Origin of the sequence: Sphingobium baderi, assembly GCF_001456115.1 — a bacterium.
Classification (GTDB): Bacteria; Pseudomonadota; Alphaproteobacteria; order Sphingomonadales; family Sphingomonadaceae; genus Sphingobium; species Sphingobium baderi_A.
Genome location: NZ_CP013265.1, coordinates 1 through 53,951, shown reverse-complemented (window position 1 = coordinate 53,951; position 53,951 = coordinate 1). Strand labels below are relative to the sequence as shown.

Sequence of the window (53,951 nt, the reverse complement as noted above, 5' to 3'; positions counted from 1 at the left end):
GCCGAGCCAAGATCCGTTACCGCCGCGAAACTGGCGCACGACGTCACCTTGATCCCAATGGCCGGTGAAGATGCCGCGCCGGTTGATGCCGCCGACAGGGCGGGTGCGTGCCGCGAGAAGGCGGGCGCGGCGCGTGTCTCGATCGAGGTGCCGCAGTGGTTCCATGGCGGTGGTCCTTTCTGAATGAGGGATCGAGGAACGATCCGTGGCGACGCTTTGCCGCGCACTTCACTCAGGAAGGCGCGGCTTTGCAGATATTGGCGTGAGAAGATCGATCACGGTAATGTCGAGCACATCCGCCAAATTATGCATTGTTGCGAGGGTCGGGTTCGCTTTGCCGTGGATGATATGGGAGATGTGCGAGGCGGCGACCCCGGATCGCTCGGAAAGTGCAGTTTGGGTCATCCGGCGCGAAGCGCAGAAAGTAGCAAGGTTTGCGGCCAGCGTTTGTTTGAGTGTCGAGGCGGGGATCGTCTCGGAGAGAGGTAGTCGGGTCATATGTGCATGATCGACGAATAGATCAGGCAAGCGGCCAATAAGCCTCCAGTTATCCATGCAACGCGCGTCGGGCCGACCATGCTGAGGCATAATCCGCTGATTGAAAGCACGATGATCAGCATCCAGGGATTTTGGCCGGTGACGTAGTTGTAGACCACGATGGGCACCCCGAGGGCGAGGGGCAGCCAGATCCAGTTGCGAAGCGCAAAGCGGCGCAAGCGTTCATTTCGGGTGATCGGCGGGGCACCAGCTGGCCGAAGCTGGAAGACGCCTGATGCTCGGGTGGTGGCTACCGCCAGGGCCATGGGGATGACCGTGAACAAGATCGCCAAGGGAAGGGCGGCTTTCATATCAAATGTCATCCTTGGCGCGATGGTCCTGAACAAAGTCCGAGGCGAGAACGATCGCGGCGCCAATGATTGACCATGCCGCGATGGCGACGACTGACCAGGTTTGCCATGTCCGAACGGGCACCCCTGTAAAATTTCCGAAGAGCGTTCCGAAGGAAAAGAGGGCGATGAGCACCCCCATGATGGACATCCATGGCGTCCATAGAGGGCGATCGAGGATCTTGGTGAGCATCGATAGTTCCATCCGGTTCATGGGGAGGGCATTGGAAAAGCCGACACGATTGTCTCGGTAACTGTGAAGCATTCGGTCGACCCACAAGGCAAGAGAAAGCGCACCTGATGGCGGGTCGCCGGTCTGGCAAAGACTTTGGGACAGGGGGTGTCGGGATTGCCAGACCGGCGGGAACAAGACTGCATCTCGCTCGCGAGAGCAGGATTGAGGTTCAATTCCTAACAAAGGGTTAAAATCCTTTGAGACCAAAGTTCCCGAAAAATGAAATCGCCCGTCATTTGAAAGTGATGATCGGCTTGACTGGGCCGTTCACTTAATGTTCTAAATGGCGCATAGGTCTCACCGAAGGAGGACAACCTATGAAGATGAAGGACGTACTGGAGGGGTACAATTACGATCTGCCCCTGATGGACGCGATGAACGATGTCGAACTTCGACCTGTTCGCCGGCTGCTGGCGGGAGCCCTTATGGGTGAGAGCCTGGATGCCGGATACTTCGCGACCCGTGAGATGGCGGATGCCTATTTCGACCTGTGGAACGACAACCGCAAGGGCGTGCGCTATGGCGAGGGCTATCTGGCCTTTGAGGAAATCCTCAAGGACAAGAACCCGCTGCAGATGAAGCTGTGGTATCTGACCTGCGAACGGGATCTGCAAGAGACCGTGAAGGACATGCGCTGGCTCGCGATCCTGGCGAACCGCCGCGCCTATATGGCTCGGGCTGTTCGGGAATCCGGGGCGCCAGTGCTTCATGTTTCGGCGCGCAATCTGGTCGCCGGCAAGACGCCCGCCGAACTGGTGGCGGATCAGACGGTCTGGAATTGAGCGCTCAGGCTACGAGCGCAAGGATGGTTTCCGGCTCGGTCGGCTGATGCCGCGAGACGCGGAAGGGTTGCAGAGGGTTGTCGGTGCGCACGACGAACTGGTCGGCGCCGGTGGTGTCGCGAAGCTGACAGGCGACGGCATAGCACTTCTCGAACGAGGTGAGATGGCGGCGGCGGGCTGAGAGAGACGAGATAGTCATAGGTTTGTCCTTCGGGTGATGTCCTTCGGGTGATGTGCGCAAATGCGCGGGAACGAGCCATGCAGGTTCGTTCATGTTAAATTGACCCATTTGCGATCTATTATGGATGGAGCCGGAGTCGACGTTCAGGCGTTGCTCTGGTTGATCCACGGTAATGCATGGGTCTCATTCAATCGACGGGGTCGAAGCCGCTGCTACGGTTTCGGCCCCGTTATTGTTTGCAGCCGCCTTTGTCGTTCGGCCCGTAATGCGACGACGACTTGCGGATCGGCGTGGCTCTGGATCAGACGCAGAAGCGCGTCATCGGGTAAACTGGCTGGATCGAGGCGTGGTCCTTTAGTCCTGGGCGCAGCACGGCCGAGGCCGAGCAGGACGATGCGGTTGCGCACTTCAACGAGGCGCTCGCCGCGCTCCGCGCGCGTGAAGGCTCGATCAAGGCCGTAGAGCCAACCGGAGTTGGCTTGGGCCAGCATGGCTTCGCAGCGGGCCAGATCGTCGGCGTGCCGGCAAAGCCGGATGCGCTCGACGGTGAGTTCGCGCGCCGTGCAACGCACGCGCTCGTAATGATCGCAGCTGGGGCTTTCGACTGCGAAAAGCCGGTTCATGTGTCGGACCCATGAGGCCATGCTTTCCCATGCGAACGCGGCGGGCGGTGATTTCTCGGCCTTGCGATATGCGCGAAGCGGCGGCGCCGATCGAGGCGGCTGCTTGTCGCCGAAGAAAAGATCGGGTTGACGGATTGGCATAGCAGCCTCCATAGGTTGCTAAGTGATTGATTATTAACATAATAAGTCTTATCAATCTTATGCTAGGCCCATATTGCAGGGTACGCGCGCGCGTGTGATGATCCCCCTGTCGATGCAGGAGCAACGCGGATGATGGACCCGAAACAGATGACCGACGAACAGTTGGTCGATGAATGGGATAAAGTCGAAGACGGTGAAAACCTTACGGATTTCGAACAAGCCGTGCTCGATGAAATCGAGAGGCGTAACATCGACTTGTAAAATATCGTTAGATTTATGACGATTTGTCCAAGTGCGCCGCAGGCATCTTGAACATGGACACGATAATGCTAATGGCCGCGACAGGTGCCGGGTAAACGCGACCGCCCGGCACCGCCATCATTATCGTCCCCCCTCCAAAGAAGCCTTCAGTTCCTCAGCGCCGGTTGACCGATCGCCCGCTGCGACTGAGAAATTCGGTGACGATCTTCGTAAAGAACCCGGGCGTTACCATTCCGTAGCGGTAGTCGCCGTTGGCTCGTGCGCGGACATCAAAGCCCATCCAGTCGAAACTGTTTGCCTCTGAGACAACGACAAAGCTCGAATCAGGGTACGGCAGGCCCATCGCCTTCCCGACGTCGCCGGGGATCTTGATCGTGTTGGACGGGTTGATCTCGCCTTTGGTCGTAACAGCAAGGACGATATAGCCTTTGCCATCGGCAGCGATAACGATGACAGGACGTTCCTTGAGGCCCTCGTCTCGGCCTCCGGCTTGCTCGGCTGCAAAAAGGTAGACGTAGTTTATGACCTCACCGCGCCGCGGCGGCAGATCGTCACTGCTGCCAGTCGAAGCGGCCTGCTGCGATTTCGGCTTCGCTTGGAAGGCTGGCTTCAATACGCGCCGCGTCGTCATCGGTCATGGTCTCACTGGTGAACACCCGGCGATTGGCGTGCAACGCTTCAAGCGCAGCTGCAGCACGATCGAGATAGTCGATGCTGACCACGGCCGCATAGCGCCGCCTGTTCTTCGTCAGCACGACTGGACCATGCTGGCTTTGATCGACAACAGTGCCAGGGTGGTTATGGAAATCGGTAAGAGCAACGGATGCGAAGCTCTCGGCATTGGTGGCCATGATAATCTCCGTCGAAGCCTTCCAGCCAATATAGCCAGAATGGCCAGAATGGCAATGCGGCTAAAGATCCTCACGGACCATGATCGTCATGACCCTGCGCGTGACGCTGGCGTCCGTGGGATCGGGCGAACCCCATTTCAGGTCGGCGTCATAGGCGTCGATCTGGAAATAGACGGTGGTGCCCCGGTATTCGATCTGGCCGCGATCGCGCTCGGTCCTATCGTCGTCAGGATAGGTGAATTTGCGCACCTCTGCGAGGATCTGGGCCTGGGCGACCAGTTCGGTCATCGTATTGTTGGCAAAGGTGCCGAGGCAGGTGCGGGTGATGACGATGCGCCCGGTACGGTCGAGACCGTGCCGGCAGCGATCGTTGAGACGTGCGATGATTTCGCGTTCGGACATGCCGGCTGCGACGGTTGCGAGGGACATGGCATTTCTCCTGTGGGTCAGGCGGCGAGACGGGGGCGCTGCGATGCGGGCACCGCAGCATTGAAGCGTTCGATCCAGCTGCGCATGGTCGGGCGCTCGTCGACGGGGATCGAGGCGGCGACGTCCTGAAACTGGATCAGGTCGAGCGGGGCTTCGCTGATGATCCGGTCAATGTCGTCGGCGGGCAGCAGCCGTTCATGGCGGATGAAATCCGTCATGCGGCCCGGCCTCGCGCGCGTGGATTTGCGCCAGAGACCTTCAACCGTGTGAAGGCGCGGCGCGGCGCGTGCTTCAACAAGGACGATCAGGCGAAGGCACCATACCGGCAAATCGCGGACCTCTGAAGGCGACATTCCTATGCAAAACCATTATGTCGCCATTGAGACGATTCATTCTCTTTGACGGGCTATGGATATTGCCCCATCATCGATCGGGTCGGGGCAATAAAGCGGAAGCGCCCAGTGACATATCGAGGATTCAGTGCATCTTTTTCCGTTCGATCCTTGGCTCGGCGTCGAGCCTATATTTGTTGATGGGATGATGATCCGGCCTGCGCTTGATGACGCCATAAAGCAGGACGCAATCAAATACTTACCCGAAACAACTCTCCCTTCTCTCCTTCATTCCGACGGAAGCCCCGTTGTCGAAGTCAATTCGTTCATCACGTTCCTGCGATCCGATGGCGTGTCCCTTGCCAGCGCGGGCCACTATGCTCGGGATCTTCAGGTCTTTGCCCGCTATCTGCGGGATGTGCGTTCAAAGTCGTTACTCGACGCATCCAGTGTCGATGTAGGGAAATATCGCAGCCTTCGGCTCGAGGGGCCGGGCGAGCTCCGACTATCGGGATCGTCTTGGAAGCGCACGTCTGCGGCGTTGACGCGGTTCTTTCAATGGGCCGCCAGCGAGGAAGTGAGACTGATTTCAGTGGCGCCGAAAACCAGATTCCGCCGTGATGGCGCGGTTGCCGAAGATACGATCCGCATGATCCCGCTCGAGGATTACATTCTGTTCCGAGACCAAGGCCTGTTGGACCAGGGTCAAGCGAGCGGTATCACTCAACGCCGGAATCCGATGCGCGATGCCGCGTTCGCCGAGCTACTCGTGACCACGGGTGTCAGACTTGAGGAAGGCGCCAGCCTTCTGATCGGAGAACTGCCGACAACGAATGCCTGCGTCTTCCAGGGCAGTCGCACCGCCATGATCGACCTTCCCGCCACAATCACCAAAGGGCGCAAACCTCGATCGGTGCCGTTCCCGAGGCGGGTCGCCGGTAACTTTATCGACGCCTATGTTCGCGAGGAGCGAAGCCAATTGGTCGATCGCTGGCGACGCGCGGGTGGGGTCCGGACCATGCGGCAGCCGCTCATCGGCACACTTGCGGGCGGGCAGCGCGTTTTGATCCAGGGCGAGCAACGCCCGCGGTCGCTGGCGACTCTGCGAATCGACGAACGACGGAATCTCCTATTGCTGCCCGGGTCGGGCGCGCCATTGGAAAGTGCGCAGCCGGCAGCATTATGGCTGGCGCAGGACGGCCAAGCCCTCACCCCCGCGGCATGGCAGTCGATCTTCCGGCGTACCAGCAAGAAGTTATCGGAGAACATGGGCTGGGACCTACAGGTATCGCCTCATACCCTCCGGCATACCTTTGCCGTCTACTGGCTTACGCACCTCATCAAAGCGGAAGTGAAGAGGCTCGACGGTCGATCTGTCCCAGATCGAACCGAGGAAATCTACATGAAGGTCGTCAGCGACCCCTTGCGCCGGGTCCAGCGATGGCTGGGTCACGCCAGCATCCTGACCACTGAAAAATACCTCACCTACCTCGATGAAGCCTTCGAACTCGTAGATCAGGCGGCCGAGGCGCTGGACTCTCGTCTGATGGGCTTCTTCTAGCAGTGGGACGGCCTCGCCTATCGTTCAGCGATTTACCTCCGCAGCAGGAGGAGCCGCAAGCTGACGCAATCCTAGCCTATCATCATCGTGACGGTGTCGGGCGCGAAATGACCTGGTTGCTGCACGAGGTAGGGAACGAAGGTCTGGGCCGCGATCTTGCCTTGTACCTTGGGCCGATGATGAACGAGCTGTTCGCCGGCCTGGCCGTCCCGAGTGTCGAACAGTATCGACAGAGCTGGATCCCGCTCGGCAAACATCTGTCCTCCAGCGGGCGCCTCGACGGGGGGCTTCGCGTGATTACGGCCGCTGACATCGATGCTTGCGACGTTCGGGGCCAATACTCCCGGTTCCGTTGCCTTGTTCACGGCCTTCGCGCGATAGACGAACGCAACCCTGATCTGCTACGTCCGGATCTGAAGGCGCGGATCAACTTCACGAGCCGTCACAATGGAACGGCATTACGGCCCCGCGAACCGTTGACACCGTTCGTCGCTCGCGTCCTGAAAGAGGCCGCTGATCGCAGCGTGATAGCTACACGCGAAAGGATCGTGGCGGGACGCGAGCAGATCGAAGCTTTGCGAAACAAGCTGGAGAGGAGCCGCTTTGAGAATGTGTTCCTGAAAGTCGCCGACGGCACGCGTGCCGCTCGAAGCGAGTTCGACATGTTCAAATATCGCAAGGTTGCCATCGCCGCCGCCAGCGATCTTCTCGTTCTCACACTGCCTGATGCGATCTGCTTCATCATCGCCATCGCGCTCCGGGTCGAAATGCCGATAGAATGCCTGCGGACCCTGCGGCGCGACTGCCTGAAGAACCCCGCGAGAGGATATGTCTCCATTGAATACACGAAGGGGCGAGGCGGTCTGCGCGCCAAGATCAAGCGCGAACGCGTGCGTGACGGTGGCATCAATACGCCAGGCGGACTCGTTCGCCTTGCCCTTGAACTATCCCGGCCCGCCGCCGAGCGAATGGCCGATCGAGGCGACCCGAATGCGGATTACCTGTGGGTCGGCTTCGTTGCAGCCGGACTGCCGAGCTGGCGGCGGTTCAGCCTTTCTACCCATAACTTCTACGCCGCTATCAGAAGCCTCGGCCTCGTCGATGAAGCGGGTAAGCCGATAACCAAGATCGTTCCCGCCCAGCTAAGAAAAACGGTGAAGCGGGACAATTACGTGCGCCACGCAGGCCACCTTCGCCGCTTCGCGAGCGATCACTCGAAGCCAGTTGCCGCTCGGCATTATGCCGCGGTGGACGGGCTTCGAGAAGAGCATGCGCGCTCGGTAGAGGTCGCCGAAGGTCAATTGTTCGACATGGCGATGATACCGTTGGTCCTGCCACCGAAGGAGGAAACCAGCGCGCTCGTAGCCGGCCTCTCGATCGGAAACCAAAAGCTCGACGCAGGCGCTGTCGCGTCGTTGATCTCAGGCAATGCCGATACGTTCCTCGGCATGTGTTCCGGATTCTGGTCGAGCCCACTTGGGCGGAATGACGACGGCTCCTGCGCCACCGCGTTCACTGGCTGCCTCCATTGCCCGAATGCTGTGTTCACCGCACGGAAGCTGCCAGCGTTGCTGACCTATCTGAGATGGCTAGCTGATCGGCGCGCCGTCATGACGGAAGCGGAGTGGCACGAGCGCTACAGCGCCGACCATGATCGAATTATGGTACAGATACTCCCCGTGTTCGACGCTGGCGATATCGAACAGGCTCGGTCCACAGTGGGAAATACCGCTGTGGCGCCAGCTCTGCCGCCACATCTTCAGCGGGGCTGAGCATGCGTCCGGTTCTGGAACGTGCCGAAGCATCTTGGCGGATTGACCGTTCGGCATTGGTGATTCCGCCCCACATGGTCGTGAGTGGCCGTGAGCAGCAGAATATCTCTCTGGTCGGGGACGATAAGTGGCTGCTCGAATGTGCCATCGCGCGGCCGAAAAAGGCCCATGAAGCCTGTATCTGCTTCGGTCGGATCGCCGATGCTGATGAGCGGGAACTCGTACGAGAATATCTGTTCCTGTCTTTGAACTACGACTCCCGAGACAAGGTGCGCGGCCGCCTCGGCGTCCTGAAACCTGGTTCGCTGATGCAGGTCGGCAATATCATCCGGTATTTTTTGCAAGAAGTGCGGGAAGCCGGATTTCAACTACACGAGATCGATCAGCCTTGGCTGGATCACTGGCTGTCCGCGAAGCGGCACCTCGCACCGGCAACTCTTGTCTACAAGATCCTCTGCGTACGGCGACTTGCGCTCTATACGCCCTACCTGTCGTTCCGGGGGATCGGGATAGCTCCTTGGGGTAACCGTTCAGCGACTCGGATCGCGGGATACCGGGGTGGCCGAGAAAATGTCACACCGCGAATACCGGAAGCCATTAGCGCGCCGGCGTTGCGGTGGGCCATGTTCTACGTCGATCATGGGATCGACGATCTCATCGCCCGACATCGAATAGCTGGCGTCAACATCGCCGCGCGTCGGCAAAGAGTGTCACCGAAACTAAGTGACCAGCGCTTGCGCGCTTATTTGGATGCACTTGAAGCATCAGGCTCTGGAGTACCGGCGACCCAAGATGGTCGACCCGCGTGGCCAGAAATCTGCAAGGCCAGCGGTCTCGGCGTGGAAGTGCTGAAAGCACGCTCGGCTATGCTCGAGAAGGCAATCTCGCAACTCGGAACCGAGCGCCCAGGCGCAAGCAGTGTTTGGGCCAACATGCCAGGAACAAACACTGCGTGGCGGTCGCATCTTCCTAGCTTCAGCAGTCGTTATACCTTCATACCGGCGATGGCCGCGTGCTATCTCGTAATCGGCCTATTATCCGGAATGCGAGGCGAGGAAGCGGCCGCGCTCAAGCGTGGTTGCCTAAGACTCGTGCGAGACGAACATGGGAAGGTTAAGGGCTACGAACTCGTCGGAAGAATCTTCAAAACCCGCAAAAACGTCGACGGCGCTGAACATCGCTGGACTGTAATAGAGCCTGTTGCCAGGGCCGTATTGGCAGCAATACGGTTGCAGGACTATCTACACAACAGCGCCGATCGAACGGAAGCGCCGCGAGATGATGAGCCCCTGTTCAAACCGGCCTTGATTCGGGGGGTAGGCAATGTCCAGCTTACGGCACATCAATCGACCGTATACCTAAACTACTTCGCCAAGGAGTGTCGCCGGCTCGCCGAAGAAATGGCAGCGGCGGCGCCCGCCGAAGCCGACCGCATACTGGCACTATATCATATCCCGGACGAGGGTGATAAACCCTGGCGGTGGCGTACGCGTCAGCTCCGCCGCACCCTTGCATGGTACATCGCCAGCCAGCCCTTCGGCGTGATCGCGGGCATGATACAATATGGGCACGCGAGCGCCATGATGTTCGAAGGCTATGCGGGCACTTCCCAATCCGGCTTCCGTTCGGAGATCGAAGAGGAACGTCGCCTCGCTCAGCTCAGCGATATCGTCGAGATGTACGAGGACTGGAAGGCAGGGATCAATCCAGGCGGCCCCATGCGCTCGAAACTCGTCGCCGAATTTACAAGCATCAGGAGCAAGATTGGTGATCTGCCCGGCACGGTCGTTGATGATCGGCGCCGCGCAAAAATGCTTTCAAACACTGCCGTCACGCTTCATCCGGGTTATATCAACGACTGCTTCTTCTATGCCGACCACGCCCTCTGCTTGAAGGTGAAAGGAGCTGAGGTGCAGCCGGCATTTACGAGGTGCCAGCCTGCTCGTTGTCCGAACAGCGTGGTGGCGAGGCGGCATGTGCTGGCTCTGCAATCATGCATCGCAGATGCCGAGACCATGAAAAATAGCAAGAACATCAGCCCGATCCAGAAACACGCCATTGAGGCACAGATCGTTATTTACAGACAGTTGCTGGAACAGGTCGAACGATGACGAGGAAAGCGAACCCTCCCCGAAAATCGCAAACCACCGTCGCGCTGCTTGACGCCTATAACCGCTTGCGCGACGGCAAAGGCACCGCGACGAATGGCAAGCTGAGCATAACCAATGTTGCCCGCGAGGCGGGGGTCAGTCGAGCGACGGCCTATCGATGCTCCAAACTTCTCGCTTTGTTAGATGAAGCTCCGAAGCCGCCGAAGGCCAAACCACAAATCACGAGCGGTAAGGCCGAGCTGCGCAACGTGATCAACCAGTTGCTCAATCGTATCATCATGCTGGAGGCTGCGTTGGAAGCCAAAGAGGCGGAAATCCGGCAATTGCGTTCAATGCTGCCAAAACCAGGGGCGGCCAGCTCATGATGCGAGCGAGCCCTGAGGACATTACAATCGACGCCACGTTGCACGCTCAATTCGCTCTACGCTACATGGCGACGCGAGCCCGTCACGGGCGGGATACCCATTGAACGCAGATTCAGTTTAGAACCCTCCCCGCTTGCGCAGCACTGATCCTGCCCTGCACAACGCTTGATGGATTTTGGTTGGGCCCATCGCTCGACGAAAAATTCTCTCAATCAACAGCCTGCCTGCGACCAGCAGCTTGAACGGGTATCTCGCATGTAAATGACCGCGATGGGCCGCTTGCTGTCCGACCGGTTCTGGTTTGAAAAACGAAGAAAGCTGCCGTTGGCGAAGTGATGTCGAGCAGGCGCAACTGCTGTGTCTGTGCCGAGAGGGCTATCGTTGAGAGATCTCGGCGCAGACAACAGTTCGCGAACTCAGGCTCAGGTGGACGCGCGCGCCCGCTGTGGCACAGTGTCAGGGAACCAGCGCCGTCCAAACCAGAAGGCAACATTGACCAGCAGGATCAGGACCGGCACCTCGACCAGCGGCCCAATCACTGCAGCGAACGCAACCGGCGACGAAAGCCCGAAAGCCGCAATGGCAACCGCGATGGCGAGTTCGAAGTTGTTGCCTGCCGCTGTGAAGGCAACGGCCGTCGTGCGCGGGTAATCGCTCTCGACGAGCTTCCCCATGAAGAACGCGATCGTGAACTGGACGACGAAATAGATCGTCAACGGGACCGCCACGCGCAGGGCATCACCGGGCAGCGCGAGAATTTCGCTTCCCTTGAGGCTGAACATAGCAACGATCGTGAAGAGCAGCGCGACCAGCGTCACGGGCCCAATCTTCGGCAGGAACGTGTGCTCATACCACTCGTTGCCCTTGGCCTTCGTCAGCACCTTTCGGGTCACGAAGCCGGCGAGGAACGGAATGCCAAGGTAGATCAAGACAGCTTGGGCAATCGTCCAGAAACTCACGTCGATCACGCTACCTTCGAGCCCGAACAACGGCGGCAGGAAAGCCAGGAAGAACCAAGCGTAGACGCTGAAGAACAAGATCTGGAAGATCGAGTTGAACGCGACCAGCGCTGCAACGTACTGGTTGTTGCCCTTCGCAAGTTGGTTCCAGACGATAACCATGGCGATGCAACGCGCCAGACCGATCAGGATCAGGCCGGTCATGTATTCCGGCTTGTCGCGCAGGAACAGGACCGCGAGGGCGAACATCAGGACTGGTCCGATAAGCCAGTTCTGGATGAGCGAGATCACAAGGATGCGCTTGTCGTCGAGGATATGAGGCAGTTCCTCATACCGTACCCGCGCAAGCGGCGGATACATCATGAGGATCAGGCCGATTGCGATGGGGATGTTTGTCGACCCCCAAGACAGGCTGTCGATTGTCTTTGGTAGGCCGGGGAACACGGAGCCCAAGCCTACGCCCAGCGCCATGGCCAGGAATATCCAGAGGGTCAGATAGCGATCAAGGAACGAGAGACGTTCCGGCTTGGGCTCGATGGTCATGGGTCCTGCTCGCTCAGCCAGCTACGCGATTGCCGGCCGCATCGACCACCTGTTCGCCGTCTTCCTTCGCGAAAGCGCCTTGCTGCGCAGCGGGAATGAGGTCGAGCACTTCTTCGGACGGACGGCATAGCTTAACGCCGAGCGGTGAGACGACCAGCGGCCGGTTGATAAGGATCGGATGCTCCATCATCGCATCGATCAATTCGGCATCGGTGAGGTCGGCATTACCCAGGCCCAGTTCGGCATAAGGCGTGCCTTTCTCGCGAAGCAGCGCGCGAGGGGTCATAGCCGCACGCGAGATCAGGCTTTCCAGCAATGCGCGCGAGGGCGGCGTCTTCAGATACTCAATGACGTGCGGCTCGATGCCGGCATTGCGGATCATCGCGAGGGCATTGCGCGACGTGCCGCACTCCGGGTTGTGGTAGATGATGATGTCGGTGGTCATACTGTTTGCTCCAGCTTTGAGGCTCGCACCTTCGCTTTGGCCGATTTCGAGAAGTTTTTGCTGCATCGCCATCTTGTCGATGCTGTCGTGCGGGAGGGTGAGGAACAGCGAGATGCGGTTGTGAAGATAGCGCAGCGCCTTCAGGAACGCCTCGCGCTGGCCTTCGCCTTCAACTGCGGCCGGGTCCTCAATACCCCAATGCGCCGTGATCGGATGTCCGATCCACACCGGGCATGTCTCACCGGCGGCGTTGTCACAGACGGTGAAGATAAAATCGAACTTAGGAGCGCCGGGCTTCGCGAACTCGTCCCAGCTCTTGGAATACATGCCCCGCTTGTCGATCCCCATTTCATCGAGAACCGCAAGAGCCATCGGGTGAACCTTGCCCTTGGGCTGGCTGCCGGCGCTGTACGCCACGAAGCGATCGCCACCGAGCTGGTTCATGAGCGCTTCGCCCAGGATGGAGCGCGCGCTGTTACCGGTGCATAGGAACAGGACGTTGTAGGTTCTGTCGGACATGGAGCACCCTCAAGCTGATGTATCGCAGCGAATCTTGGCGATCAGGTCCGAGCACATCTCCGGCGCCCCCTGGCAGCAATCCTGCATGAGGAACGTGAGCAGCCGCTGCATTCCGGCATAGTTGGCGCGGTAGCGGATGAGGCGGCTTTCCCGTTCGGATTGAACGAGGCCTGCGCGCTCAAGCGTGCTCAAGTGGTGGGACATCGTCGACTGCGGCACGCCCGCGCGCTCGGCAATGGCGCCCGCGACATGGCCTTCCGGCCCTGCCTGGATCAGCATGCGGAACACGGACAAGCGCGTTTCATGCGCCAAAGCGCTCAATGCATCGACTGCCCACACCTGGGAGTTGAGGTCATTCATGATTCGTCGATCCTTCTAGGATTATCGAAATATGGGCGCGCCGAAGGCTCGTCAATCGATATTTCCAAAACCGTGGAAATATGGATTCACCGTGCTATTGCGGTCCTTAGAGGAATGCACGTCGTTCAAAGTTATGCGAGCTCAAGCAAGCTGCTGCGGCGCCAATGCTTTCTCCAGCACTGCCTCGATCCTCGGAATGGGAGCGACCGAATGAAAACGCACGACATCGTCATAGTTGGCGGCGGGCAAATGGGGCTGTCGTTGGGCTATTATCTACGCCGTTCCGGGGCAGATTTCGTGATCGTCGATTCAGAAACCGGTCCTGGCGGCGCGTGGCGGCATGGCTGGGATTCGCTGCGGCTGTTTTCTCCAGCGGGATACAGTTCATTGCCCGGTTGGCTGATGCCCCCGCCCTCACACAAGGGGTATCCGACCCGCGATGATGTGCTCGATTACCTGAGCCGCTACGAGGAACGCTACAAGCTGCCCATCCAAAGGCCCGTACGCGTAGAGACCATCCGCCGGTCCGGCGCTCATCTGGAGGTTGTGACGGAGGATGGGCCCTATTTTGCTCGCTTCGTTGTCAGCGCGACCGGTACTTGGTCGCACTCCTATGTGCCTGAGTATCCCGGTCACGATCTGTTTGAGGGGACGCAAGTCCACTCCGCGCTGTACAACCGCCCGGAGGCCTATGCCGGGCAATCGGTGCTGGTTGTCGGGGGTGGCAACAGCGGCGCGCAAATCATGGCGGAGATTGCTCCGATTGCCAGCGCGACCTGGGTTACAACACATGACCCACTGTTTCTTCCCGATGATGTCGACGGGCGGGTACTCTTCGAAAGGGCCGTGGCTCGGATGAAAGGGCCGCCAGATGGAGAGCCTGTCGGCGGTGTCGGCGACATCGTGATGGTTCCTCCTGTCAAAGCGGCGCGCGATCGCGGCGACCTCTCCTCGGTGCGGCCATTCACCCGAATGACGGCAACAGGCGTAGTTTGGCCCGATGGATCGGAAACAGCCGTGGATGCGGTGATCTGGTGCACCGGATTCAAGCCGGCGCTCGACCACCTGCAATCGCTGAACGTGGTGGAGGCCGATGGCAGGGTCCACGTTGAGGACTATCGCTCGATCAAAGAGGAACGCCTCTGGATGGCCGGATACGGCGATTGGACGGGGCCTGGCTCCGCGACCCTGATGGGCGCTGCACGAACCGCACGCGATGTGTCCGCGCTGCTCACTTCGGCGCTGGCGGAGGCTGCCGACAGCTGAGGCACCGGCCGGCTTTTTATCGGGAATTTCCGATTCAATATTGACGATCGCAATCCAATCGGTAAATTACGATGAATGAACACCGAAGAAGCCCTCGCTCTGCTTTCAGCGCTCGCGCACCCTACGCGACTGGAGGCCTTCAGGCTGTTGATCCGGCATGAGCCCGGTGGGCTTTCCACGGGTGAATTGGTCGAGGCATCTGGGCTGAGCCAGAGCACATTTTCGACGCACCTCGCCGTCATGGTGAAGGCGGGTCTCGTCATCGCCGAAAAGCGCGGGCGACAGCAAATTCAGCGCGCCAACCTGGATTCCTTGCGCGGCGTGATGGTCTTTCTCGCCAAGGATTGCTGCCAGGGTCGAACCGAACTCTACGAGCCGCTGCTGGCTGAGCTGACCTGCATCTGACGGGACGCGAGTGAATCCCGTTCCTGTAAGTGCGCCCGCAGTGCAGCGAACCGGCCAGCGTTTGCCTGCCATGTTGAACCTTAAAAGCCCACTTGGAGTACGCCAGTGACGATCTCTGTTCGAAGCGTGACCGTCGATGACGCGGAAGCCATCGCTGCCATCTACGCCCATCACGTACTGCACGGCACGGCGACCTATGAGATCGTTCCGCCCACGGTTGCCGAGACCACCGTCAAGATTGAGACCATCACCGACCGGAATTGGCCTTTCCTCGTCGCCTGCGAGGGAACGGAAGTTGTCGGCTATGCATACGCGACGCAGTTCCGAGATCGTCCTGCCTACGCTTTTGCTTGCGAGAACAGCATCTACATCGCGCATGATCGACGGGGCTCCGGGATCGGCAAGCGACTTCTCACGGCTTTGCTTGATGCTGCGGAAACTTACGGCTTCCGGCAAATGGTCGCTGTGATCGGAGGCGGCGAACCTGCTTCCGTTGCGCTGCACGGATCCTGCGCCTTCGAACACGTCGGCCGACTGACAGGCATGGGCTGGAAGGCGGGCCGATGGCTCGACACCGTCTACATGCAGATCGCGCTTGGCGGCGGCACGGCTTCTGCGCCGACAGCGGATCGACCGGCCTAGAGCCCAAATACCTGTGCGGTCGGTCAGTGCCGCCCGGTTCTTCGACCGCGATGCCCTGCGATCGTCCCGCGAAGAAGTGGACCGCAGTCGTGCCGGGCGAGGTTCGAACAGACATTTTGCCGCCGAAATGAAGCGGCGTGCAGCCGACTTGAGAAAGGTATTCGAGAATGAGATTGCGTGAACTCGCAGCCCCCGACCATTTGCCGGCGTTGGACAAGGCGTTCGCATTCGAGCGTCCAGCCACCGGCCTCGGCTCAGACCAGCCTCCGCCCCGCATTCTGTTGCTTTATGGTTCGCTCAGGGAACGCTCGTTCTCGCGCCTCGCCGTGGAGGAGGCTGCTCGCCTGTTGCAGTTCTTCGGCGCCGAGACGCGGATCTTCGATCCCAGCGACCTGCCGCTGCCCGATCAGGTGGCCGGAGACGACCACCCGGCCGTGCATGAGCTGCGCGAGCACGCGCTCTGGTCCGAAGGCATGGTCTGGTGCAGCCCGGAGCGACACGGCCAGATCAGCGGCATCATGAAGATGCAGATCGACCACCTCCCGCTTCAGATGCGCGGGATGCGGCCGACGCAAGGACGGACACTTGCCGTCATGCAGGTGTCCGGCGGCTCGCAATCCTTCAATGCCGTCAATTCACTGCGCCTGTTGGGTCGGTGGATGCGGATGTTCACGATCCCCAACCAGTCGTCGGTAGCAATGGCGTACAAAGAGTTCGACGAAGACGGCCGGATGCGGGCGTCGAGCTATTACGATCGGATCATCGACGTCATGGAGGAGCTGGTCCGCTTCACCGTGCTGATGCGTCCGCATGCGGTGCAACTTGTCGACCGCTATTCCGAACGCAAGGAGGCGGGTGTTCCAGTCGATGCCTCCACAGACCATTCTGCGATCGCCATCGCGCCTCAAAGCTGAATCGAAGGTCCTCTTGGCCTGACTGTCAAATGGGAGTGTCGATGAAGCGGTACTCCCAACGCACCAAGTATCCGGAGGAATGGCAGGTTTCGGGGGCGGCACGGCTTGGCCCAAACGGCCGATTTGGGCGCGTACCAGACATTTCCCAATCTGTCGGCGCAATGATCAAGGCCGCATCAGCAACCCGACAGGCAATGGCAAGTTAGTTTCTTCCGCTCAGCAAAGTCATTCCGGATGCCCCCGCGACGAGTCGCGCCGCCTTCGGCGGTTGCGCTCGGGACAGTTGCAAAGTGCAGTAGCGCTTTGCAACTGTCCCGAGCGCTTCAATGGTCTCGAATCGTCTCAAACGGCGGTTAATTTTATAGCGCATAAATAAAGGGTTGTGATGAGACGAGACACCATCTGCAAACATAAGAAGAAACAACTTGACTTACTCGGGACGGGGAGCCCCGAAGCGGTGATGCGGCGTTCGCACGCTTCACGGTCCATCCCCCATTCGCGCAGCGGATAGCGATAGTCGTAGAGCGGATCTTCGATCTTGGCGGCATGGGTGTAGCGGATCGTATCGCGCTTGCCGGCGTCGAACCCGATCAGTCGCGTCACCTTCTGACCCCTCGCCCATGCGTCGATCGCGGGCTGCCACGTTTTCAGGAAGGCGTCCTGTGGCGCCTTCTTGTATTTCAGGCTGCAACTGGAGCCACCGAGCGATTTGCTGGGCAGGGTGGCGTTGGTGAGCGCCATTTCGAGCAGAGAATAATAGGGCGGCCAGTGCTTGAAACGCCGCGGCTGATAGCGAACGATCTCGAAAGGGATACCGCGTGCGGCCATCCATGGACGGATAACGTCGAGGTACTCGTAAGTGGCCGGCTTCTCGACGCCGGTATCCGCCGTGATCACAAGGTCGGGCTTTTCGCCGCGGGCTTCCAATTCGATCAGAAGCGCGGTGGAATCGACGCCCACGCCGTAGGCGAGGACGTGCGGGGCGCGGGGCGGCAAGAGGTAGTCCGGGACGCGGTTTCTCACGTCAACGGCTTTGGGGGCGCTCTGCAGCCGTGTCATGGTGAGGTACGGGGAGCGTCTCCCCACTCGTATTCTGGCAGCTCGTCGACCTGCGGGCCATCGCAATCCCACATGATCCAGTCGCAGTTTTCGCGCTTGGCGACATGGATGGCCGAACGGATCTCGACGGGGACACCCTCGGCCTCGGTGATCCCGACGTCATCGCAGACGTGCGCCATAGTCGTCCTTGTCGAAGCAGGCCCATGGACAATGCGCCATCCAGTTTGCGGCCGTGGCGGGGCTCATATGGATGGTGCTGAGTACGAGCATTCTCGCGATCTCGAGCGGTGGCGGGACGTGAACGGCCTGGGCAAGCGCGACGGAAGGCACGTTAGAGGCGCCCTCCTCGATCCCGTCGGTGATGACGATCGGAGGAACAGCGAAATCGGCCTCGTCCAGATAGGCGTTCACCGCAGCGAGAGTGCCCAGAGCCTCGATCTTGGCGCGATCGACATAGGCGGTGCCGTCTTCGCTGCAGGGATAGATCACGGGATCGCCGGTCCCGGTGAAGATGACCTTTTCCGGGCCCCATTGCCCGGTGAAACCGTAGGAGGAACGCACGAACGGCACGCCATGCGCCTCGCAGATCGGCTCCAGTTCCTTGAAGCAGCCATTCGCGACTTCATGCGCATAGAGGCGCAAGGGCTGGCCTTCGGTAAGGTCGCTGTCGTTGAAAGGCTCGCCGTCCCAATCGGTGGACAGGGCCTCGGCCGCGATCGCGGCAGCGAGGCTCTTCCAAAGGGACAGGCTGACGGTGCCGCCGATCGTGATCGACGCGGAAACGCGGTCTACCATGTGGCGGCCCTCAGCGCAGTTCTTCGAGGACATCCGCGCAGAGCTGCGCATCCTCGCGGGCAAGCCGTTCGACGCGCGGCATGTCGCCCATGTCGATCACTTCGTAATCATCCGACATATGCGACCATTCGGCGGGATCGAACTCGTCGTGCCAGCACCAGGTTCCGTCAGGCCAGAGGACGATTTCATGACCTGCGTTCGGGTTCGGGGCGGCAGTCTGCTGAGTTTCAGGGCACATGCTGCATCTCCTGCTGGCGCGGAAAATCCTTGCCTTCGCCTTCACCCCTCCCCCTTCCCTTTCGTGTCGTCGGGCAGATTCAGGATGTCAGCGAGGGTCGGGGGTTCTGGCCAGCGAGGACGACGGCCGAAGACGAGGCCCTGCTTGCCGGCATATTTGTGTAGGGCGCCTGTTTCGCGGCCGAGCGCTGCGGCAAGGTCTGCGAGGCTGATGCCACGCTCATGCGCGATCCGCAGCGCGGCCAGATGGTCAGGAGTCCAGCGCTGGCGTCCTTCGTGTATGAGGCCAAGGATATTGGCGCGCGTGAAGATGGCTGCGCGGGTGCGGCCCATTTGCCGCGCCAGTTCGGGCGTCGGGATCTTGCCGTAGTCGCGGCGAAGCCATGCTTCGTCGGCCTCGGACCAGTCAGGACCAAGGCGGAAGCCTTTGGACCGGGCATGGGTGCCGCGAAGGTTCAGATATTCCGCGCGCCAGCGGATCGAGAAGACCGATCGGCCGAGCAGGTTGCGCAAAGGTGTCAGGCTGGCGTTGTCGCGATAGGCTTTGATGAGAAGTTCATCTTCCTCGGGCATCCAGACGCGGCCCCAACCCTTCCCCTGCCCGGTTCGCTGCATAAGCGCCTGAAGCGACGACTTTGTGCGGGTGGCGAAGCCTTCCGTGCCAAGAATCGTGCCGATCTGGGTGTAGGTATGACCGGCTTGCACGAGTTCGATGGCGCGCTCGATCTCGGCGTTGGTCCAGCCCTTGGGAGTGCTCGCGTGCTTGATGCCCAGCTTTCCGGCACGGCTGTAGACGCCGGCATGGGGTCTGCCGATGATGAGCGCGACCTGTGCTGTCGGAATATCGGCCGCAAAGCCGGCGCGCAGCTGCGCATCTTCCCATGGCGTCCATGCCGGTGCTGCCTCTTCGCTGAGGCCAAGGAATGCGGCACGGGTATAGACGGCGCCGCATGAGCGGCCGAGACGCGCGGCGATCGTGGCAGCGGGCTCCTGCCCGTAAGTCTGGATCAGTTCGTGATCTTCAAGCTCGCCCCACGGCCGCGTTGAATGGCGGCGCAGGCCAAGGGTGCAAATCTTGTCCCTGACACCATGCAAGCCGCGGCCCAGGGTTTCGGAAATTTCCGGCAGCGGAGTGTCGTCGTTGAACAGCTGGCGCAGGGTGCGAACGTCCTGAGGGGTCCAGCTATCGGGTCGATACACCATTTCGGCCAGTGGCGCCGATGGCGTGGGTATTGGCGCTGCCAGCGGTACAAGTTCGACGATGATGGGTGCGGTGTCGTCGGTCATGACAGGCCCACCACATGGACGTCGCTGAGACGGGCGCGCAGGCGCGTATGGAGGCGCGCCATGCGGTCACCGGCCCGTGGCATGGTATCGACGGCCGAGAGCGCTGAGAGGACGTCCAGCGCCTGATCCACGGCCTCGCGGGTGATGCAAAGATGCTTGGCCAGTTCGTTGGCGGTCGTGGCGTTGGGAGAAATGCCCTTCAAGGCCAGGCAGACTGCCGTTGCGGTCGGCGCGATCGGATCGAGCAGGAAGGCGTCGAGGGCGCGGCTGCCGCGCGCCTTCAGATTGTCGTCGCGCCGGCTTGGGGTTTCGCGAAGATGCTCGAGGTCGAGCAGCTTCTGGGCCTCGGCATGGTCGAGGTCGGCCGCGCCGTGCAGGTCCGGGGTGGCGCCGAGATGTTCGGTGATGGTCTGGTCGATCTTGGCGAGCAGCGGTATGCGGGTGAGCGCGGGGCCGAAGGCGTAGAACTCGCCAGCGCCAAGTGTGCGCAGTTTTTCGGCCTCGCTGCGGCTGAATCCCAGAATGTCGGCCGCGCGCAGGATGTCACGGTCGAAGACGTTGATGCCGATCAGGAAGTTCTGAAGCTCGGAGACGACGGAGCTGGAGAGCTTGGCGAGGCGCTGGGTCGCGATGATAGGTGCGATCCCGCGTTTGCGGCCTCGGGCGCACAAGTCGGTGAGCGTGGCGACGCCAAGGCGGCGGGTTTCCGCGTCTTGCGCGGAACCGGCCTGATGGGGCGCGAGCAGGTGCCCTTCGTCGATCGCTACGAGAACGGTGTGATTCCAGTCCTCACGCGGCGCGCCGACAAGGCCGGCGAAGAAGGCCGATGCCTTGATGATGCGCTGTTCGGGATCGAGGTCGGTGAGATCCAGATGGAGGGCAATGCGGTGGTGCCTCGCGCGTGTCGCTGCGGCAGTGAGGCCATCGGCGGCGATTTCGGCGGCCTTGATCGTGGTCGCCCCGATGTGCGCGGCAAGGTTGCCAAACTCGCCCTCGGGATCGACGATCATGGTTTGCACATAGTCGAAGGCTTCTTCGACGATGCGGCGCATGGTCTGGCTCTTGCCGGCACCGGACCCGCCCTGAACCAGCATGCGTCCGGCAAGGACGCGGGCGAGGTCCAGTTCGAGGGGGCCATTGCAGGTTTTGCCGATGGGAACCGCGCAGCGCGGGGGCGCTGGCGGTCCCGGCAGTTTGACGACGTTGGACATGGGCGGCTCCTTTCGGGTTGCTCGCCTGTCCCCTTCCCCCTCCCCTCAAGTGGGCATCGGCGCCTCGATCAGCCTGCGGCCTCGGGCTAGAAAGTGAACTCGGAGGCAGCATAGGCCCGCCAGAGGTGGCCTTCGGCCTCGATCTGGGTCTCGAAGGTGCGGATGGTATTTCCGATGGTCACGACAAGGCCCTTCTCCTCATCCAGTTCGATATGGCCGGGTTCGTAGACGCGGCCAGGCCGGATGCAGGGGTCATTGTCGCCCATTTCGCAGCCTGCGGCGGAGAGGTCGGGTACGGTAAGCCCGGTGCAGCGCCAGAGGTCGAAGCGTTCGCCTTCGGCGCTGGCCGTCATGTAGCGCTCCCTGGCGATCGTCCATGCCGCGTTGACGTGATCGAGGTCATCGCCAATCCCGGTTATCGCTCCTCGGGCAATCAGCTGATCGCCGCGATAGGTGAGCCATACGGCCAGCATGACCATGTTGGCATCAAGGAAGTCATGCGACGCGCAGCATCCCGGCGTGATCGTCTGGTTGTTCAGCCGCATGGTTTGCCATTCGTCAGGCGTCATTTCCTGGGCGAGCGCCTTGGCGAAGGCGCAGGCAAGGGCCTCGCGGTTGGCATGTTCCATAGCCTCGGCGTAATCCTCGCCGGTGTAGATGGCTTCAAGCTCGTCCTCCGCATTGCGGCGATAGAGGCCAAAGCGCGGCTCGCTCGCAATTTCGCGCAGCGTGGCTTCGGGATAGTCGATCCACATTTCGACGGGCTCGCCCATCGGCCCGGAGCAGACTTCAAAGCTGGGCTTGGTGTCGTTGCGCCAGCTCTTGTCCGTCCAGTCTCCCGGAATGGGCGGCATGCAGGCAATTGGATAGTCGGGGAATTGTAGAGCCCACCGCGTTTCGACTTCCTGTGTGGTGTAGCCGAAGGCGAGCGATACGAACCCCGCCTTGGGCTTCAGAGCGTTGAGCGATGCGATCAGCGTGCGATCGCCATCGGCGTTTGCAAGAAGTTCTGCATGGACATGCGGCCAGGTGGCTTCGTCGACGGTGATGTTGAGGAAGCCGTTCCACTCGCTGTCGTCCGTGTAGCCGGGGAAGATCGTCCCCTCTCCGAAACTCCAGCAAACCTCACGGCGGCCGCCTATGGTGCGCGACTTCGCGCGCGGCGAAGGCTTGGCCTCGTTTCCGGCCTTGTCGAGCATCAGCACGAGGATGGAGGGGCGATCGGCTTCATTGAGTGGGCGGGAGTCGAGGATATGGCGTCCGCCACGGCCGATGCTGAAGGCGTTGAAGGTCGGTGAATGCCCGCCATTGGCATTCGGGATAGACGTGCCGGCATCGTATATCCTGACAGTCAAGCCAACTTGGGCGCTTGGCACAGTGGCAAAGCGCTACTGCACTTTGTCACTGTGCCAAGCGCAACCGCCGAAGGCGGAGTTCATCGTGCTCGGCGTGTCATTTGCTCATGCCTACCGGCACTCGTCTGAGCCCTTCAACAGATGGCAAGATTTGGCGTTTCGAATTGAGCCATATTACGGCCGTGTTGGGTGGTCAGTTGCCATTCCTCTGCGCGAGGCATGACCTTTGGGCATTTGCATCCTGCTTCATCGCAACGGCGTGGAGTCCAACTGCGAGCAGAGGTATAGCAAGGCCGACCATAAACTTCCGGGTGGAGGGCGCGAGTTTCAATCTCTCCATCAGAACCGCGCCTGCGAACAGAGCTATCACCGCCCCGATCCGCGTGATTGTGTAGAATACGCTTTCCGGCCTGCATGGCATCGCGGTATTGAAAAAAATGAGAGCGACCGCGATCAAGCCCGCCAGAAAAAAGCCGAGGCTCAAGATTGTGGCGGCGGCAGGAACGAATACGCGCTCGATCATTGCATTCACATACCGTGATTTGGAATGCCCGCAACGGGGCGCGAGCCGCCAGACCGCTTTTCTTGCCGCGCTGCGGTAAGCCGCCCTTCCGCTGACCGATGCCCATGGCCGCGCCGGGAAAGGCCGAAAGGGGTGGTGAGCGGACCGTGAGCTTAGGGTCGCTGGATAAGGGTCGCAATCCAGAATTACCGATGATATTTGACGAGAGGGGTTGGCCAATCGTGACGGCCAAATAGCTGAAAAATCGGGGGCATCATGCGATATTTGATAGCGGCTGCAGTGATGGGTTTAATTACTGTTCCGTCCACCTTGCCAGCGCAAGATATTCGCCAAGTGAAGTATCAACGATGGGGTATGTTTGGTGGATATAAAGACAAATTGATAGGTCAAAATTCATGGAAAGTAATAGCCGGTGTCAACGGAAGGGCTCCGGAAGGCAGCGCTTTTAATATTGCACTCTATCGGGCAGCAGAACTCAGCAAGGTGGCAGGGTTCAAGTATTTCCAGATCATTAATCAGAAAGGTAAGCAGTCATATGTAAGCCTTGGCGGAGCGTCTTCCAAACATAGCGCTGGAGGGGATGCAGAACTGCAGATTATAGCGGTTAACGAACCTTCTGCCCCCGAAAACTGTCTGGCCGAGAGACGGGAACTTTGTATGACGCTTGAGGTAGACGCTACCATGCAGCGAGTGAGCCCATTTCTGAAGTTCCCTCGCCTCAAATGATGTGATGCGGCACTGATCTGAGCCGCCTTGCTTAATGTCCGCAACGGGGCGCTTGCAGACCGGTAGAAAAACTTCGTTGTCGGCGATGCGCCACATCGAAGGCAACGTGCAGTAATCTGTCAACATTCGCCAGTAAACCACCATTTCGAGATCGGCCAGCCATTCTTATTTCGGTCATTTTCTCGCTGACTTTCAGAACCCCCGGGGTCGGCTGAAGGGTACTCTTTCGGCACGGGCGCGGGGATGGCGGTAAATGAGAAACCGGGAACAGGATGAGTCGGGAAGGCGTAGTTTTGGTGAAGAGGTTAGCGATGCTGCCGGGCCTACGGCTCGCGAGGATCGATCCCGGCAATTACCGCATTCAGACGGTCAAGTTCGTTCCGGAGGGCCTGACGCTGGAGATCGGATATGCGTCGCTCGCGTAAGTGCGACTTGGCATCGACAGCCGCGCGTTCCCATGCCGGCCTATGGCGCGCGGTGATGCAGGCATTGGGGCAGCGGGTCGGCTCGCATAGCGCGGTAAGCGGCTGCGAGGGATCGCGGGTCGTCACGCGCTTAAGACAGAGCGCCGTCGCAGGATCGAAGAAGCAATCGGCGAGCTGCCCAACATGGAGGGTACGCGCGACGCTGGCGAGCATCACACGTAACCTTGCTCGGTCGGCGATCATGGCAGGCAAAGGACCGAGTGCGTCCGCGGCCTCGTCGAGAGTCCGCGCGATGCGCGGTCCTGCCGGACCGCCAAGCGATGCGCCGCCTCGCCGTCGGTCGAAATAATCCAACAGGTCATCAAGCTGCCCAAGCTGGCGCTCTGCCTCGACTTCGGCGCGAAACCCGGATCTGCTGGTTCCGGAATAGCCATCGAAAGCGGCAACCGAGGCGTGTTTATACTGGATCATGCCGGCGATGGTGCCGAAAGGACGGTTAGCGATATGCCACGCGATGGTGCGACGAAACTGGCGCGGTGTGATGTGCCATGGCTTGCCATCGGGTCCGGCCGGGACGATCGGCATGTCGGCGCTGCCGAAGGCGGTGGTGACGTGATCGCGAAACGCGTTGAGATGGCGTATCACATCAACTGACAGATGCGTCCTGCCGGAACTGGAGCGTAATGCTGGCCAAAGCGTATCGCTGCCACCGGAGCGTGTCGACCTTGCCGACGCCAGGCGTTCGAGCACCGCTATGGCGTCTGCTACCGGCTCTATCGTTACCCAGCTTGCCGCCTCACCTGTGGTTGCGCGACGCTTATAGATGGTCGATCGAATACGGAATCGCTCGAGCAGGCCGTCCTCGCTGCGCTCAATCGAGAGGCAACCGAGCCGCATCGCCTGGACCTCGGAGTCGCGCATGCCGGTGAGATAGGCGCACACTATATAGGCAGCGACCTGAAGCATCTGCTCTTCACGTGCGAGAGTCTTCACGTCGAAGCGCGCGCACCAGGGCTGACCACTGTCGGGATCAATTGAGATCGGCGTGTCCATTCCGCCTGTTTCGACACCGAGGTTGGCGACGGCAGCCGCGATAATGGCGCGCGAACGCCTGTCGATTCGGAAGCTCATGGCCGGCTCCGCCGCAGCATCGACACAGGCGTGAAGCTCGAGAAGATGGTAGTTAATCGTCGGCGTTGCTTTCTGCGCGCCGACGTTGCTGTTCTTTGCGGCCCAGATTTGCATACCCCAAATCGGCACGCCACGGCCTTGCCGCGCTCGGCGGGCGAGATGGCGCTCGAGGCGAGCATGTTGTCGCCGTCGCCGCTCCGAGTTCGGCAGTCGACGCTCGATGGCGAGCAGCCGGGTGCGGCGCGCCTCGAGACGATCGAGCGCCTCTCGAGCCGCCAGGATGTCGTAGGCGAAGATGCTGACGTAGCGCAATGACCAGGCGAGCAGCGCGGCGATAACATTCTCGGGAAATCGCGGCGTGCGGTTCTCAACGACGTACCGGTGGCCTGCGACGCGAGCGGGTGCCTGTCCGGCCCAAGGTTCGAAAGCGAGACCACCGTTGGGCAAGTGGTCGCGATAGTGATAGAGATGGGAGACTGATTGCAGGTGTTGGCCGACTACTTCGGGTAGGAGGGCGAGATCGTCACGAAGATGACGGGCGTAAGCATCGACTAACGCCGGATCGATGCGTGCAAGATCAAGCCGTTTGAGCTTCAGGCGAACGAAGGCGAAGAAACGGCGTGCGCGGTCGAACGCGTGACGGATACACGTTGGCGGCAACTTTGGGGCGTAGCCGGGAAGATCGACGTTGAGGCGCGCATAGAGATAGGCGCGCATGGCGGCCTGCATATCGGCATGTTCGAGCAAGTCGAAATGCACCATCATCTGGGTGCGCTGGGTGTTCTCACGAAAGATAGCGGGACCGAGATCCCAGCTTGGATCGCCGACGCGCGATAGCTCCTCGCGGGTATAGCCCGGCTTCAGCGGCGCGCTCGCCAGCACTGGGCGATCGTCGAATGCCAGCGCGCGGACATGAGCGGGCGCGGTCATCCTTGTGCCTCCGGCGGCAAATAGAGCCGCTCGTTCTTCATCTGCTGGCGTGCATCGGTGATTACGATATCGGAGAAGGCCGGCAGGATCTGGCGGGTAATGCGGGCATGGACATGACCGAACTTGACCGCCCAGTCGCTCGCCAGCAGGCCCCGTCGCTGCTCTTCGACGAACGCGAGGAAGGCGAGAATGGCGGGAAGCTTGCGCGCGGTGATGACGGCGTTGGGACAATCGAGGCAACCCCAGAAGGGCTGCACGCACGGCGATCCGGCTTCGGTGAAGGGGCTACTATAGAAGCCTGCGCAAGCTGCGAGCCAGACATCCTGCTCGCCGTCGAGTAACGAACCCACTGTACCCGCCGGCGTCAGCGGCAAGGCCTGTGCGGGCGCTTCGCGCAGCGCCTGTTCGGCTGAAGGCGCAAGGACGATCGGCATCGCCGTAGCCAGCGCTTCGCGGAACGCATCAGCGACGGTCGCCTCATGCAGGGGCCGGAGCGATGGGAGATCGGCATAGTGCCGCGCGGCGACCTCACGGGAGTGTCCGACAGCGAAGCGAGCCATGTGGCCTTCAGTTTTGGTGTACCACAGCGCCTTGTGGGTCTTGCGGAGCCGGGAAAGCAATAGGTGGAGCGGTTTGCCGTCGTCATCGACAATATTGTGCCGCGCGGCCCAGGCCGTGACGCGCATGTTCCCAAGAGAGATACCTGTCCGAAGGCCTCCCTTTTGATGATAGGTCCAGAGACAATCGCCGGGCAGGTGCTTACGAGCGGCGGAGGTGATGTCGATCAGGCGGCGGATCAGCCCGCCGGGCGTTCCGCTACCGCCGTCGCGGACGCGCATACTCTTGTGCGCAGCGCCGCCCGCGCGGCGCTTCAGGTAGCGCAGTTCCACAGTGCCGGCACGTGCATTGGCGAGACAGTCCACGGTCAGCGCCGTTAGGCACTCGGGCTCTAAACCGGTGTCGAGCGTGAGCATGACGAGCAAAGACGGTAGATCGGAGCCAAGTAAATGATGCCGGCCATGAATGTAAGCGCTGAACCCGTCGGATGGCAAACCGTGTCGTCTGTGCAAGGCATATAGGTTTACCATGTCGCGCTGGTCGGTCAGGATAGAGCCATCGCGAGCGATGATCGCTTCAACGTTGGCTCGCGCACTCACGATTGCTGGCTTGTCGTCGTCGGTGCGATCCTCAACGCGGAGACGACGAAACATTGCTTCGACGTCAATCCGGGCTGCGTCGCGCAGTGCTCGCGCTACGAATGGGCTGTACGCATCGCGCGGGGTCGAACAGCCGACCGAGGTGGCCAGAATATAGCGTAGCCGCTTTTGCAGATCGGGCGCGATCCAGTCGCGCCCGTCGGCTTCGATTACGCGTAGCGTGTTGACGATCATGCTGACCGTTCCGTGACAAGTTCCCGCGCGTATCCCGCTCCGTTCGAGCGCTTCCGCGAAGCCATCGATGTGGATCGCACGCAGATCACCGGGACCGACCACCTCGGGAGCTTGGTCACCCAGCCAGGCGAAAAACCGCCGATAGCCATACCCATACTGTCTGACAGTCGTGGCGGCTCCCAAGGGGCCGCCGAGCGCGGCCAATCGTCGCAGTGCGCCGGCAAAGGCGATCGCTAGCGGGCGAGGATTGAACCTTGTCATATCGACCAGGACCGTGCCGCCATATCGCGCCTCGATGGTGAACTTAAGGCCGAGTACCGGATCGGGCTTCTGTGGCTCCGGCGTGATCGACGCGAAGATCACAGGACGGCCCTTTCGGGGACGCCCGCTCATGCGCCCTGCTGTCCCGGCAGCAGCGCGAGCAACTCCTCGACGGCAGCATCCACCGTATCGGCGCGGGTCGCTATATGGTCGAGGTAGATATAGGTGGTGGTGAGGCTCGCGTGGCCGAGCAGGCGTTGTACCTGTTGCAGCGGATCGCCCAAAATCAGCCGATAGCTCTCCATTGGTCCCGCTGGCAATGCCGCTTCGCGCAGCCGCTGCTGGATCAGCAATGCGAGCATATGGACGGCGAAGGCGTGGCGAAGCTGGTGCGGACTGATCGACAGCGGGAAGCCATTCTCCGCGCACCGCTTGCAGGCGCGGGTGAAAATCACCTCCCACGAGTTAGGGCGGACAGGCTGCCCGACCTCGGTCAGCCATAGCGCCGCTGGCTCGCAGGGCGTTCCATCCTCGTCGCACAGGATTAGGCGGCATCGTTCCTCCGGTGTGCAGACATCGCGCATGCGGTCGAGACCGGCGCGGGTGACAGGGATCGGTCGGGCGAACTTGGTGACACCGTCGCGCGCGGCGAACTTGGCCAATCCCGAGGCACGCTCGATGGCGACATAGGCTGCGATCTGACGCAGCAGCCGGCGCGGAACCAGAACGCTGCGTCCTCGGTCGCCCTTGGTGAGCGGCGGCGGGAGAGGCAGCCAGAGCTGCTGGGCCCGGTTGCCGTCGCGGTCGATCGAAGGAAGCTCGGCAGCGAGCAGGCACGACGCCTCTTCGAGGCGCAGGCCGGTGGTGACGAGAAGATCAGCAAACAGCGCGTTGCGCAGCCCGTTACGATCGCGAGCACCGGGGCGCTCCGTGCCGTCAGAGGTAAGGCCGCGCAGGCCGATCTCGCGGAAGACGCGGTAGTCTTCCATCGTGACGAACCGCACGTCCGATCGCTTGGCAACACGTTCATAGGCGTCGTTGCGCGCCGCGATCATGCCGCGCCGGCCTCCCTGGGCCGGTCGCCACACGGCGCGCCGGCTGAACGGCACCTCGGCGATCAGACCATGTTCCTCGCCCCAGCGGTAAAGGCGATCGAGGCTAGCCACAGCCCGGTTCCAACTTGCCGCCATGATCCGGTGATCAGCCTCATCGAGTCGTCGCTCACGATGATAGGCGGATACATCATCGCGGGTTGCTTCCCACACCGTCTTCCCACAGGCATCGAGAAAGCGAAGCCAGACCGCGACATCATAAGCATAGGCGCGAAGCGAATGACGCGAACGGACCCCCGACAGCGGTAGGTCGAGAAAGAAGCGATCCAGATCGCGATCATAGAGCGCGTCACCACACAGGATCAGTGGCACATGCGCGTCGAGACCCTTGGCCGCGCGGCGCTCGCAAACAATGATGGTCGACACCGGCGCGAAACCCTCCCCCCGGACCCCCCACCCGGAAGCTGACCTTCACACCGATGCACCCGATGGCCCGGCAGTAATAAGGCTGGCCTTCGCCAGCTCTTGGGTCAGCGCTACGGCCAGCCTGATTACTGCCTACCGTGGGCGTCCATCACCGACCCTACTACAAATTTGCGGTCGGCGCAGACTGTCCAGATAACATCGTGGTACTGGATGTCGACGAACCCGGCAGGGCTGCGCTCGCGATCGGGGAGGAAACAGAAGGTGACGCGGCGGCCGTCACTCGTTCTCGCGGTGATGGTGTATTCGCCATCGGGGACGTCGATCGGCTTGTGCGGCACGTCGTTGAATCCAGCGAAGCCGAGCGCAACGGCCTCGGCCTGGGACATGGTGGGATGGTCGGTGGAAGCGGTCATGGCAGTATCCTTTCGCGATGGGTCAGGCGCTGCGGCGCTGGTCGATGAGGTCGGCAAAGCGGTCCCGCACGGCGCGGGCTGTCGGAAAGCGATTGGCGAGCTGATGGCGCGCGAGGATCGGCGCGCGGGCCTTGGCAATAGCCGCGGCCTCGGACATGGTCGGCAAGCGCGGCGGCCAGCCTTTCACGTAGCGCAGGCCCCCCGGCATCGCGCCCTCGGCCTCGCGTCGGTCCTGGGCGTCGATCTTGGCGGCCGCTATGCGGATCTGCAGGTCGCGCGGGAGAAGATCGGGCGCGGTATCTGCAAGCCAGCGTGCGGGCTGAAACGAAAAGGTGGACTGCGCCTCGAGGTCGCAAAGGTGGATCAGCGCATCACGGTTCGCAGGAGCGCTGGCTGAAGCGCGGGCATCGGCGATCGACTGCAGGACGCAGAACCGGCAGGAAAGCCGCGAACTGGAGTAGCAGGTATAGGCTTCGTGGAGCGGGATGCCGAGATGGTCATGGGCCGCGAAGACTTCGGCCGTGGTCCATTCGACGATAGGATGCCAGAGCATCATGCGCGTGCCATGGGCGTTGCCGGCACTGGCGTAGCGCGTGTCGGCCTTCCATTCCGGCGCCTTCGATCGTGCGGTGCTTTCGTCGCGGCGGATGCCGAGCACGTTGATGATGGTTTCGCCGCGCAGCGTGCGCGCCAGGTGCGGGCCGATGACATGGGCTTTGGCCTCGGAGGTGCAGAAGCGCAGCGAGGCCGATGACCACGGCCCGATCAGGTTGTAGGTTTCAAGGGCCTCATATCGGCGCTTGCCGTTCTCGAAGCGCTGCGCCCAGCGGTCGAACAGGTCTCCGGCACCGCGGCGCACGACGCTGAGCGGAAGATCCGCAAGCGCTGCGAGGCGTTCGACCATGGCGGGCGTGCTCTCCCATTCGGCACGGCCGAGGTCGGCATGGATGACTAGGCGGCGGTTTCGGGGATGGCCGAGCCCATCGAGCACGATCGAGACGGCGAACATGGCGGCGGAGGAATCCTTGCCGCCCGAGACGTTGAAGACGATCCAGGCCCCGGCCTTGATCGCGGCGCGGATCTCGGCAGGCAGGGCGAGCGAAGTCAGTCCTGCCGGCATGGCGCCGGCAGGCTGCAGATGCTGGTGCAGCATGGGATCAGTGCGTCGTCAGATGGGCGGTGATCGCGGCTTCCTCGACGACGGGAAGCCTGCTGGCCATGTCACGCGCGATCGCTTCGCGATAGGCGACTGCCATCCACACCTCGCGCGGGTATCCTCTATATTCCCCGCCGATCAGCTCGATCTTGTCGCCATACTGCTCGATGCGTTGGCCGTTGTAGCAGACGAGGATTTCCCATTGGGTATGGCTGAAGCGCTTCTGCTCGATGGAGACGAGCGCCGGGTCGAATACCGGCTTGGGGGTCTCGGAGGGACCGGCGCCGGTGCCGAGTACCCGCCCGATGATCCCGGTCGTGCTGTGAAAATCGATTCCGGCATCGGTGATGATGACGCAGCCTCCGCCGAACTCGTCGGGCCGCAGGGCATCGCAGGTATAGGCCCAGGAGAAGGCGCAAGGGAGTGCGGACTTGCAGGCGGTGAAAATCAGGTTCGCCACCTGATCGACGCCAAACTGATTGCCGTTGAAGCTGACCTGGCAGTGCCCTTCGGCATCGGGTTCGCTGATGACGATGCTGCAGTCGAACGTCGGGAAGTCGGGATCGTCGAACAGGTCGAGAAAGCTCCCGAAATCGTCATCGTCCTTGGGCGGGAAGAGAGCGGCGAAACGCGGCCCAAGGTCGGCGTATGCGAGGTCGCGCCCGGTATCGCTTATGCAGGGGTCTTCGACGATCTCGCTCGCGCGCTGCGCCAGCCTGACCATTTCGGCATCGTCGGCCGTCATGTCGAGGATGAAGGAACTGGTGAGGTAGTTGTTCGCCATGATGGATCTCCTGCGCGCTCAGGCGGCATCGCCGGCAAGGCGCGCGCGGGCGGCCTCGGCGAGTTTGGGGAATGCGGCCGAAAGGTTGGTGTGGATGGTCTCGAACGCGGGGATGGCGAAGCGGCCGTTGGCGCCAGGGCGTGTCGTCAGCAGCGCGCCGATCGTCACCTCGTCGAGTTCGGGCCTCGGAATGCTGGCGACATTGCCGTCATATTCGACGGGGCAGGCAATCGCGGCCTCGATCCAGGAGCCAAGCCCGTCTTCTACGGCCTCGGCATAGGCGGCGACCGCAGCGTCGTTCTCGTCGTCGATATGCAGGACGAGAGTGCGGTAGGTGCCAAAATCGTGGCGATTGGGCTTGCTGGTGAGGCGGCAGCCTTCAGGGGGAAGGCCGTGGATCGCGATGATGCCGATGCGGTAGGCGTCGATCTCGAAGCGATTGACCCGCTCGAAATCCGGGGTCTGGCCAAGCTGGGCGCAATGGGCGTTCGCGGGCGCTGCGCCAATGTCGATGGTGTAGGACAAGGGAACCTCCGTCGATCCTTCATGGATCGTCTGTTCCCTTCCCCCTCATCTCTATGGGCTATGGATGTCCTGGGAGGTCAGCGGTAAATGCCGCTTCGGTGGCCGACGGTCAGCACAAGCACGACAAGCCTGCCATCCTCGATCTCGCAGACAATCCGGTAGTCGCCAACGCGGTAGCGCCAGCGCCCTGCCAAGGGCCCGGTCAATGGCTTTCCAGATGCGCGGGGATCGTCACTGGATGCAACACGCTCGCGCAGGAAGGTCATGATCCGCTTTGCGGTCTGGCGATCGAGTTTGGAGAGAGATTTTTCGGCGTTGGATGACAGTTCAATCTGCCAGGCCAAGGCGCTTCTCCACGTCGTCAAGGGAGCTTGTGGTTTCGCGGCCAGCGCGAATATCCTCGAGCACCTTGTCGGAGAGGTAGATGTCTTCCATGTCCTCAAGGCCGCGCTCGATGATTTCGCGCAGGTAATAGGCCTTGGTGCGCCCGGTGGTGGTCGCGAGATGGTCGAGGCGCTGCTCTACTTCTGGGGCGAGGCGTACTGACGTCGCCATGGTACTGTCTCCGATTGAATGCGTGTATTCACATTATCACATGGTGGCTGCCACGTCACTCCGGCTCGATCGTGAAGTTCCAGCCATGCACATGGAGCATTTCGTTCCCGTCGCGGTCGAAGGCGAGGAAGATGGAATCGAGGTCGGCGCCGGGTTCGATCAGCAATTCGAGCGTATGATGCGTGCTGTCTGCGATCACCGCGCGCGTGTAGCCGGCTTCGCGGGCTTCGGCCTCGGTGTGGATCGGCGGCGGCGATGCCTGGATGAAGGGCTTGGCGGCCAGCTGGGCGGGTCCGTCGAAGGTGCCGAGCGTCTTCAGGCGATCGGTTTCCAGCTTCGCGCCAAGATCCTTGGGCAGGTCGGCATAGTCAGCCGCAACAGCGATTGCGTCTGCAGCGGTTGGCAACTCTCCGGGGGCGCTACCCTTCCAGATGTAGGTTGCTTCCTCGCCCTCGATGCGGGGATGTGGCTGCATGACCTGCACGAAAAATGTCGACAGGGGCCGGTCGTATCCGATGGCGACGCTGCTTGCGACGCCCTTCCCGGCGAAATTGTATCGGCTCATGAGGGGATCTCCGGTCAGTTCATCAACGCCAGCCATTCCGCGTGCCAGGGGCGCGGGAACGGATTGTAGCGGATGAAGGTGGGGACAAGGGGAAGCCCCATCGCAGCGAGGCTTTCCGCCATGGAAACCCGCTGGAGGGCTTCGGCAAGGTCATCTTCCAGCATGAAGTCGAGCATGGCAGCTTCATGGACCTGTTCACAAGTGAGCATTGTCCAGTCCAGCGCATCGAGGAAGGTCTCCCGGCGCTGCACGAACCGTTCGATCCGTGCGGCATCGCTGCGGACCTGATCGACAACCTGTTGTGTGGTGAGCATGGGACGTCTCCCTAAGCGGCGATGGGTTCGCGGCTGATCGGTGCCGTGGTCTCGACGGGCACTGGCGACGACACGATGGCATCGAGGCGAAGATCGCGACGGATGCGGGCGGCAAAACGGGCACGCCGGAGGAAATCGCGCATGGGGGCAAAGCGCAGTTTCTGACCGGCTGCAGGACCGCGCTTGGCGAAGTATTGCACCTCGTTGCCTTCATGGAGCGGGCCCACGCTGAGCATGATCGAAATGTCATCGCTCGACAGCGCGACATATCCTGCGATAGCGGGATCGCTGGGCGTGGAGCTGACAGTGTAGCTGCCGGGGGCGAGGCCGATTTCCAGCGCGAGCGCCTTCATGGCCTTGCGCCCGTCGGCATGGAAACGCTCCTTGGCAACCCGGTCATGGGCGACGCCGCGCACCGCAAGGGTCAGGAGCGCGGGGAAGCGTTCGAGTTCCGTGGCGCGGCGGCTGCAGGCGAAGCGCAGGCTGTCATCATCGGCGCGGTCGGCAGTGACGGACGAGAAATGCCTTGCGAGTAGCGCGATTGCCGGATCGTGGTCGGGATCGACGCCGGCAATGCGGCAATCCTCCATGGCCCGGTTGAGGGCGTGGAGCGTCGCGGTGATGGTGGTAAGGCTGCTGGGGTCGATCGCCTGCATGTGACGGAACGGGACGTCGTAGGTCATGGTGGGGCTCCGGGTCAGACCGAGCGCATTCCCGCGCTCGATTGTCCCCTTCCCCCTCCACTCTGATGCCCTGACTTTCAGGCCGCTTCAGGAGTCTTCCGTGAACCAGTCGACCTCGGTGACATTGCCGCTGGCTTCGAGCGTCTCGATGTCGGCGATCGTCCAGCATTTGCGGTCGGTCATGCTGAGGTTGGCATAGCCGGCGTAGTAGCGGCCCTTGTGCTCGATGAACTGCGTGTAGACGCGCTGCACGACGGGTTCGCTGACGAACCAACCGGGGCTGAAGCGGCTGTAGATCGGGGGTAGGATGCCGAGCATGTGCTCGTAAAAGCGCTCAGTGACGCGCGTAAGCGGAAATTTTGCCATCGTGCGCTCGACCTCGGCCTTCTGGTAGGTTTCGCAGGTCACGAGGAAGGCTTCGGGGTCTTTCTGGCGATAGTCCGCCAGAGCCTTGGCATGGTCGGCGCCTTCCGCGACATAGGTCTGCGGGTACTGGCTGCTGGTGGTCATGATGTAATGGTCGGACATGGTGGGCTCCCTTGCGCGATTGAATTTCGCGCCCCACCGACCATCCCTCTATCCTCAAAGGCATTGGGGAAGAAGGTTCAGCATAAAGAACTCACGCCGATGTGACGGCATCCGATCGCCATATTTCGATAAGTTGAACCATAGCATCGCGATAACCAAAAGCGTCCGGGTAGACGGCACCGGGATAGGCCGCCAGATAACCAACAATAGTGGCAATATCGACACCGATGGACTGGTCCATAGCGAAGATGTCAGAGATTTCGAAATGCCCCCAATCATCTCCATTCCACCATGCGAGCAGGAAGTTTGCAACGCGACGGGACTGGCCCGTATCGGAGAGTGCAACGGCTATTAGCCGGCGAAGTGCTTCATCAGCGCTTTTATGGTCGATTTTAAGGGTGTCCATCTCGGCCTCCTTTTACAGCGTGATAATCCACATGGCTTAGTCTGCCTACTGTCATGCAACCCTGCGATGACTTCTGTACAGGTCTGCCGCCCAAGTCTCGATCCATCCAGCGGTCACTTCGTCGTGAGACAGGTCGCCGCTTTCGATAAGCGCGCGGATCTCGGCCTGCGCTTGCTGGATGGCGGCTTCCCATGGGTCGGAGGGTATTTGAGAAGGCGCGCGTTCGAGGCTGATGGCCATCGGGCGATGGGGTTCACGCAGCCGGTCACGCTGGGCAATGGTCCAGCGCTCCATGTGGTCGGCCGCAAGAGCATCGGTTTTCGATACCTGTCGGCGCCGGGCATCGCGCCGTGCTGCTGTGCCCCAGGCCTGGGAATCGAGCGAGGCGACGCGATGGGCATAGGGTTGAAGGTAAGGGATGGCCGCTCCCTTCACGCCGAACAGGTGGAGCCGGGGGCCGGGATCGGGGAGTATCCTGTCGAGGTGGGCTACAACGGCGATCAGACCGTCAGGGCCATGAATGTCGCGGCGGCACATGGAGCCGACCCCGACGACGGTGCCCGGATTCATCGACCACGCCAGCGCTTCCGCGCAGCGTTCGTAGTCTTCAGGGTAGCGGCCCTGAAGCACCGGCATGAAGCGCTCGATGATCCCAAGGTCATAGGCACGCGAGCGACATTCGCGGTTCGTCGCGATGGTGCGGGCGATGCGGTCGAGGACTTCGGCGCGATCGGCGGCAATCTCGGCCTCGCAGCAATAGTCGGCGGCCGCGAAACGGCGGAAGGGGTATGATGCGGCAAGCGCCATGTAGTCGGCGATCGACCATGGATAGCCGCCGTATTTGGCCATCAGCACGTAGCCGGCGCTGTCCAGATCGAGGCTCTTGAGCCCATGGGCATTGCCGAGCTGGCCGGTGCGCCAGCCATGCCATTCGCGCCAGCCACCCGAGGCGGTGCGCCAGCGCGAGAGGCAGTTCGCGGAAATCAGCATGGGTTGCTGCATCAGCCGCGCGCGTTGCAGGATTGGCCCTTCGTTGAGGTGGGGCAGGCCCACGATCACCTCGATCGTCATGTCAGGATCTCGGCGTCGAGTTCGTCGAAGCTGATGACGCTGGTGCGCTCTTCATAACGGGCAGCATTGACGAGGGCCTTGAACACCGGGTCGGCGTATGTGGGGCGGGCCATATGATCGACGCTGGCGAGGCGGTAGCCAAGCACGCCAACCTTGCCAGTGGGCACCCAATCGGCCCAATCGCCATAGGCGGTGGTGACAACGACCTTGCCGATGCGCGCCTCGAAGGCTTCGCGCTCGCGCCGGACGTGGCTCTGGCGGGGTTCTACGGGCTCGCTGGCGTAGGCTTCCCAGCGTTCGGGACGCCAGCTCTTGACGGTGTCGGTGGCGAGCGAGAGTTCGATGTCGAAGAGCAGATCTCCGGCAGCGGCAAATTCGGTCTGGAACGCGACGATCACGAGCGACCAGTCAACGTCGTGCTCGTACTCGGGTTCGTCCAGGCGCAGCGCCGCGGGCATGGCGGCCTGGCGCTGTTCGGACAGGACAAAACCGCCATGCGACGGGGTCGCGACGCGCCAGATACCGGGCAGGCGCTGTGTGGCTGTAACGGGCTTGCCCCAGCGGGTCATTTCGGGTGCGGGGGAGGAAGCGAATGCGGGCATAGGTAATCTCCTCGATCGTTCGCTTTCCCCTCCCCACTTCCCTCATTCGGCCTCGGAGAGCCAGGCCGCCATCGTATCGACGACAACAGGGCGCCTCTCGCAGTGCCGCCGTGCGCCCTCAGCGCTGTTGATGGCGCTGTGAAGACGGCCAGCGGCCTTGGAGGCGCCTGCCTCGCGCAGGAGGCCGCGCGCACGGCGCATGAGTTTCAGGGCATCGTCGATCTGTTGCCTGGATCGCGGTGTGGCGGGTTTCAGGCGGGGCATCTCAAGTCCTCCTGTCTCTTGAGGGCAATGCGCGCGGCGACTTCGCCGGCCGAAAGATCGGTCCGCTCAATCACGCGCCAGGGCTGCATGGCATCCCCGGGGGCGACCATGACGGCGATTCCGGCCTGCATCATGCGCTGCGCGACACGGATGGCATTCTCGCGGCTGCAGAGGCGCGCCCGCAGCGGCGAGAGGCTGGATGCCCCGCTCATGGCGGGGGCATCGCTGCAGAGGGCCGGGGCGCGAAGATCGTTCGATGCACCTTCGTTTCCGGGACGATCGACCATTCGAGGTCGCGGAAATTGCGAATGCGATAGTGCCCGTATTTCCCGACAGGACGGAAGGTTATGGTCGCGCCGCGCTTGACCACGGTAAACTCGTCACCGGCGAAGCCATCGGTGAAGGTGATCGCCTGCGGAAATTTGACGCGCATGCCATCGACGATCTTTCGGGAACGCTTCTGCAGGCGGGCGAGGCAGCGTCGGCGCCAGTCGAGTGAATACTCGTTGGTGGTGGGCGTGAGCAGGCGAAGGATGTTCTCGGGCGCCTCGGCCTCGCAAGGGCCCATGCTTTCGCTCATGTCCTTGTAGCCGAAGTGGAGAGCCTCCTTGTCCCTCGGGTTCCACTTTACGAGGCAGACCATGGCGATCACCTCGGTCGGCACGCCGTTTTCGGAGTATTGCACCGCTGCGTACCAGACCCGGTTGCCGGGGCAGGACGATGCAAGGACGCGGGCGCCGCGCGCGATTCCTTTGTCGTCCGGCGCATTGGTGAAGGTGAATTGGGCGTCGAGGTAGGACTTGGGGGTAGCGTGCCCGCCCATGTGGTGCCTGTTCATGAAGAGCCAGCCCATGGTGATGTCTCCTGATGTGTGGGGTCATGCCGCTGCCTTCAGGGCATCGCCGACAGGCGCAGTCGCCTCGGCAAGGCTGAAGGCGCGCAGATAGTTGAAGGCTTGTTCGGCTTTGGCCGAAGCGGTAAAGATGGCGCTGTGATCCGCACGGAGCACCCTGACCCAATGCGCAAGGTAGCTGGCATGGCTGTCGTGGAGTTCGGTCGGCAGGCCGAGTTCAGCGCAAATATAACTTGATGTTAATTCAGCACAAAGTTCTTCGACGCAGTAAGCATCGTCACCGAAACGCTTGCCGAACGTCCGGTTGAGCCGGTCCTTGCTCCCGCTCCAATGTGCGCTTTCGTGCCCTCGGGTAGAGGCGTAAGCGTCACCCGACTTGAAGCTGCCGGGACGGGGTAGCTGGATGTAGTCGCCCAGCGGGCTGTAATAGGCTTCGTCACCGCCATGGCGTACCCGCGCAGGGATTGCCGCGAAGAAGCTATCGATCGCGTCCTGGCGCTGCGAAAGCAGGCTCGGTGTCGGCGGCACGTCGCGGGCATAGTAGTAGTCAGGCAGGCCCTCGATCTCGTCTGCATTGTAGACGATGTAGTGGCGCAGGAAGCGGATCAGCTGGCCGGTGGCCTCGCCCATCAATCCCGGTTGCCCAGCCTTGCGGAAGCTGGAGGCATAGATCGACATGGAGGGATCGGCCTTGCGGCGCACTCGCGCTCCGAGTTCTTCGGCCTGGCGGGCGGTCATCCAGTAGCGGCTGCGGTATCCACGCGCGTCGGCGATCGTCCAGAGCCAGAGGCAGTTTATACCGTTGTACGGGGTGCCTTCATGGCGCAGAGGACGGCCGCCCTCCCCGGTCAGCGACCAGGAGCGGGTCCATGGCGTGGTTCCGGCCTCGAGGCGGGAGACGATGGCGTTGGTGACTTCGCGCGCAATGTCACGCGAATTGCGGGGCGTCTTCATGGGGTATGTCCCTTGTCCGGTGTGGCGAGAAAAGCCGCCGGTGAGCCGCAAAGCCCACCGGCGGTTCGTCAGTCAGGTTGGGGACGCGGGTTATTCCGCCGCTTCGGCCCACTGGCTGACGGCATCGTCGTCGCCGTAGACAGCGGGCGAGCCATCATCGATCTGCTGATCGTCGTCGCCTTCAGCGGAGCCCGCATCGTCGATCGAGACGCCCTCGCCGTCATCCCCGTCGTCGGGCCCGGCAAGGGCTGCGTCGATCAGGCTGGCCAGATCGTCCTCGGCTTCGCCGTCGGAGCCACGTTCGCCGGCTTCTTCGGGCGTGTCGTCGTCGTCCTGATCGGTCGTCGTCTCGGCGGGGGTGAAGCGCATCGCTGCGGGCACCCAGGCGAGCGCCTTCTCTTTGACGTCGGTCTCGATCACCGCGTCCCCGGCGAACAGCTTCTCGCAGGACGTCGAGATTTCGCCCTTCTTCTGGCTTGCATGGCGGCTCGAGAGAGCAGGACCGCCCACCTCGTCGAGGAGCGAGAGCAACGCGCCCTTCGATACGCGGTCGAAGAAGTTTGCCGAAGTAGGGCGCCACCACTTGGCAACGTCGACCTCCAGCAGGCCGGCAAGGTGGTTCTGGAGCGCGTTCTGCCGATTGCTGTAGGTTTCCTTCGACTTGAAGGACTTGGCTACCGTCCAGGCCAGCCACGCGGTCTTGGCCTCATCGCCGAGCGCGCGGAAGGCGTCGAAGCGGGCGATGATGCTCGAATGCTCCTTCCAGGAAGCGTCGAGACCTTCGCGCACTTCGGCCAGATAGTCGTGCGCGACCGACTGCGGATAGGCATCGAAGCGAACCGGATCTTCCGGGTGCGGAGCATGGATGCTGGTGCCGCAGCTTTCCTTGTAGGCGTCGGTCTTGTCGACCATGGCGAACAGCATGTAGTCGAGCGCGAGCGCCGGGTTGGCGATCATGGAAGCGCCCAGGACGTCGCGGCGCTGCACCGCAAGCTGGTCGAGGAGAACCTGGCTGAGCGCCTTGCCGCCCGGTGCGGCCTCGTCGGGAGACACTTCCTTGGTGTTGCCGGTGACGGTGGCAGTCTCGCCCTCCTCGATGCGGAAGGTCGGGACACGCGGCGCAGCATCGCCGGCAGATTCGCCCTCGATACCGTCTTCCCCGGTTTCGGCCGCGTCCTCGTCGTCTTCGTCGGGCTCGACCATGGTGACGCTGAGCGGCGTCTCGCTGTAATAGGTGTCGTCGAGTTCCATGCTGCCGTCCTGCGAGAGCGTCAGGAACAGGCCGACACGCGGGGCGAGTTCGGGAGGAAGGATCTTCTCGCGGCGGTTGACCTCGCGAAGCTCGGCGGTGAGCGCATCGTATTCCTGATCGAGCGCTTCGTAGGCTTCCTGCTCGGTTTCCTCGTCGTCCATCTCGAGGCTGATGATGCTCTGGCGCGCTTCGATCTCGCTGATGCGGATGATCTGCGCCTCGGTTAGCGGAAGGCTCGGCAGGCTGACGCGGAACAGGCCGCTCGCGACTTCCCAGGTGGAGTTCGAGGCGACGGGACGAATCCACGCCAGGCCGCGCTCCTCGCCGATCCGCTTGGCTTCGGCTTCCATCTTGGCGGCCGCAAGCGTTTGGGCGATCTCGGGGTTGGTCCAGCGATCGCCGTTGTCGCTGAACAGGTCGCGATCGACGACGCCGCCTGCAGCCACGTAGGCTTCTTCGCCAACAAGGCGCGCGATCGGATCGTTCGACTTCATGGAGTCGTTGGCGATGACGCGGCGGATGGTGTCGGCGCTGGTGTAGTAGCTGTTGGCGCCGTAGCTCTTCCAGACCATCAGCTGCCGCTCATGGCTCTCGGTGGAGGCATATGCCTTGGCCATGTCGAGCGTCATCTCGCCCGACTTCAGGGCGTCGAAGATCGGCTCGGCAAGGTTCGCGAGGCGCAGGCGCCCTTCGACGAAACGGCGGGTAATGCCGAAACGCTTGGCGACTGCCTCGATGTCGCCGCCCTGACCGAGGCAATACTGGAAGGCGCGGCATTCGTCGGCGGGCGACATATTCAAGTGATGGAAGTTTTCAGCGAGCGAGGCTTCGGAAAGTTCGTCGTTGCCGCCGCTCAGGATCAGCACGGGCACGTCGTATTCGGCCGCGTTGATCTCGCCGCGTTCGGCGAGCAGCATGAGGGCACGAAAGCGGCGGCTGCCGGCAATAACGCCATAGGAGCCGCGCGGCTTCTTCACGGAAGTCACGACCAGGTTCTGCAGGATGCCGCGCGCGGAAATGTCGGCGGCGAACTGTTCGATCAGGTCTTCGCCGCGGGTACGCACGTTGATGTCGGAGAGGACCAGCTTTGCCAGCTTGACGGTCTGGATCATGGGAACAACACCTTCTTCTCATCGTCCGGCCAATTCACGGACACCCCTTCCCTTCCCCCTCCCCTCTCCTGACCGACCCGGCCGCTTTGGCGCTCGTGGTCGATCAGGGAGGATAGGTGCGGTGGTCAGGAGGGCTTGAGGATTTCGGCGATGATGGCCTCGGCCTGCGCGACTGGGATGAAGACGCGGGTGCGGTACTGGATGATCTCGGTGAACGCGCCGAGCGACTTGAGCCATGCAAGCTGGGCTGCCGGAGCGTCGACGATCTCGACACGCGGGTTGCCGTTCACATGCGAGCGCTTGAAGGCCATCGCGAACGGGCGGGTCACGTTGACTCTGCGCCCTGCGAGGACGGCGTTGGTGATCGCTTCGACAGGCATCTCCTCGCTGCTTGCAAGGCCGAGCTTAGTGAAGAGGTCGACGGTGCTGTGCTCGAAGACGATACGGCCAAGCCAGCTGTTGCCATTCTTGTCGACGATCCGGTTGACCGCGAGGTGATCGGACGGCAGCGCCGACCAGATCGGCAGCAGGAGGCCGGTTGCGAGGCGCACCGTCTCGGTCTCCAGCTGCTCAGCCGCCTCTTCGACTTCGGCCTGCCACTTGGCCCGGAACGTGTCTTCGTCGATCTCCTCCCAGGCCGTCTCGAACAGATCCGCCTCGCGCATGGACTTGCGGCTGCAGGGGCGCTGCAACTCGATGCGAAGAATCGGCTCGCCTTCGTCGTCCATCCAGGCGTTTGCCTTGCTGCGCAGCGCTACGCGGCCCGACTTGGCGTTCATGACGAATGCCGGGTTCTCGCGCCAGCGGACCATGTCGAGGATGCGTTCGAGCGAAATCGGGTTCTTGCGCCGTGCAATCTCGATCGTGAGAAGGTGGGTGGTGGCGCCGGTGCCGGGATCGGTCCGCAGGACCGTGTCGCTGATGACGCGGGCGCTATCGGCCGTGATCGTCTCGACACCGACATCGAGGGTGCCGGCCTCGCGCGCAGCGGCGACGCGGGTTTCAACAAGGGTGAGATATTCCTCGAAGATCTTGTTCTGCAGCGCGATCGGCAGCGCCAGCAGGCGATTGAGCCAGCGCTGGATTGGCGGCAGGTCTTCCTTCAGGACGCCGTCGCCCTCGGTGATCTCAAGTCCGCTCAGGTCGACGAACTCGGTCATGTTCGTGCTCTTGAGCTTGCCATGATAGAGAAGGTGGAACCACGAGACGAGGGCGTCGCGCGCATAATCGCTTTCGAGGTTGTCGGCGGGATCGAAGAGGCCCTGGCCTCCGGTCTGGCGCTGGCCGCGCGTGAGGGCGCCAAGGCTGTCGAGGCGGCGGGCGATCGTCGAGGTGAACCGCAGCTCGCCCTTGCAGTCGGTGGTGACGGGACGAAACAGCGGCGTCGATGCCTGATGGGTACGGTGCGTGCGGCCGAGACCCTGAATCGCCCGGTCAGCGCGCCAGCCCGGCTCGAGCAGGAAATGAGCGCGCCGGTCCTGGTTCACCGCCTCGAGGCTGGCATGGTAGGATCGGCCCGTGCCGCCGGCATCGGAGAAGACGAGCACCTTCTTCTGATCGTTCATGAAGGCGCTGGCCTCGGCCTGACTGGTACGGGCGTTGCGTGTCTCGACCTTCTGGCGGCCGTCCGGCCCGGTGATCAGGCGCTTGGAACGCCCGGTGACTTCGGCGATCCGATCCGGTCCGAAATGCTCGATCAGGGCATCGAGGCCCGACTTGATCGGCGGAAGCGCGCAAAGATGCTCGATCAGGTTGTCGCGCGCGGCCATGGCTTCGGGGTTGTGGACCGGGTTGCCGTCTTCATCGCGCATGGGCCTGGAATGCAGGGCGCCAGTATCGTCCTTGAACACCTCCATCTGGTGTGTCGGGAAGGCACGCTTGAGGTAATCGACGATCTGGTCCGTCGGCGACAACTCGATCTGCGGCTCTGCGCGTTCCTCGGCCGTCATCTCGGACAAACGCCTGTCGAGGATGGCCTCGGCCGTCGTCACCAACTGCACGACCACGGAATGCTCCTGCTTCAGGTGCCCCTCGATCGCCGCGATCACGCTGGGGAGTTTCATCGAAAGCAGCACCTGGCCGAAGAAGCGCTGGCGCGTGCCTTCGAGACGCGAGCGCGCTGCCGCTTTCGCGCCCGAGTTGAGCGTTTTGCCCGCAAGGCTGTCGATCACGTTGGTCGCCTCGAGCGCGGCGGCAAGGTTGGTGTTGATGACCTGCCAGGCGCGGCAATAGGTGTCGTAGATCTCGATCTGGGCGGGCGTCAGTTCGTGGCGCAGCACTTCGTATTCGACGCCGGCGAAACTGAGCGCGCGCGCCGTGTAGAGGCCAAGCGCCTTGAGGTCGCGGGCCACCAGTTCCATCGCCGCGATGCCGCCTTGACGGATGTTGGAGATGAACGATTCCCGATTAGGGAAGGAGGTCTCCGGCCCCCAGAGGCCAAGGCGAACGGCGTAGGCCAGGTTGTTGACGTCGGAAGCCCCGGTTGCAGAGGCATAGAGGACACGCGCATCGGGAAGGTGGTTCTGAAGGAGGACGCCGCATATGCCCTGCTGGGAGCCTTCGGTCTTGCCAAGGGCGCCCTCGCCCCCTGCTACACCGCCCATTTCGTGAGCCTCGTCGAAGGCGATCACCCCATCGAAGTCGGGCCCTGCCCAATCGAGGATCTGCTGAAGACGGGTTGCATCCGAGCGGCCTGATCGCAGCCCCGGATAGGTGACGAACAGGGTGCCTTCGTCCATCGTGACGGGTTGGCCGATCTTCCAGTTCGAGAGCGGCTGCACGTCGGCCGACAGGCCGCCGAGCGCTGTGACGTCACGGCGGATGTCCTCGAGCAGCGGCTCGTTCTTGGTGACGAAGATGTGGCGGCGGCGGCCCTGCAGCTTGTTGTCGAGGATGCACGCAGCGATCTGGCGGCCTTTGCCCGCGCCAGTGCCGTCACCGAGGAAGAAGCCTTTGCGGTACTTGCGACCTTCAGGGTCGATGTCGAGGCCAACGCCTTCCTTGGCGGGCTTGAAGGTGCCGGGAAGCGTCTGGTTCCAGGCATGGCCCGCATAGACGACAGTCTCGAGTTGGGAGGAGGACAGGAGCCGCTCGCTGACGGTGCGTTCGGGCAGATGTGGGATGTGCGTGGGGATCGGCGCCGGGATCGAGCCCATGGCCACCGATTCAACGAGCGCTGTCGGGTGCTCGCCCGCTGCGTCGAAGACGATACGGCTTGGCCGGTAGGGCAGGTAGACGCCGACCTGTTCGGCCAGAGGTGCCGGCGTTTCGAGCTTGCGATAGCCGACGGGCAGGACCGCATTGGCCTTGGGCGCGTGATAGGGGCGCGGCGCGGCCACCCTGGTCCTGCGCGCGGCGCCGAACAGCGAAGTCGGCATGGCAGGCGCAGAGCGAACCGGAAGGTTGGCGGAGGGCTCCAGTTTGATGCGGGCGGGGATGTCGACGACATCGAGGAAGTCGGGGACGGCGGCGCGCTCGATGACCGCAGGCGTGAGTTCGCCGGCGATCTTGTCGATGACATAGAGGCGAACGGCAATGTCGGTGGCATGTTTCCGGTAGCAGTGCTCGAGACGAAGCGATGCGCGCACGGTGCAGCCGGTCAGGATTGTCTCGTAGGCCGTGCGCAACCGCGCGCAGGGCGCGAACCAGTCGGGCATGATGGCGACGACGCGGCCGCCAGGGGTGACCCGCTTGATGGCGGCCTGCAGATGGCGCAGCGCGGCCAGGTCATCGGCGCCGCGGCCGATGCTGCGCGAGAACGGCGGGTTCATGAGGGCGACGCTCGGGCGCGGAAGATCCGCGTGAAGCGCGACCAGCGCAGCGCCATCATGGCCGGTGATCGTCGCATCGGGAAAGATGTGAGCGAGCCGTTCGCGGCGGCGCGGGTCGATTTCGTTCAGCTGAAGGACGCGGCCCCGCGGGGCCTGGGCGATAAGGAGGCCGTTGCCGGCACTCGGCTCGAGTACGACGTCCTCGGCGCCGATCGCGGCGAACAGCATGGCCAGGGCGGCAATGTCGGCGGGGGTAGAGAACTGCTGCAGCTCGATCTGTTCTTCGCTGCGCACGGTCTGGGTCGGTAGGCGCTGCATCAGTGCGCTGGAGGCGGCGATGTCTGCCAGTGTGTCGACACGATGCCCATCGCTTGCAAGGTGAAGGGCAAGGGCGTGCTCGAGCATCTCGAAGCTGTCGCGCTGGGTCCAGCGCCCGTCCGCATCGCTACCCCCGAATGCCTGCACCATGGCATCGTTCAATTGGCGGCGGGTGATTGCGCCATCGGCGGCGAGAAGGGTGGCGATCGTGCGCGCTGCCGGCGCATCATTGACGTGCGTGAGATCGAGAAGGTCGCGCATGGGGGTCTCCTTGGGCTCTCTGCCGAACGGCAGATCACCCTTCCCCTCCCCCTCCCCTCTTCTGCGCCTCGAGGGCTTCGAGCACTTGGGCCCAATCCTTGTAGCCCTTGGGAAAATCGACGCGGATCACCCGCTTGTCGCTGGCGTAGCGTTGCGATGCCCGGTTTACAGCCCGGCGACCCGCCGTGTCGTAATCGCCCGCAAGGATCAGTTCGGTCACGCTGTCAGGAATCGTCACCAGGCCAAACCGGCGCGAGCCGAGCGTTGCCCAGCACGGCAGGTTGTTGATGCGGCTCCAGGCGCGAGCCGTCTCGAAGCCTTCGGCAAGGCCGATGGTTGGACCGATACCGCCCCCGCGCCACGCACCCATGCCGAGGGAACCGATGGTGGCCTTGGCGGTATAGCGCGCGGTTTCGGGATCGAGGAAGATCCGCTGCAGGGCGACAAGGCGCTGGCCTTCGCGCACGGCGACGAGCAAGGCGGGCTTGAACACGGTGTTAGGCTTCGCGCCATGTGGGCAACGCGGGTGAAAGCGCACGTCACCGGGAACAGACAGGAGAAAGCGCGAGCCGAGATAGCGTTCGCCAAGCGTACCCGGCACGGATTGCGCCTGCGACCAGAGCCTTTCGATATTCGCGGTGCCGGATCGGGCGTTATCCGGCGGCGGTTCGTAATGGCGCGTGATCGCGATGCGATCGAGTTCGCGCAGCACGTCGATGGAATCGCAACCTGCAAAGCAGGTTACGAGAATGCCGCGATCCCCTTGGCGAAGGGACAAGCTCGGTTCGTGGTCCTCATGGCACGGGCAACGGCACATCGCCCGGTTTCCATGCCAGGTGCCGCGCAGGGTGCCGACAATGTCGATCAGCTTTTGCGAGGGGCGTCGCGCAACGATGGTCATTGGTCGTTACCCGGATTTGCCAGCGGCATAACACGCGCGATGGCGTAGATGGCCTCGCTGTCCGCGAAATAGGAGGCCACTGCCTGATCGTCGTCAGGATGGGCATCTTGGCCATTGATAGCCGCGCGGGCTCGCACATAGTCTACAAGCGCACTCTCGGCTGCAGGTTTGCTGGGGTAAATATCGACGATGTCCGCTGAGCCGGGTTCGCCGATGAAGAGAACAAAGCGTTGCATGGGGAGTTACCTCCATGTTGCAGATGCCGGAAGGCACCAATGGTAGGTTGAAGGGCTTTGGCCGATCTTCTCGGTCCACTCCCTCTCTCCCTCTCCACTCTTTGCGCGATTTGTCTGTGAAAATACTTGATAGACCAAGGATTTTAAGGGGTTTCCTGTAAGAATTTGCTCGTCGGATATGGGTGCCCTGGTAGAAAGTTACAGGTATAACAAAGGCCGGATGTCTCAGTTTACGCCCCTCGAAATCGCCAACTGGATGGCAATCTATCTCGCGACCAGCCTGTGCTGCGCGATCGCCATGGTGCTTTCGGTGAGCGTTGCTCTGCATGAACTCTGGAAGGATCGAGTCTGGGAGGATGCGCGCAGCGTGAAGGGAGCGGCGCTGCTGTTGCCCCGGATCTGGTGGCGCTGGCAGAAACTCTATCTGCTCTCGACGCCGGTGACGCTTGGCATCATCGGCTATTTCGCAGCCAGCCTGTCCTGGCGCTAGAGCGTCAGAGGCCAAGCCCTTCAAGAAGCGCACGCCGTCCTGTGTGGGCATCATCATCCTGCCTGTCGATCGTCACGATCTGACCCAGGTGCGCCATACGCGGATGTGTGATGGCCTTACTCGCCTCGTATTCCTCGGTCTTGAAGCCCATGGCCTCGACGACAAGGTTGCGGATCTCGCCGGTCTCGCGTGATCGCGCTTCGATCAGGAAGTCGGGACGACACGGCCCATCCGGCGTCAGGGTGTCGAACACCGGCTTGTCGATCGCGAGGTCGATACCGCGGCCGTGAAGCTCCTGCTGGGTGCGCAGAATCGTGCGCAATACGTCGCGTTCGAAATCGGAATCGACAGGTGCGAACAGCCGCCCATTGAGGATGGGCTGGGCATAAGCGCGCAGCGGCGCGTAGCCCTTGGCCTCGGGATATTTGCCGACGACGATGATGACCAGGAACGGCCCTGCAATCGGATTGCCGCGCACCGATGGCGACTGGATGCGGTTGGCGATCGTGACGGTGTCGCCGTCAGGCAGCGTGATTTCCTGTCCATGAATGCCTTTGGCGTAGAGAAGGACAAAGCCTTGCGGCGCATGATCGCGGGGCCATCTGTCTTCCAGCGCGCGCAGCGTGGCGTAGACGGCCCGCGCCTGTAGGGGCTTTGGGTGGGTCCAGAAGGCTTTCTCCAGTTGGATGCCCGGCGCGATCTCGATCAGCCCTGCCGCTCTGGTGAGCGCCGCGAACTCATGCCGGATCGACCATTCCTCTCGATAGGCGAGCGGGGCAATGCGGTTGACGCCGGCAGCGGCCATGAGACGCCATAGCAGGCGTGCAAGCCTCGGGATCGAGGCGTGCCGGGTGCGATCGTCGTTGGAGTCGTCCTCGGGACGCTGCGCGAGTTTCTCCGGCGCGGGTTTAAGCACCTCGAAGAAGCCTGAGGGTGGCTCGAGCGGCGTCGATCGCGAGCGTACCTCGCTGATGCGGATCGTCACTTGGTCGCGGAAGAACGGGCAGTCGGGCAGATGTTCGGGGCGTTTCGAGCTGGTGAGCCGGCGTAGATAGTAGGTTTCCGCCTCGGAGAGGAATGCCGGGGTTAGGATGGCGGGGGCCTTGTCGGCGCCGAGGCAGTCGCAGGCGATCCATTTGTGGCCGATGCGCGCCTGCTGAACGAGGGTGATGCCGGCCTTTTCGTCGTGGACGGTGCCCTTGCCAACGTACCAGCGGATCAGCGCTGCGCGCAGCTCGGGGGGCAACGGGATGCGATTTGAGCCTTTGCCGTTGGTGTCGCGGGGTACGAGCCACATGCTGGAAGCCCTCCAAAGCCTTTTTCAAAGAAATTGTTCGTGAGCTTGTCGGCGTTGACAAGGGCAAAGGCGGTGAACTCCAATTCTCTTACCAAGGCTTTGGAGGGTTTATATGCGTGTCTATCGAGCATCGGGATTGATCGCGTTACTGTGCTTCGTTCCCAATAGTGTAAGCGCGTCTGAAGTAAAAAAGACGCGAAAGGTGGAACTTGTCGTCATGGGACAACCGGCTCCGGCAGCGGACGGTACGCCGGCGATGCCGGTTGCTGCACCGGATGCGGGGATTCCCGAAGCCTTTCGGGTGCATGACCTGTCGCGCCGCTATGTCGAGTATCAGATGGGGCAGGAGTTTGCTGCGTCGGCAGAGGGCCAGAGCGAGGTTGCAGCCTCGTATGATGTGGCGGCGGCCGGGGTTGCACCGGTTTCCTCGATCGCGGTGCCAGGATGGATGAAAGGGCAATATCCCGCGCTTGCTGCAGTGCCTTACACGCCGGGATGCGCCTCCATTCCCTATCGTCCGGCGGGCTTTCTGAAGCCGGATGCCGAGGCGCGCCGCGCTGCCTATTATGGAATGATGAGTGCAATCGCCTGCGAACACGGCATTCCGACCGGGCTGTTTGACGCGATGATCATTCAGGAGAGCCGGTATAATCCGGCAGCGATCTCGAAGATGAAAGCCTACGGCCTGGCGCAACTGATGCCGGGGACTGCGGCCCAGCTTGGGATTAACCCCTATGATCCCGTCCAGAATCTGCGCGGCGGCGCCCGTTATCTGCGGACCCAGCTCGACACGTTTGGTCAGGTGCATCTGGCCCTGGCGGCCTATAACGCCGGGCCGGGCCGGGTTAAGGGCGGGGCTGTTCCGCGGATCAGGGAAACGCAGGGTTACGTCGCGACTATCCTCGATAATTGGTCGCGGCTGCGTGGATATGGCGCGGTACAGCAACGGGCCCGTTTCGTGCCTGAGCCCAAAGGCCGCACTGTCGCGGTATCGTCATTCTGATCCCTTTGAATTTCGCGCCGTTCCAACCCTTCGTTTAGCGCTAGGGCATGAAAAGAGGGCGGAAGAAGTCGCATGCTCCCCCTGGGAGCACGTGGCGGCGTAGCCGACACTCCTGAGGGCGCGGTTTAGTGAGTGGGTTTTTTGAGTGAGCTGTTTATGCGGCTTTGGATCGTCAGATCGGTGCGTTGGCCGACTTAGGCCAACTCCTTTTTCCATTATATAAATATAATATCATTGCGGTTGAGAACCATAATGAACCTCGCGCTATGAAGCACATGAAAGGGCCACCTTTGCCCTCGCTGATGCTTGGCGTTCACGGTTTTCCTTATTGTCCATTGCAGCGCCAAGCTGGGCAAGGACGCCGCCGAGCACGCCGCCCACGGACATCTTTGCAAATTCCTTGCATGAAAGGGACGCAACCATCGCGCTGACCTGCTCGGCTTCATCCGAACGGCGCCAGTCATCGTCGGCGGGGGGTGGTGCAGAGCGCATCCAGCGAGGCGTATATCGATGCACACTCTTGGGCGTTAGAATGCGGTAGACGTTGGAAGTCTGCTTGAAACGAGGTCCAGGACCATCGGCTTCAACCCGTTTGAACCGGCGCTGCCGGATGATGAAGCCGATGACTTCCAGCACGGCGAGAGCGCGCCTGACAGTCGAACGGCCAAGACCCGTTGCCTCAACAAGATGGTCGTAACTGGGGTAAACCTTCCCGGCGCACAGGCGCGCCAGCTTGGTCAGCTCTTCGTAGATGCGCACAGCCGAGGCCGTCAGGGTCGTGAGCAGCCGTTCAGATGCAGTGAGGCTGCGTAGGCCCGCCTTGTACTCGCGCAACAGCTTCCTGCCGGCATCGAGTGCATACCTGGCCGTGGCCAGCATGCGATCAGGCTCACCCTTGCTCGGCACCTGAAAGAATGTTTCTTCGAAAGTGTTCGCCTCGAGGCTGCCCGCCCTTACAGGCGCGCCGGTGCGATGCTTCGCGCCGGAACGGGACTTCTTCGTATTCACAGGGACACCGGACAGCACACTTTGTGCCGTATCACCGACTGCATAGATCCCCATCGTCATCCTCCTTGATGGAGGCTGGACCAGGCAAAGAGGTTCCGTGGCGCAGAACGCGCATCCTTGCATCGGGGACCGGGATCGGTTATGTCGGGTCTTGTATTGGTAGACCGTTAGCGGTTGGCGCCGCTGACATACCCGATCGAAATTCGATCGCTGAAAATGGGATGCCCGGCCTTAGCGCCGGGTTTTCCTTTATTTGGTCACAGCCAAAACTCCTGCTTCAGAAACAATTCACCACCGATGCGGCATTGCCTCGCTGTAGTGTAAGCATGCGATCGAGAGCTGATGCATGCGCGTAGGACAATTGAATCGGTTCTCATTGAATGGCTGCATCGCTGTCGAAGCCAAAGCGGTTTGACTCGTGCTTTGACACGGAAAACTCATTTTTCTTTCGTGCTTTGACACGGAAAAGTGTGCTTGCGATGATCGTAGGCAGAGTCCGCTTGCACCCGTTCCGCAGAACAATTCGTGTTTTGACACGGAAAACTACCTGATGGCGAGCGTAGGCCAAGTCCGGTCGCCCCGGTCCCAAAGAAGAGTTCGTGCTTTGACACGGAAAACCCTGCTGAGAGGGAGGATCTCGTCGACGGCTGCAGGGGGACGGACGATTCGTGCTTTGACACGGAAAACCTCTGATGGGGTTCTGTATTCGTGCCTCAAGCAGTAAGCAGAGATCAGGTATGACTTGTGCTGCAATACTCATGCATCAATCGAACAATGGAAGTGTCTGATTGTCCAATTGCGGGATTGGGATGGACGAGAACAACACGATCGTCTTTATCTTTGGTCGCCCACCACGAGCCGACGGTATTTTCTCTTCGGCTAGGCGAACCTCATATTCCGGCAGAGTCTGGTCTTCAGCTACGACGCGTAGTTGCCTTTTGAAGTGCTCAAGTCCCCGCTTATCAGTTGCGCATCCTACTCTTTCAGCAAGAGTTTCCATGTCAATTTCAAAGCCCGTTTCGTCAACGCAGTTGAATTTGGCTAACTCATACAATCGCCGTTCAATCGGGCCGAGTTTGAAAAATCCCAAATGGTAAGCGGCAATTCGCTTGTCCTGTAGGATGGCACGATATAGCCAATCGCATACCATCACTTCGATTTTCTTGACCCTGCGATCGCCGTTGCTTGCCTTGATGTACTTTATATCGGCCTTCAGCAGCCACGAGAACGCGCTGTCCGAACCTTCCCCGCCGGTTTCGATATTCGTGATGATCTGGGTGCCCTGAAGACGTGCCAGCGAGGCTTTGAGCATGTCATAGGAGCGCGCGGACGGGTTTGTGCTAGTCACGCGGAATAGATCATTCGCAGTGAAACTCATCACGCGGTCAACTTTTTCGCCGCGTTCCATGCGTTCCGCCATGAGGCTGGCAATATATAGAAGGATTTCCTTGTCGTATATCGTCGCAACCCCGGTTTTGCTGGGGTTTATCTCTATCCGAGCAGAGCCATTTTCAAAGACCATGGGGGTCATTTGAGGCCGTTTGGAGAGGGCGAAAAAGGGAAATTCCGCAACGGTCCGCTCGCCATGCACGTCCGCATAGAGCGGACTGTCGAGTTCGAAGAGGTCGCGTTGCTGGATTTCCATACCTATTGCCTTGAGCGGTTAGCGATCGAACCATGGTTCGCGCCTAGGGCGATGTCTATCTCGCTTTGTTCCGCACCTTAGTTTTCCGTGTCAAAGCACGAACATTTGTTGTGTGAGGACAACCAGGGATGGTCAGGGACACCTCACACGACATCATCACTCAGGATTCGTGCTTTGACACGGAAAACCCTCCAGCCTGTCGATGCTGCATCCATCGGCCTCGGTTGGTTAGAAGGTTTCCCGGTCTCTGAGACGGACTTCCTTGCGAACCGCGAAGTCTGCGTAGGCTGACTCGATCTCACTGATAATCAGGTCGATGATCCATTCGCCGTGCGAGGGGCGAATATCATCCCAATCCAGGCCGCCAAGCCGTTCGACCACCTCTTTCATATGGCCGTGGAGGCGATTGAGGACACCTGAGTAGAGTTTGATCTGGGATTCAACGCCTTCGTTGGCGTCGCCCGCCCCGCTATAAAGGTCGCTGACAAGTGCGGCTTCGAGTGGTGAGAGGTCCAGTGCAGCTGCTACTGCTCGGAACTCATGCACATACAAGGGCCGACGCTTGCTGGGTTCCGGGTGGAACACGTTATGGGTTCGGGTTTTTGATAAGCCGATTTTAAGTGCCAGATCGCGGTACTGTAGCCCGTCCTGCTTCATTCGGCACAAGACATAGTCAACGAAACCAAATGATTGGACCTGGCTTTCAGTGAGCTGGTCCGTCTCAAAACTTGGTGCCCCCATCGCCAATCCTCCGGTAATGCCTGCTAAGGGATACCGAAAGGACTGGCCGTTGCAAACCCCTCGCAAGAGCGAAGGCGCAATATCAGGGAAATAATTATATTCCGTCAGTTAATTGATTTTACTCCGGGCGCCCCGTGCTTGAGTAATTTGCGATATTCTCCGGCTTCTTCTGATGTAAGACCAATCTTTAATAGAACTTCTGTCCTGTTGGCCTCAACCATGAAGTCAAACATGATTACCGAAAGAGCGTCCGCAAATTCAATAGAACTTCCAATGGCATCCTCAATGACCTTCGTTGACCTATTTATTTTTCCTGAACTTGATTCCAGAATTTCAACCTCAAGGGGAATCCCGCCCTTACTAGGGATCATTTGAAGATGCTTAATTATGTGCTGAGGCGCCCGCCGTTTCGTCACAGAATCAGCAAGTTCCGCGCGATCATTTATCATATCGCCAAATGATGAATGCTTGCGGCAACTGTTAGAATGCAGGCGAATGCACTCCGTAGTTAGGCGGAAGTAGTATTCTGACACATCCATTCGATATGTGTTTTGATCATCTGACATATTTACTTACCGACCCCCACACGAATCAGCCATCCCGCTGCTCCCCAATCTTGTACGATATGATAGATTGCAGAATTTCCAACGATCCATGTGGGTTGTGGAGATTATGCTCAACAGTGAAGCACTTATGCGACGCTGAAACCCTTCGAAGGTGCGTTGTCCCCCATTCAGGACGGTGGTCCCGGTGGTAGGACCGTGGTCCCGGTAGCAGGACCGTGGTCCCGGTAGCAGGACCGTGGTCCCGGTAGCAGGACCGTGGTCCCGGTAGCAGGACCGTGGTCCCGG

The 53,951-nt window shown here is 61.4% G+C and carries 61 protein-coding genes and 3 pseudogenes (1 of these 64 running past the window's edge); 13 read left to right on the top strand and 51 right to left on the bottom strand.

Annotation, left to right across the window (positions count from 1 at the left end):
* The 4 genes from ATN00_RS20385 to ATN00_RS20375 form a co-directional block, all read right to left on the bottom strand.
* Positions 1–165: the 5' portion of a hypothetical protein gene (locus ATN00_RS20385; RefSeq protein WP_062069144.1), read on the bottom strand. Its footprint begins 36 nt before the window's first position; 165 of the gene's 201 nt are visible here — the first part of the coding sequence; the start codon lies at positions 163–165; its stop codon lies beyond the left edge, outside the window.
* 63 nt (positions 166–228) lie between these two features.
* Positions 229–498, bottom strand: a complete 270-nt coding sequence (locus tag ATN00_RS23065; RefSeq protein ID WP_082635349.1) for a helix-turn-helix domain-containing protein — start codon at positions 496–498, stop codon at positions 229–231.
* Positions 495–848: a hypothetical protein gene (locus tag ATN00_RS20380; protein ID WP_062069141.1), complete on the bottom strand. Its 354-nt coding sequence runs from the start codon at positions 846–848 to the stop codon at positions 495–497. The genes ATN00_RS23065 and ATN00_RS20380 overlap by 4 nt, the downstream gene beginning before the upstream one ends.
* Before the next feature lies 1 nt (position 849).
* Entirely contained in the window at positions 850–1,152 is a 303-nt protein-coding gene (locus tag ATN00_RS20375) for a hypothetical protein (RefSeq protein WP_231746506.1), read from the bottom strand.
* 287 nt (positions 1,153–1,439) lie between these two features.
* Here ATN00_RS20375 and ATN00_RS20370 point away from each other — a divergent pair, with 287 nt between their 5' ends.
* Positions 1,440–1,904 carry a hypothetical protein gene (locus ATN00_RS20370; protein ID WP_062069135.1) on the top strand — a complete coding sequence of 155 codons (465 nt, stop codon included), beginning with the start codon at positions 1,440–1,442 and terminating at the stop codon, positions 1,902–1,904.
* Between the two features lie 4 nt (positions 1,905–1,908).
* Here ATN00_RS20370 and ATN00_RS20365 read toward each other — a convergent pair whose 3' ends face one another.
* Both ATN00_RS20365 and ATN00_RS20360 read right to left on the bottom strand, forming a co-directional pair.
* Positions 1,909–2,103 (bottom strand): hypothetical protein, encoded by a 195-nt coding sequence (locus ATN00_RS20365; protein WP_062069132.1) that lies wholly within the window; start codon positions 2,101–2,103, stop codon positions 1,909–1,911.
* 194 nt (positions 2,104–2,297) lie between these two features.
* Positions 2,298–2,849, bottom strand: coding sequence for a hypothetical protein (locus ATN00_RS20360; RefSeq protein WP_062069129.1), 552 nt, complete (start codon positions 2,847–2,849; stop codon positions 2,298–2,300).
* Between the two features lie 129 nt (positions 2,850–2,978).
* Between ATN00_RS20360 and ATN00_RS24245 the strand changes: the two genes are divergently transcribed.
* Entirely contained in the window at positions 2,979–3,110 is a 132-nt protein-coding gene (locus ATN00_RS24245) for a hypothetical protein (RefSeq protein ID WP_257720671.1), read from the top strand.
* A gap of 154 nt (positions 3,111–3,264) precedes the next feature.
* On the opposite strand, the gene ATN00_RS20355 is transcribed toward ATN00_RS24245, so the two are convergent.
* From ATN00_RS20355 to ATN00_RS20340, 4 genes and pseudogenes are all read right to left on the bottom strand, one after another.
* Positions 3,265–3,741: a hypothetical protein gene (locus ATN00_RS20355; RefSeq protein ID WP_143560110.1), complete on the bottom strand. Its 477-nt coding sequence runs from the start codon at positions 3,739–3,741 to the stop codon at positions 3,265–3,267.
* Positions 3,662–3,961 (bottom strand): type II toxin-antitoxin system prevent-host-death family antitoxin, encoded by a 300-nt coding sequence (locus tag ATN00_RS20350; protein WP_008830216.1) that lies wholly within the window; start codon positions 3,959–3,961, stop codon positions 3,662–3,664. Before ATN00_RS20350 ends, ATN00_RS20355 begins: the two co-directional genes overlap by 80 nt.
* A 60-nt stretch (positions 3,962–4,021) precedes the next feature.
* Positions 4,022–4,390 (bottom strand): DUF3768 domain-containing protein, encoded by a 369-nt coding sequence (locus ATN00_RS20345; RefSeq protein WP_082635348.1) that lies wholly within the window; start codon positions 4,388–4,390, stop codon positions 4,022–4,024.
* Positions 4,391–4,407: 17 nt separating this feature from the next.
* A pseudogene (locus ATN00_RS20340) lies at positions 4,408–4,758 on the bottom strand (hypothetical protein); the annotation flags it as partial.
* 112 nt (positions 4,759–4,870) lie between these two features.
* On the opposite strand from ATN00_RS20340, the gene ATN00_RS20335 reads away from it, so the two are divergent.
* The 4 genes from ATN00_RS20335 to ATN00_RS20315 all read left to right on the top strand — a co-directional run bounded on the left by ATN00_RS20335 (position 4,871) and on the right by ATN00_RS20315 (position 10,531).
* A complete protein-coding gene (locus ATN00_RS20335) occupies positions 4,871–6,283 on the top strand; it encodes a tyrosine-type recombinase/integrase (RefSeq protein ID WP_062069127.1) in 1,413 nt (470 codons plus the stop codon).
* Positions 6,284–6,390: 107 nt separating this feature from the next.
* On the top strand, positions 6,391–8,055 hold the full coding sequence (locus ATN00_RS20325) for a hypothetical protein (protein ID WP_156415396.1): 1,665 nt from the start codon (positions 6,391–6,393) through the stop codon (positions 8,053–8,055).
* Between the two features lie 2 nt (positions 8,056–8,057).
* A complete protein-coding gene (locus ATN00_RS20320; protein WP_155282051.1) occupies positions 8,058–10,166 on the top strand; it encodes a site-specific integrase in 2,109 nt (702 codons plus the stop codon).
* On the top strand, positions 10,163–10,531 hold the full coding sequence (locus ATN00_RS20315) for a TetR/AcrR family transcriptional regulator (protein ID WP_052076616.1): 369 nt from the start codon (positions 10,163–10,165) through the stop codon (positions 10,529–10,531). The genes ATN00_RS20320 and ATN00_RS20315 overlap by 4 nt, the downstream gene beginning before the upstream one ends.
* A 422-nt stretch (positions 10,532–10,953) precedes the next feature.
* Here the strand turns inward: ATN00_RS20315 and arsB are convergent, their stop codons facing one another.
* The 4 genes and pseudogenes from arsB to ATN00_RS20295 all read right to left on the bottom strand — a co-directional run bounded on the left by arsB (position 10,954) and on the right by ATN00_RS20295 (position 13,357).
* A complete protein-coding gene (gene arsB, locus ATN00_RS20310) occupies positions 10,954–12,033 on the bottom strand; it encodes an ACR3 family arsenite efflux transporter (protein ID WP_037509304.1) in 1,080 nt (359 codons plus the stop codon).
* A 13-nt stretch (positions 12,034–12,046) separates the two neighbouring features.
* Positions 12,047–12,478, bottom strand: coding sequence for an arsenate reductase (glutaredoxin) (gene arsC, locus ATN00_RS24075; protein ID WP_037509366.1), 432 nt, complete (start codon positions 12,476–12,478; stop codon positions 12,047–12,049).
* A gap of 132 nt (positions 12,479–12,610) precedes the next feature.
* Positions 12,611–12,997: pseudogene (locus ATN00_RS24070) on the bottom strand (arsenate reductase ArsC); the annotation flags it as partial.
* Between the two features lie 9 nt (positions 12,998–13,006).
* Complete coding sequence (locus tag ATN00_RS20295) at positions 13,007–13,357, bottom strand: ArsR/SmtB family transcription factor (protein ID WP_037509303.1); 351 nt, start codon at positions 13,355–13,357, stop codon at positions 13,007–13,009.
* 210 nt (positions 13,358–13,567) lie between these two features.
* Here ATN00_RS20295 and ATN00_RS20290 point away from each other — a divergent pair, with 210 nt between their 5' ends.
* The 4 genes from ATN00_RS20290 (at position 13,568) to arsH (ending at position 16,584) form a co-directional block, all read left to right on the top strand.
* Positions 13,568–14,623: an ArsO family NAD(P)H-dependent flavin-containing monooxygenase gene (locus tag ATN00_RS20290; protein WP_037509361.1), complete on the top strand. Its 1,056-nt coding sequence runs from the start codon at positions 13,568–13,570 to the stop codon at positions 14,621–14,623.
* A 75-nt stretch (positions 14,624–14,698) separates the two neighbouring features.
* Positions 14,699–15,028, top strand: a complete 330-nt coding sequence (locus ATN00_RS20285; protein WP_037509301.1) for an ArsR/SmtB family transcription factor — start codon at positions 14,699–14,701, stop codon at positions 15,026–15,028.
* 105 nt (positions 15,029–15,133) lie between these two features.
* Entirely contained in the window at positions 15,134–15,670 is a 537-nt protein-coding gene (locus tag ATN00_RS20280) for a GNAT family N-acetyltransferase (RefSeq protein ID WP_037509299.1), read from the top strand.
* A 167-nt stretch (positions 15,671–15,837) separates the two neighbouring features.
* Positions 15,838–16,584, top strand: a complete 747-nt coding sequence (arsH, locus tag ATN00_RS20275; protein WP_062069117.1) for an arsenical resistance protein ArsH — start codon at positions 15,838–15,840, stop codon at positions 16,582–16,584.
* A gap of 414 nt (positions 16,585–16,998) precedes the next feature.
* On the opposite strand, the pseudogene ATN00_RS20270 reads toward arsH, so the two are convergent.
* The 8 genes and pseudogenes from ATN00_RS20270 to ATN00_RS20235 all read right to left on the bottom strand — a co-directional run.
* Positions 16,999–17,643 (bottom strand): annotated as a pseudogene (locus ATN00_RS20270) (hypothetical protein); the annotation flags it as partial.
* Positions 17,640–17,822 (bottom strand): DUF5983 family protein, encoded by a 183-nt coding sequence (locus ATN00_RS23780; protein WP_062069114.1) that lies wholly within the window; start codon positions 17,820–17,822, stop codon positions 17,640–17,642. The pseudogene ATN00_RS20270 and the gene ATN00_RS23780, both read right to left, overlap by 4 nt.
* Positions 17,803–18,438 (bottom strand): hypothetical protein, encoded by a 636-nt coding sequence (locus ATN00_RS20260; protein WP_197413761.1) that lies wholly within the window; start codon positions 18,436–18,438, stop codon positions 17,803–17,805. Before ATN00_RS20260 ends, ATN00_RS23780 begins: the two co-directional genes overlap by 20 nt.
* 10 nt (positions 18,439–18,448) lie before the next feature.
* Positions 18,449–18,676 carry a hypothetical protein gene (locus ATN00_RS20255; RefSeq protein WP_062069110.1) on the bottom strand — a complete coding sequence of 76 codons (228 nt, stop codon included), beginning with the start codon at positions 18,674–18,676 and terminating at the stop codon, positions 18,449–18,451.
* Positions 18,677–18,717: 41 nt separating this feature from the next.
* Positions 18,718–19,962 carry a hypothetical protein gene (locus tag ATN00_RS20250; protein ID WP_062069107.1) on the bottom strand — a complete coding sequence of 415 codons (1,245 nt, stop codon included), beginning with the start codon at positions 19,960–19,962 and terminating at the stop codon, positions 18,718–18,720.
* Positions 19,959–21,173: a helicase HerA domain-containing protein gene (locus tag ATN00_RS20245; protein WP_062069103.1), complete on the bottom strand. Its 1,215-nt coding sequence runs from the start codon at positions 21,171–21,173 to the stop codon at positions 19,959–19,961. The genes ATN00_RS20250 and ATN00_RS20245 overlap by 4 nt, the downstream gene beginning before the upstream one ends.
* A gap of 86 nt (positions 21,174–21,259) precedes the next feature.
* On the bottom strand, positions 21,260–22,528 hold the full coding sequence (locus ATN00_RS20240) for a hypothetical protein (protein ID WP_062069100.1): 1,269 nt from the start codon (positions 22,526–22,528) through the stop codon (positions 21,260–21,262).
* Between the two features lie 193 nt (positions 22,529–22,721).
* On the bottom strand, positions 22,722–23,051 hold the full coding sequence (locus tag ATN00_RS20235; protein WP_021235316.1) for a hypothetical protein: 330 nt from the start codon (positions 23,049–23,051) through the stop codon (positions 22,722–22,724).
* A gap of 255 nt (positions 23,052–23,306) precedes the next feature.
* Between ATN00_RS20235 and ATN00_RS23505 the strand changes: the two genes are divergently transcribed.
* Positions 23,307–23,777 (top strand): hypothetical protein, encoded by a 471-nt coding sequence (locus tag ATN00_RS23505; protein ID WP_126849361.1) that lies wholly within the window; start codon positions 23,307–23,309, stop codon positions 23,775–23,777.
* Positions 23,778–24,100: 323 nt separating this feature from the next.
* Here the strand turns inward: ATN00_RS23505 and ATN00_RS20225 are convergent, their stop codons facing one another.
* The 24 genes from ATN00_RS20225 to ATN00_RS20110 all read right to left on the bottom strand — a co-directional run bounded on the left by ATN00_RS20225 (position 24,101) and on the right by ATN00_RS20110 (position 46,916).
* Complete coding sequence (locus tag ATN00_RS20225; RefSeq protein ID WP_021235314.1) at positions 24,101–26,263, bottom strand: hypothetical protein; 2,163 nt, start codon at positions 26,261–26,263, stop codon at positions 24,101–24,103.
* The gene (locus tag ATN00_RS20220; protein ID WP_031342828.1) at positions 26,260–28,047 is read right to left on the bottom strand and encodes a hypothetical protein; all 1,788 of its coding nucleotides are present in this window, start codon (positions 28,045–28,047) and stop codon (positions 26,260–26,262) included. Before ATN00_RS20220 ends, ATN00_RS20225 begins: the two co-directional genes overlap by 4 nt.
* Positions 28,044–29,393 carry a tyrosine-type recombinase/integrase gene (locus tag ATN00_RS20215; RefSeq protein ID WP_021235312.1) on the bottom strand — a complete coding sequence of 450 codons (1,350 nt, stop codon included), beginning with the start codon at positions 29,391–29,393 and terminating at the stop codon, positions 28,044–28,046. The genes ATN00_RS20220 and ATN00_RS20215 overlap by 4 nt, the downstream gene beginning before the upstream one ends.
* A gap of 125 nt (positions 29,394–29,518) precedes the next feature.
* Positions 29,519–29,806 carry a hypothetical protein gene (locus tag ATN00_RS20210; protein WP_062069097.1) on the bottom strand — a complete coding sequence of 96 codons (288 nt, stop codon included), beginning with the start codon at positions 29,804–29,806 and terminating at the stop codon, positions 29,519–29,521.
* A gap of 22 nt (positions 29,807–29,828) precedes the next feature.
* On the bottom strand, positions 29,829–30,959 hold the full coding sequence (locus tag ATN00_RS20205) for a phosphoadenosine phosphosulfate reductase domain-containing protein (protein WP_197413760.1): 1,131 nt from the start codon (positions 30,957–30,959) through the stop codon (positions 29,829–29,831).
* A gap of 4 nt (positions 30,960–30,963) precedes the next feature.
* Entirely contained in the window at positions 30,964–31,746 is a 783-nt protein-coding gene (locus ATN00_RS20200; protein ID WP_062069094.1) for a hypothetical protein, read from the bottom strand.
* Positions 31,747–31,764: 18 nt separating this feature from the next.
* Complete coding sequence (locus ATN00_RS20195) at positions 31,765–32,271, bottom strand: hypothetical protein (protein ID WP_062069091.1); 507 nt, start codon at positions 32,269–32,271, stop codon at positions 31,765–31,767.
* Between the two features lie 77 nt (positions 32,272–32,348).
* Positions 32,349–32,615 carry a type II toxin-antitoxin system RelE family toxin gene (locus tag ATN00_RS20190; RefSeq protein ID WP_062069089.1) on the bottom strand — a complete coding sequence of 89 codons (267 nt, stop codon included), beginning with the start codon at positions 32,613–32,615 and terminating at the stop codon, positions 32,349–32,351.
* Entirely contained in the window at positions 32,599–32,826 is a 228-nt protein-coding gene (relB, locus tag ATN00_RS20185; RefSeq protein ID WP_062069087.1) for a type II toxin-antitoxin system RelB family antitoxin, read from the bottom strand. Before relB ends, ATN00_RS20190 begins: the two co-directional genes overlap by 17 nt.
* Before the next feature lie 55 nt (positions 32,827–32,881).
* Positions 32,882–33,391 (bottom strand): hypothetical protein, encoded by a 510-nt coding sequence (locus tag ATN00_RS23775; protein ID WP_197413759.1) that lies wholly within the window; start codon positions 33,389–33,391, stop codon positions 32,882–32,884.
* 14 nt (positions 33,392–33,405) lie between these two features.
* A complete protein-coding gene (locus tag ATN00_RS20175) occupies positions 33,406–33,705 on the bottom strand; it encodes a hypothetical protein (RefSeq protein WP_062069085.1) in 300 nt (99 codons plus the stop codon).
* 11 nt (positions 33,706–33,716) lie between these two features.
* A complete protein-coding gene (locus tag ATN00_RS20170; protein WP_062069083.1) occupies positions 33,717–34,388 on the bottom strand; it encodes a hypothetical protein in 672 nt (223 codons plus the stop codon).
* A gap of 87 nt (positions 34,389–34,475) precedes the next feature.
* Positions 34,476–34,916, bottom strand: a complete 441-nt coding sequence (locus ATN00_RS20165; RefSeq protein WP_062069081.1) for a hypothetical protein — start codon at positions 34,914–34,916, stop codon at positions 34,476–34,478.
* 91 nt (positions 34,917–35,007) lie between these two features.
* Positions 35,008–35,322 carry a DUF7673 family protein gene (locus ATN00_RS20160; RefSeq protein ID WP_062069079.1) on the bottom strand — a complete coding sequence of 105 codons (315 nt, stop codon included), beginning with the start codon at positions 35,320–35,322 and terminating at the stop codon, positions 35,008–35,010.
* A 51-nt stretch (positions 35,323–35,373) separates the two neighbouring features.
* Positions 35,374–36,393, bottom strand: a complete 1,020-nt coding sequence (locus ATN00_RS20155) for a deazapurine DNA modification protein DpdA family protein (RefSeq protein ID WP_062069077.1) — start codon at positions 36,391–36,393, stop codon at positions 35,374–35,376.
* Positions 36,390–36,995 carry a DUF7007 domain-containing protein gene (locus tag ATN00_RS20150; protein WP_231746505.1) on the bottom strand — a complete coding sequence of 202 codons (606 nt, stop codon included), beginning with the start codon at positions 36,993–36,995 and terminating at the stop codon, positions 36,390–36,392. Before ATN00_RS20150 ends, ATN00_RS20155 begins: the two co-directional genes overlap by 4 nt.
* 42 nt (positions 36,996–37,037) lie before the next feature.
* A complete protein-coding gene (locus ATN00_RS20145) occupies positions 37,038–37,259 on the bottom strand; it encodes a hypothetical protein (protein WP_062069074.1) in 222 nt (73 codons plus the stop codon).
* Positions 37,247–37,471: a hypothetical protein gene (locus ATN00_RS20140; RefSeq protein WP_062069072.1), complete on the bottom strand. Its 225-nt coding sequence runs from the start codon at positions 37,469–37,471 to the stop codon at positions 37,247–37,249. Before ATN00_RS20140 ends, ATN00_RS20145 begins: the two co-directional genes overlap by 13 nt.
* Positions 37,468–38,112 carry a DUF6927 domain-containing protein gene (locus tag ATN00_RS20135; RefSeq protein WP_062069070.1) on the bottom strand — a complete coding sequence of 215 codons (645 nt, stop codon included), beginning with the start codon at positions 38,110–38,112 and terminating at the stop codon, positions 37,468–37,470. Before ATN00_RS20135 ends, ATN00_RS20140 begins: the two co-directional genes overlap by 4 nt.
* A 24-nt stretch (positions 38,113–38,136) precedes the next feature.
* Complete coding sequence (locus ATN00_RS20130; protein ID WP_062069068.1) at positions 38,137–39,066, bottom strand: ArdC family protein; 930 nt, start codon at positions 39,064–39,066, stop codon at positions 38,137–38,139.
* Positions 39,067–39,156: 90 nt separating this feature from the next.
* A complete protein-coding gene (locus tag ATN00_RS20125) occupies positions 39,157–41,430 on the bottom strand; it encodes a ParB/RepB/Spo0J family partition protein (RefSeq protein WP_062069066.1) in 2,274 nt (757 codons plus the stop codon).
* A gap of 125 nt (positions 41,431–41,555) precedes the next feature.
* On the bottom strand, positions 41,556–45,779 hold the full coding sequence (locus ATN00_RS20120) for a strawberry notch-like NTP hydrolase domain-containing protein (RefSeq protein WP_062069064.1): 4,224 nt from the start codon (positions 45,777–45,779) through the stop codon (positions 41,556–41,558).
* Positions 45,780–45,813: 34 nt separating this feature from the next.
* Positions 45,814–46,680: a DUF7146 domain-containing protein gene (locus tag ATN00_RS20115; protein ID WP_062069062.1), complete on the bottom strand. Its 867-nt coding sequence runs from the start codon at positions 46,678–46,680 to the stop codon at positions 45,814–45,816.
* Complete coding sequence (locus tag ATN00_RS20110) at positions 46,677–46,916, bottom strand: hypothetical protein (RefSeq protein ID WP_062069060.1); 240 nt, start codon at positions 46,914–46,916, stop codon at positions 46,677–46,679. The genes ATN00_RS20115 and ATN00_RS20110 overlap by 4 nt, the downstream gene beginning before the upstream one ends.
* A 220-nt stretch (positions 46,917–47,136) precedes the next feature.
* Here ATN00_RS20110 and ATN00_RS20105 point away from each other — a divergent pair, with 220 nt between their 5' ends.
* On the top strand, positions 47,137–47,406 hold the full coding sequence (locus tag ATN00_RS20105) for a hypothetical protein (RefSeq protein ID WP_062069058.1): 270 nt from the start codon (positions 47,137–47,139) through the stop codon (positions 47,404–47,406).
* A gap of 4 nt (positions 47,407–47,410) precedes the next feature.
* On the opposite strand, the gene ATN00_RS20100 is transcribed toward ATN00_RS20105, so the two are convergent.
* Positions 47,411–48,703 carry a hypothetical protein gene (locus ATN00_RS20100; protein ID WP_062069057.1) on the bottom strand — a complete coding sequence of 431 codons (1,293 nt, stop codon included), beginning with the start codon at positions 48,701–48,703 and terminating at the stop codon, positions 47,411–47,413.
* 202 nt (positions 48,704–48,905) lie between these two features.
* On the opposite strand from ATN00_RS20100, the gene ATN00_RS23055 reads away from it, so the two are divergent.
* Positions 48,906–49,706: a lytic transglycosylase domain-containing protein gene (locus tag ATN00_RS23055; RefSeq protein ID WP_231746504.1), complete on the top strand. Its 801-nt coding sequence runs from the start codon at positions 48,906–48,908 to the stop codon at positions 49,704–49,706.
* Between the two features lie 264 nt (positions 49,707–49,970).
* Here the strand turns inward: ATN00_RS23055 and ATN00_RS20090 are convergent, their stop codons facing one another.
* The 4 genes from ATN00_RS20090 to ATN00_RS20075 form a co-directional block, all read right to left on the bottom strand.
* Positions 49,971–50,768 (bottom strand): helix-turn-helix domain-containing protein, encoded by a 798-nt coding sequence (locus ATN00_RS20090; RefSeq protein ID WP_231746503.1) that lies wholly within the window; start codon positions 50,766–50,768, stop codon positions 49,971–49,973.
* 709 nt (positions 50,769–51,477) lie between these two features.
* Entirely contained in the window at positions 51,478–52,359 is an 882-nt protein-coding gene (locus ATN00_RS20085; RefSeq protein ID WP_062069053.1) for a replication initiator protein A, read from the bottom strand.
* A 228-nt stretch (positions 52,360–52,587) separates the two neighbouring features.
* On the bottom strand, positions 52,588–53,100 hold the full coding sequence (locus ATN00_RS20080) for a hypothetical protein (RefSeq protein WP_062069051.1): 513 nt from the start codon (positions 53,098–53,100) through the stop codon (positions 52,588–52,590).
* A gap of 104 nt (positions 53,101–53,204) precedes the next feature.
* Positions 53,205–53,639 (bottom strand): hypothetical protein, encoded by a 435-nt coding sequence (locus ATN00_RS20075; RefSeq protein ID WP_156415394.1) that lies wholly within the window; start codon positions 53,637–53,639, stop codon positions 53,205–53,207.
* Positions 53,640–53,951 lie beyond the last annotated feature (312 nt).

Bases quoted from the DNA above. Each gene is read 5' to 3' on its own strand.
- ATN00_RS23065 (WP_082635349.1), bottom strand. From the start codon at position 498: ATGACCCGACTACCTCTCTCCGAGACGATCCCCGCCTCGACACTCAAA.
- ATN00_RS20380 (WP_062069141.1), bottom strand. From the start codon at position 848: ATGAAAGCCGCCCTTCCCTTGGCGATCTTGTTCACGGTCATCCCCATG.
- ATN00_RS20375 (WP_231746506.1), bottom strand. From the start codon at position 1,152: ATGCTTCACAGTTACCGAGACAATCGTGTCGGCTTTTCCAATGCCCTC.
- ATN00_RS20370 (WP_062069135.1), top strand. From the start codon at position 1,440: ATGAAGATGAAGGACGTACTGGAGGGGTACAATTACGATCTGCCCCTG.
- ATN00_RS20365 (WP_062069132.1), bottom strand. From the start codon at position 2,103: ATGACTATCTCGTCTCTCTCAGCCCGCCGCCGCCATCTCACCTCGTTC.
- ATN00_RS20360 (WP_062069129.1), bottom strand. From the start codon at position 2,849: ATGCCAATCCGTCAACCCGATCTTTTCTTCGGCGACAAGCAGCCGCCT.
- ATN00_RS24245 (WP_257720671.1), top strand. From the start codon at position 2,979: ATGATGGACCCGAAACAGATGACCGACGAACAGTTGGTCGATGAATGG.
- ATN00_RS20355 (WP_143560110.1), bottom strand. From the start codon at position 3,741: ATGACGACGCGGCGCGTATTGAAGCCAGCCTTCCAAGCGAAGCCGAAA.
- ATN00_RS20350 (WP_008830216.1), bottom strand. From the start codon at position 3,961: ATGGCCACCAATGCCGAGAGCTTCGCATCCGTTGCTCTTACCGATTTC.
- ATN00_RS20345 (WP_082635348.1), bottom strand. From the start codon at position 4,390: ATGTCCCTCGCAACCGTCGCAGCCGGCATGTCCGAACGCGAAATCATC.
- ATN00_RS20325 (WP_156415396.1), top strand. From the start codon at position 6,391: ATGACCTGGTTGCTGCACGAGGTAGGGAACGAAGGTCTGGGCCGCGAT.
- ATN00_RS20320 (WP_155282051.1), top strand. From the start codon at position 8,058: ATGCGTCCGGTTCTGGAACGTGCCGAAGCATCTTGGCGGATTGACCGT.
- ATN00_RS20315 (WP_052076616.1), top strand. From the start codon at position 10,163: ATGACGAGGAAAGCGAACCCTCCCCGAAAATCGCAAACCACCGTCGCG.
- arsB (WP_037509304.1), bottom strand. From the start codon at position 12,033: ATGACCATCGAGCCCAAGCCGGAACGTCTCTCGTTCCTTGATCGCTAT.
- arsC (WP_037509366.1), bottom strand. From the start codon at position 12,478: ATGACCACCGACATCATCATCTACCACAACCCGGAGTGCGGCACGTCG.
- ATN00_RS20295 (WP_037509303.1), bottom strand. From the start codon at position 13,357: ATGAATGACCTCAACTCCCAGGTGTGGGCAGTCGATGCATTGAGCGCT.
- ATN00_RS20290 (WP_037509361.1), top strand. From the start codon at position 13,568: ATGAAAACGCACGACATCGTCATAGTTGGCGGCGGGCAAATGGGGCTG.
- ATN00_RS20285 (WP_037509301.1), top strand. From the start codon at position 14,699: ATGAACACCGAAGAAGCCCTCGCTCTGCTTTCAGCGCTCGCGCACCCT.
- arsH (WP_062069117.1), top strand. From the start codon at position 15,838: ATGAGATTGCGTGAACTCGCAGCCCCCGACCATTTGCCGGCGTTGGAC.
- ATN00_RS23780 (WP_062069114.1), bottom strand. From the start codon at position 17,822: ATGGCGCACGTCTGCGATGACGTCGGGATCACCGAGGCCGAGGGTGTC.
- ATN00_RS20260 (WP_197413761.1), bottom strand. From the start codon at position 18,438: ATGGTAGACCGCGTTTCCGCGTCGATCACGATCGGCGGCACCGTCAGC.
- ATN00_RS20255 (WP_062069110.1), bottom strand. From the start codon at position 18,676: ATGTGCCCTGAAACTCAGCAGACTGCCGCCCCGAACCCGAACGCAGGT.
- ATN00_RS20250 (WP_062069107.1), bottom strand. From the start codon at position 19,962: ATGACCGACGACACCGCACCCATCATCGTCGAACTTGTACCGCTGGCA.
- ATN00_RS20245 (WP_062069103.1), bottom strand. From the start codon at position 21,173: ATGTCCAACGTCGTCAAACTGCCGGGACCGCCAGCGCCCCCGCGCTGC.
- ATN00_RS20235 (WP_021235316.1), bottom strand. From the start codon at position 23,051: ATGATCGAGCGCGTATTCGTTCCTGCCGCCGCCACAATCTTGAGCCTC.
- ATN00_RS23505 (WP_126849361.1), top strand. From the start codon at position 23,307: ATGCGATATTTGATAGCGGCTGCAGTGATGGGTTTAATTACTGTTCCG.
- ATN00_RS20225 (WP_021235314.1), bottom strand. From the start codon at position 26,263: ATGACCGCGCCCGCTCATGTCCGCGCGCTGGCATTCGACGATCGCCCA.
- ATN00_RS20220 (WP_031342828.1), bottom strand. From the start codon at position 28,047: ATGAGCGGGCGTCCCCGAAAGGGCCGTCCTGTGATCTTCGCGTCGATC.
- ATN00_RS20210 (WP_062069097.1), bottom strand. From the start codon at position 29,806: ATGACCGCTTCCACCGACCATCCCACCATGTCCCAGGCCGAGGCCGTT.
- ATN00_RS20205 (WP_197413760.1), bottom strand. From the start codon at position 30,959: ATGCTGCACCAGCATCTGCAGCCTGCCGGCGCCATGCCGGCAGGACTG.
- ATN00_RS20200 (WP_062069094.1), bottom strand. From the start codon at position 31,746: ATGGCGAACAACTACCTCACCAGTTCCTTCATCCTCGACATGACGGCC.
- relB (WP_062069087.1), bottom strand. From the start codon at position 32,826: ATGGCGACGTCAGTACGCCTCGCCCCAGAAGTAGAGCAGCGCCTCGAC.
- ATN00_RS23775 (WP_197413759.1), bottom strand. From the start codon at position 33,391: ATGAGCCGATACAATTTCGCCGGGAAGGGCGTCGCAAGCAGCGTCGCC.
- ATN00_RS20175 (WP_062069085.1), bottom strand. From the start codon at position 33,705: ATGCTCACCACACAACAGGTTGTCGATCAGGTCCGCAGCGATGCCGCA.
- ATN00_RS20170 (WP_062069083.1), bottom strand. From the start codon at position 34,388: ATGACCTACGACGTCCCGTTCCGTCACATGCAGGCGATCGACCCCAGC.
- ATN00_RS20165 (WP_062069081.1), bottom strand. From the start codon at position 34,916: ATGTCCGACCATTACATCATGACCACCAGCAGCCAGTACCCGCAGACC.
- ATN00_RS20160 (WP_062069079.1), bottom strand. From the start codon at position 35,322: ATGGACACCCTTAAAATCGACCATAAAAGCGCTGATGAAGCACTTCGC.
- ATN00_RS20155 (WP_062069077.1), bottom strand. From the start codon at position 36,393: ATGACGATCGAGGTGATCGTGGGCCTGCCCCACCTCAACGAAGGGCCA.
- ATN00_RS20150 (WP_231746505.1), bottom strand. From the start codon at position 36,995: ATGCCCGCATTCGCTTCCTCCCCCGCACCCGAAATGACCCGCTGGGGC.
- ATN00_RS20145 (WP_062069074.1), bottom strand. From the start codon at position 37,259: ATGCCCCGCCTGAAACCCGCCACACCGCGATCCAGGCAACAGATCGAC.
- ATN00_RS20140 (WP_062069072.1), bottom strand. From the start codon at position 37,471: ATGAGCGGGGCATCCAGCCTCTCGCCGCTGCGGGCGCGCCTCTGCAGC.
- ATN00_RS20135 (WP_062069070.1), bottom strand. From the start codon at position 38,112: ATGGGCTGGCTCTTCATGAACAGGCACCACATGGGCGGGCACGCTACC.
- ATN00_RS20130 (WP_062069068.1), bottom strand. From the start codon at position 39,066: ATGAAGACGCCCCGCAATTCGCGTGACATTGCGCGCGAAGTCACCAAC.
- ATN00_RS20125 (WP_062069066.1), bottom strand. From the start codon at position 41,430: ATGATCCAGACCGTCAAGCTGGCAAAGCTGGTCCTCTCCGACATCAAC.
- ATN00_RS20120 (WP_062069064.1), bottom strand. From the start codon at position 45,779: ATGCGCGACCTTCTCGATCTCACGCACGTCAATGATGCGCCGGCAGCG.
- ATN00_RS20115 (WP_062069062.1), bottom strand. From the start codon at position 46,680: ATGACCATCGTTGCGCGACGCCCCTCGCAAAAGCTGATCGACATTGTC.
- ATN00_RS20110 (WP_062069060.1), bottom strand. From the start codon at position 46,916: ATGCAACGCTTTGTTCTCTTCATCGGCGAACCCGGCTCAGCGGACATC.
- ATN00_RS20105 (WP_062069058.1), top strand. From the start codon at position 47,137: ATGTCTCAGTTTACGCCCCTCGAAATCGCCAACTGGATGGCAATCTAT.
- ATN00_RS20100 (WP_062069057.1), bottom strand. From the start codon at position 48,703: ATGTGGCTCGTACCCCGCGACACCAACGGCAAAGGCTCAAATCGCATC.
- ATN00_RS20090 (WP_231746503.1), bottom strand. From the start codon at position 50,768: ATGGGGATCTATGCAGTCGGTGATACGGCACAAAGTGTGCTGTCCGGT.
- ATN00_RS20085 (WP_062069053.1), bottom strand. From the start codon at position 52,359: ATGGAAATCCAGCAACGCGACCTCTTCGAACTCGACAGTCCGCTCTAT.
- ATN00_RS20080 (WP_062069051.1), bottom strand. From the start codon at position 53,100: ATGGGGGCACCAAGTTTTGAGACGGACCAGCTCACTGAAAGCCAGGTC.
- ATN00_RS20075 (WP_156415394.1), bottom strand. From the start codon at position 53,639: ATGGATGTGTCAGAATACTACTTCCGCCTAACTACGGAGTGCATTCGC.